The following is a 57,671-nucleotide window of genomic DNA, read 5'->3' on the forward strand; positions in this document are numbered from 1 at the left end:
AATCTTTTTCTGATTACAGCTTTGGTAAATTTCACGATGAATGATGCCGAAACTCGAAGCCAGCTCAGCAACAACTTCCGCAATAATCTCATCTTGAACCGAAAATAAGTCATCGGTCGTTAGATCGCAGGTGTATTTTTCCGCCCAGACTTGCTCGCCACTATCCGTTCGATAAAGTTTCGCATAGATTCGAATCTTGTTGCCTAAAGCTTGCATGGTGCCAGAGGTAATGAAGGAAACATCGAGTTCTTTGCCAAGGCCTTTGATATCAGAAGAGGTCCTAGGGTCGAGGCTATTTTCGCCCAACGCATGCATAGACACGACTTTTAGCATATCAAAGCGAGCGAGTTCAGTTGCAAGTTCTTCACCGAAGCCCTCAGCAAAAAAACGTTTTTCAGGATCATCAGACAAAGATAGAAAAGGCAGAACGGTAATCGTTGGGCTTAGATCTTGTTGGTTGTCTCGAGCTATCTGTGCCAAGGTTGCTGTTTGTCGGACGGCTTGCGGCGTTTGTGGGGTAAAAACAGGGCTATAGCGACCTTTTGGTATCGCTAAGAAAAGGGGATCGTTCACCCCTTCCGTTAGGTAATAAGTCTCAAGTGTTCGTCGGACTCTCCCTGCTTGGATCCTTACAATAGGGTCGGCTTGATGATCGAATTCTGCATCACGGTCAAAGACCTCTGTTGCAATCGTAAACTGCTTCAAACGATCGCCTTTACCCGCCAAGGTCTGCTCCACGACAAAAGTCAGTAGCTCTTTCATTTTTGGGCTTTGATCAAACGCCTTACTGGAAAGAATGCGATTTAACTGATCTTTCACTCGGGTTTGATTTTCTTCAATTCGAATATCTAATGGAGCTTGTTCTGACACAGTAACGACTCTCTTCTCTATTGATCCGCCTATTTTGCCATTTTAAGACATCCAAAAATAGCCATGAGTTCACTGTTTTGATGCGTAAACAGAGGCCGAATGTAACTAATAAATCGATAGGTGCCTAAAAAATGACTAGGTGCTTCGATTAATCGCTCACATTGGGAAAACGTGGAGACCTTAATAATAGCATTTGTAAAAAGGATGGGTCATGTACGTTTATTTGCAACATGCATGTTAAGGAAGATTGTCGATGGTCTACGATAATAGCTAATGAGTGGGCTTTGCTGTTCTTTATGTTGAATAGTAGGTGTGCGTGCGATGTCATATCTCTCTAATTATTGTCAAAGATGGTGGTTTGGATAACAATAAGTCGTTGAGAAAATAGAGCAAAATGACGAGTGCGGATACTATTTAGAGTCAATTGTCTCAACATTGAATGCACACAAGGAGGTGTTTTTGAGAATATCATCAGCGAGCTTTATCTGCGCAGGATTGATTTGCGCTCCCTCAATGGCTTTTGACCAGTTTATCGATCCAACAGATGGTATGTTTGATGCTAGTTCGTGGGTGTTAGACAATGCCGTCGGCTTTATGCCTGTTCCTATTATCATCACCGATCCTGCTGTCGGTGCAGGTGGCGGGGCGGCACTGATGTTCTTTCATGAATCGGAAGCGCGAGAGCGACAGCGCAAAGAACATCCAGATGAGGTCGCTGGTCTGCCACCTAGCGTGACCGCGGTGGCCGCCGCTGCGACGGAAAACGGTACTTGGCTCACCGGTGCGTTCCATTTCGGTTCATGGAAAGAAGATACCTGGCGCTATCAAGGTGGGCTGTTTTATGGTTCGTTTAATCTCAAATATTATGTTCGAGATTATCCACTCGATTTTAATATTGATGGTCTGTATTTCATGCAGGATATCGATTATCGAATTGCAGGTTCAGATTGGTTTATTGGTGCTAAGTACGCAATACTTTCTTCAAAAACGACCTTTGATCTTGGTAACGATATCGTCAACCTCCCCCCTATCGATTTTGATATGAATGATGCAAATGTTGAACTCAAAGTAACCTACGATAGCCGCGATAGCATCTTTACACCGAATGATGGTTTAAAAGCTAAGTTGGGTACTGAGTTTCACAACCAATCTTTTGGCGGTGATTTGGATTATCGTAAGACACGACTTCAATTGAATTATTTTGCGCCCGTCATTCGTGATGTCGTGATTGGCCTTCGTGGTGATTATCAGACCGTCACCGATGATGCGCCATACTACGCAAGACCTTTTATTAACATGCGCGGCATCCCTGCTATGCGTTACCAAGGTGATGACATGGCATTGGTTGAGCTAGAAGCTCGCTATGATATTACGCCACGTTGGTCATTGATCGGTTTTACTGGCACGGGTAAAGCATTTGACGAAGGCCAAAGTTTTTCCGATGCGACGTATCGAACCATGGTAGGCGGCGGATTTCGGTATTTAGTGGCTCGTCAGCTCAACATGCGAGCAGGGGTTGATGTCGCTAAAGGGCCGGAGGAGTGGGCGTACTACATCACTGTCGGCCATGCCTGGTCGCTATAGAAGAAGTGAGTAATTGTAAGTGATGGCAGGTAAGTAATAACTCCGAATCACGATATTTGACTGAAGCGTTGAGCCGATAACACCAGGGATTGTTGACTTTAAAAAAGTATTCATTGAGAAAACCAACAGGATCGGTGAAAATAGCGCCCATTATTTTATCGACGCCTTCGAATAGCCTCGCACAGTTTACCGTGCCTGCAATTAGCTGTTCTACAAATCAAGAAGATCGAGATACATGTCAAATCAATTTCAGCAAGAAGTGTCTAAACGTAGAACGTTTGCAATCATTTCTCACCCGGATGCGGGTAAAACCACGATTACCGAAAAAGTACTTTTGTTCGGAAATGCAATCCAAAAAGCGGGTACTGTAAAGGGCCGTGGCTCTAACCAGCATGCAAAATCTGACTGGATGGAGATGGAGAAAGAACGTGGTATCTCGGTCACGACATCGGTGATGCAATTTCCATATAACGATTGTCTTGTTAACCTTTTAGATACTCCTGGACACGAAGATTTCTCGGAAGATACTTACCGTACACTGACGGCTGTTGACTCATGTCTGATGGTTATCGATGCGGCAAAAGGTGTCGAAGATCGTACTCGTAAATTGATGGAAGTGACACGCCTACGTGACACCCCTATCGTGACGTTTATGAACAAACTTGACCGTGATGTTCGTGACCCAATGGAAGTGCTAGATGAAGTAGAAAGCGAGCTTGGTATGGCTTGTGCGCCAATCTCATGGCCAATTGGTTGCGGTAAAGAATTTAAAGGCGTTTACCACATCCACCGTGATGAAACGATCTTATACGAATCTGGTCATGGTCATGAAATCCAAGACGTTCGAATCATTAAAGGTTTAGACAACCCTGAACTTGACGTAGCAGTAGGCGAAGACTTAGCGGAAAGCGTGCGTGAAGAGCTTGAACTAGTTATTGGCGCATGTCCTGAGTTTGATCTCGATTTATTCCTTGCTGGTGAATTAACACCTGTTTATTTTGGTACAGCATTGGGCAACTTCGGTGTTGACCACATGCTAGATGGCCTGACGAAGTGGGCGCCAGGCCCTCAAACGCGTCAAGCGATCGAGCGTGATGTTGAAGCGACAGAAGAAAAGTTCTCAGGATTTGTGTTTAAAATCCAAGCCAACATGGATCCAAAACACCGTGACCGTATTGCTTTTATGCGTATTGTATCGGGTACTTACAACCAAGGTATGAAGATGAACCATGTTCGTACTGGTAAAAATGTCAGTATTTCGGACGCGGTGACGTTTATGGCCGGTGATCGTTCTCGAGCTGAAAAAGCATTTGCTGGCGATATTATTGGTCTGCATAACCACGGTACGATTCAGATTGGTGATACTTTTACTCAAGGTGAAAGCCTGAAGTTCTCTGGTATTCCAAACTTTGCACCGGAGTTATTCCGACGCATCCGCTTACGTGATCCTCTTAAGCAAAAGCAGTTGCTTAAAGGTTTAGTACAGCTTTCTGAAGAGGGGGCTGTACAGGTGTTCCGTCCACTCCAAAACAACGACCTTATCGTTGGCGCGGTAGGTGTGCTTCAGTTTGATGTGGTTGTGGCGCGCTTAAAAGCGGAGTACAACGTCGAGGCGATCTATGAGAGTGTTAACGTAGCAACGGCACGCTGGGTTGAGTGTGATGATGTTAAGATACTTGAAGAGTTCAAGCGTAAGAGCCAACAAAACTTGGCGCTTGATGGCGGTGATAACTTGAGCTACGTTGCCCCAACGATGGTGAATCTAAACCTAGCACAAGAGCGCTTCCCTGAAGTGAAATTCCGAGCCACACGTGAACACTAATAGGATAGCTTTTTAGTTACCACGGCTTGTATAGAGAAAAAGCGCTCACCAGAGCGCTTTTTTTATGCGTAAATTTTAATCGTGCAATAACCCGTTAGATTGGTTCATTGAGCGAAAATGATTAACTCATTTTTCACTCAATGAACACGACGGCTTATATTGCTACTCGCGCTCTTTTGAGTACGGGACACCAATTGCCTTGGGAGCGATGGCTTTGCCAATAAAGCCGGCGAGTAGGAAGACGGTCAGGATATACGGAACGGCTTCAATCGCTTGAACTGGAATAGGGAAATCACCAATTTTGACGCCCTGCATGCGAATTGCCAATGCATCAAGGAAACCAAATAATAGACAAGCGCCCATAGCCGTAAACGGTCGCCACTTACCAAAAATCAGCGCAGCGAGAGCCATGTAGCCCTTACCAGCACTCATGTTAGGAATAAATTGAGCCGTTTGAGCCACAGATAAGTAGACGCCACCAATCCCCACTAATACCCCACAAATAGCCACTGCCGCATAACGCATACGCACCACGGAAATGCCAGCGGTGTCCACTGCAGAAGGGGATTCACCGACTGCGCGAAGTCTAAGACCAAATCGGGTCCTAAATAGCAAATACCAGGCAGCCGGTACCGTTATGATAGCCAAATAGACTAATACAGAGTGACCGCTGATTAGCTCTGAGTAAACCAAACCAATGACCGGTACGTCCGCGAGTGCGTCTGCGCCGGGAAGTGTGATTGGTGCAAAACGCGCGTCGCCTGATAATGATGGCGTTTGACCACCTTGGCTAAACCAGTGACGCCCAAGCGTAACCGTTAAACCTGCGGCAAGAATGTTGATCGCCATACCACTGACCACCTGATCACCACGGTGTGTGATAGAGGCAAAGCCATGCAGTAACGCGAGCAATACCGAGATGCCAACACCAGCAAATAAGCCAAGCCATGCAGAGCCTGTGACATGTGCCGTTGCTGCGCCTGCAAATGCTGACGCCAATAACTTACCTTCTAGTGCAATATTGACGATGCCAGCTCGTTCACAAAACATGCCAGCGAGCGACGCCAATATTAAGGGGGTTGCTACCCTTAAGGTTGCATCGAGCATGAGAATAATCGTTTCAAACATAATTACGCGACTCCCTTCTCTGCGTCGACATTGGGCTTAGTAAATAGCCTTAAGTAGGTTTTCTCTAGTGATGGTCGGAACATATGCTCTAACGCGCCAGAGAACAAGATGACCAACCCTTGTAATACCACAACGATATTTCTGTCCACGCCATACTCGAAGCTTAGTTCTGCACCGCCTTGATAGAGAAAGCCAAACAGTAAGCTGGCAAGCAAAACACCGACTGGATGATTTCGTCCCATCAGTGCGACCGCAATACCGGTAAAACCAAAGCCTTCCACAAAGTTGAGTTTTATTTGATGTAACTCGCCTTGCAATACATTCAAGCCAAAGAAGCCGGCAAGCATACCTGAGATCAACATCGTGATAATGATGGTCTTGCTGTAGTTGATGCCGGCGTAACCTGCTGCTGATGGGTTAGCTCCGACAGCGCGAATCTCATAGCCCCAACGAGAGTGCCACATGAACAACCATACGAATAAGCAGCAAAGGAGTGCAAACACTAAGCTTAGGTTCATTGGGCTCGGCGCGATATGGATACCAAATACCGCGAGGACCTCATGCATTTTTGGCAGCCAGCTACTGACCGCAAACACACGACTTTCAGTCGCCATGGTGTTGTCGGGTTTGAGGACCTCAACTAATAGGTACGCCATGAATGACGCAGCAATGAAGTTGAACATAATAGTGGTGATGACAATGTGCGAGCCGCGCTTGGCTTGCAGGTAAGCAGGAATAAAAGCCCAAGCCGCCCCAAACAGCCCACCCGCTAAAATCGCGACGGGGAAGGTAATGTACCAAGGCGCATATTCGCCAAGAGTGAGGCAGACAAGGCCAACACCCAATCCACCAATGTACGCTTGCCCTTCGCCACCGATGTTAAATAGACCGGCATGAAAGGCGATAGAAACCGCAAGACCGGTAAAGATAAATCCCGTTGCGTAATACATGGTATAACCGAACCCTTCGGCATAACCAAATGCACCAGTCCACATGACTTTTGCTGCGTCAACTGGACTAATATCGATATACATAAACAGCAGTGCTGATACCAAGAATGCGACCAGCACATTGATGGCGGGCAGTAGTGCCATGGTTACCCAAGCGGGTACTTTTGCTTGGCTCATGCCACTTCTCCCTGTGTTGATTGCTCTTTTTTAGTCTTTAGATGGTCCGGCATAATGTTGGCCATCATCAAACCGAGCGTTTTCTCATCGGCCTCATCAACCGATATTTCACCTACAATTGCGCCATCAAATACAACCAGGATGCGATCGGAAAGCGTCAGGATCTCATCCAGTTCAACAGAAACGAGCAATACCGCTTTGTCTTCATCTCGAGCAGCGATGATCTGTTGGTGGATGTATTCTATTGCGCCGATATCGACGCCACGAGTAGGCTGACCAACGAGTAAGATGTCGGGATTTTGTTCCATCTCGCGAGCAATGACTAATTTTTGCTGGTTACCACCAGAAAAGTTGGCGGTTTTTAACGTGGTGTCGTTAGGACGCACATCCCATTTGTCCATGCTGGCTTGGCAGCTTTGTTTGATGGCTTTCTTATCTTGCAGCAATCCGTTGTTGTATTGCGGAAGATGATGGTAACCGAGGATGTAGGCCTCTTGTGCATCAAACTTGTTAATGAGCCCTTGTTTGTGACGATCTTCGGGAATATGACCGACGCCAATGGCTCGCACTTGCTGTGGATTGAGCGGATTGAGTTTATCGAGGGTACGGTTATTGATGTGCATTGAACCAGAGTGTGGTTGTAAGATCCCTGCCAATAACCCGAGTATTTCTGATTGACCATTACCAGAGACACCCGCGATACCAACTACTTCGCCTTGCTTTACACCGAAGCTGACGCTTTTGACACGCTCGACACCAGCGTCGTCAAAGTACTGTAGGTTTTCGACCGTGATCAGTTGTTTTTTTGGTGAGGAAGCGGCTTTATCGATTGAGAGTCTGACCTTTCGGCCTACCATGAACTCAGCCAATTGTTCTTTGTTTGTTTCAGACGTCACGACGTGCTCTACCATAGTGCCTTGACGCATGACAGAGATATTATCGGTAATAGCAAGGACCTCACGCAGTTTATGAGTAATGATCATAATTGTCGTGCCTTGCGCTCTTAATTTATCGAGAATGCGAAACAAATGATCCGCTTCTTGTGGGGTGAGTACCCCTGTCGGTTCATCGAGGATTAAGATCTTGGCACCGCGATAGAGTGCCTTTAGGATCTCTACTCGCTGCTGAAGGCCTACCGGTAGGCTTCCTACGGTTACATCAAGCGGAACCTCTAGGCCATAGTCTTTGGCGAGCGCTTTTAGCTTTTTGCGTGCCTTGCCTAAGCTCTCTTCTAGTTTCCAGCCGTCTTCGGCACCGAGTACAATGTTTTCTAGTACCGAAAAGGTTTCTACCAACATAAAGTGTTGGTGCACCATGCCAATACCCGATTGGATAGCTTCTTGGGAGTTGCTTGGTTTATATGGCTTACCATTTACCCACATTGCACCCTCGTCGGCATGGTAGAAGCCGTAGATGATGCTCATTAACGTGGACTTGCCAGCGCCATTTTCACCAATGATGCCGTGAATAGTGCCCTTGGGAACACGAAGATCGATATCACGATTGGCATGTACTGCGCCAAAGCGTTTATTGATGTCCTTGAGTTCGATGGCAATCGATTGTCCTTGTGTCACGAGATACTGCCTTATATTTTCTAGCGCGGCGGATGGTTGTGCCGACTATTGACTCACTGTGAAATACCTAAAGATTATTAATTTATTTTAATAGGTCGTGTCTTTTTTAAGATGATGGTTTATTGGGTGAGTGATGGAGTGATACGCCGCTGTTTTTAGGCAGCGGCGTATCAATCATTGGCGAGACACTTGGTCTAGCGGCTCATTCTGATATTGGTTAAACCTGAATTGTTATTATTACTCAGTGCCTAGGGCTACTGAGTTCTGATAATTATCAGATTAATAGCTATCAGATTAATAGTTACACGTGTTATCGGACATGTAGTCATGCACTTGGATGTTACCAGCGATGATTTCTGCTTGAAGCTCATCAAGGTAGGTTTTCATCTCTGGTGTGATGAGGTCTTTGTTGTAGTCATCATAAGCCCACTCCACAGCACCTTCTTTAAGGCCTAGGACCTTAACACCGGCTTCCCATGAACCTTGCTCTGCTTGTTCCCAAGAGTTATACGCCGCTACACCGACCTTCTTAACCATGGACGTTAACATGGTGCCTGGCTGAAGATGGTTTTGGTTTGAGTCAACACCAATCGCGAACTTACCGCCATCTTTGGCAGCTTGATAGACGCCCATACCTGTGCCGCCAGCTGCCGCGTAGATAACATCTACACCTTTAGAGAACTGGGATTTAGCAAGCTCTGAGCCTTTTGCTGGATCAGCAAACGCAGCAGGGGTTGAGCCTGTCATATTTTGGAACGTTTCAATGTTAGGATTCGCGTATTGTGCGCCTTGACGATAACCACACTCAAACTTACGAATCAGTGGAATGTCCATACCGCCAACAAAGCCAACTTTAGCGGTCTTTGATGCTTTTGCTGCCAGCGCACCTACGAGGAAAGAGCCTTCGTGTTCTTTGAATACGATAGACTGAACGTTTGGTTTATCAACGACCATATCAATGATAGTGAATTGAATGTCTGGAAATTCAGTCGCGACCTTTTCAACCGCCGATGCCATATTGAAACCAACGGCAACAATAGGAGTAAAACCACGGCTAGCAAGACGACGAAGGCCTTGTTCACGTTGCGCTTCATTTTGAGGCTCAAATTCACGAACCTTAACGCCTTTATCGGCATTGAAAGGTTTTACACCATTTTGAAAAACAGCTTCATTAAACGATTTGTCGAATTTTCCTGCTGTATCGTAAACCACCGCTGGCTTGGCTGCGAATGCGCTGAAAGATGAGACCGCCACTGCTAGTGCGGAGAGTTTTAGAATAGTTTTTTTCACGTTCAGTTCCCTTGTGGTGTCAGATGATGGGGATACCATTGACGAATCGATAGGCTAGGCCTGTCCTGCTATAAGTGCCTAGAAATTGTTCGCTTGTAAACTCAACCGCGTCATGCTTTGCTGAATTTACAAACAATAAGAAACATTTTATCGTTTGCGTGATGGAAAAAAAACCGCTTCTATCACAGCGTTGAGTGGTAAATCACAACTTAATGATAAAACTCTAACTATTGGCTATCCTTTATATAACAAGCTATTGAGTGATTTAAGTTGCAATCGATTACATTGTTTTGAAGAGAGAAACTGCATGCTAAAAATGTGGCGAAATTGGTTAAAAAAGTACGATAACTGGTGTCAGTCGATGGGTCTAACGCCAGAAAATAAACGCAGCTGTGTCCCCTACAAAAAAGATCCCGTTAATGATGATTGACACCCATTGTCACCTAGATCTTGTTGCCAAACATACCGATCTTCCAGCGGTGATCAGTGAAGCAAGGCTAGCCGGTGTTAAAGCGATGATTGTACCGGGTATCGATGAAAATAATTGGTCGACGGTCACCCACCTCGCGCAACAATATGATGATGTTTATTATGCGCTAGGCTACCACCCCGCGTTCCTTGATACGCTGGCCGAACATTCAATTGCAAAATTAGACGCACAAGTGACCGCAGCGCTCGAAGGCTCTAATAAGTGTGTGGCGATAGGGGAGTGTGGCTTAGATTTTTATACTATTGCGGGTATGGAAAGCGTTGAGGTATTAAAATCGCAACAAAAGCAACTATTGAAAGAGCATATCTTCATTGCTAACGCCCATCAGCTGCCGGTGATTTTGCATTGTAGAAAAGCACATCAAGATATGGTGGCATTGCTTCGACAGTGTCCGCCTAAACATGGTGGGGTAATACACGGCTTTAGTGGCAGTTATCAGCAAGCGATGGATTACGTCAATTTAGGCATCTCTATTGGCGTCGGTGGTGTGATTTCTTATGAGCGTGCAAAAAAAACCAGAGAGACGATTTCTAAATTGCCAATAGAGTGTTTATTAATCGAAACTGACGCACCAGATATGCCATTAAGTGGTTATCAAGGGCGTATCAATAAACCTAAAATGATGAAGTTGACCCTATCGACTCTGATCATGCTTAGAAGTGAAAGTGCGCAAACGGTTACGTCACAAGTCCTAATTAATAGCAAATCACTGTTTTCAATTTGTGATTAAAGTTGCTGTTATTTGTTAATTTAGGTTTTGTTACAGAGTTCATTTGTGACAAGCTTCTCATTTTTGAATGTACGCCTTATGTGTTGAGGACGAAAGTGTGAGGGGGGTACTACTTTCTTTTCTGAGGGTTTGTATAATCGCCCCCGCTTTTGAGCTTCAACTTTTTATTACACGCCAAATAATTATATAAGGAAGTCATAAACTATGAGCCTGTTTATGAGCCTGGTTGGAATGGTAGTACTGATCGGAATCGCAGTATTATTATCAGATAACCGCAAAGCTATTAATATCAGAACAGTGGGTGGCGCATTCGCTATTCAATTTTTACTCGGTGCATTCGTACTTTACGTTCCTTGGGGACAAGAAGTGCTACGCGGATTCTCTGACGCTATTTCTAACGTCATCAACTACGGTAATGATGGTTCATCGTTCCTATTTGGTGGTCTAGTTTCAGACAAAATGTTTGAAGTGTTTGGTGGCGGTGGTTTTATCTTCGCATTCCGCGTACTACCAACACTTATCTTCTTCTCTGCATTGGTTTCTGTATTGTATTACCTAGGTGTAATGCAATGGGTTATCAAGATTCTTGGTGGTGGCTTACAAAAAGCACTGGGCACATCTCGTGCGGAATCTATGTCAGCAGCGGCTAACATCTTTGTTGGTCAAACAGAAGCTCCTCTTGTTGTTCGTCCTTTCGTGCCAAAAATGACTCAATCTGAGTTGTTCGCAGTCATGTGTGGTGGCCTTGCTTCTATCGCTGGTGGTGTTCTTGCCGGGTACGCTTCAATGGGTGTGCCAATCGAGTACTTGGTTGCAGCGTCATTTATGGCGGCACCGGGTGGTCTACTATTTGCTAAAATCATGAAACCAGAAACTGACGAGCCAATTGATCAGCTTCATGGTATGGAAGCAGAAGGCGATGATAAACCTGCTAACGTTATCGATGCAGCTGCAGGCGGCGCGTCAGCAGGTCTTCAGCTAGCACTTAACGTTGGCGCAATGCTTATTGCTTTCATTGGTCTTATCGCACTTGTGAACGGTATGCTTGGTGGCGTTGGTGGTTGGTTCGGTATGCCTGAACTTCGCCTTGAATTGCTACTTGGTTGGGTATTCGCTCCTCTTGCATTCCTTATCGGTGTGCCATGGGAAGAAGCGATTGTGGCCGGTGAGTTCATCGGTATGAAAACCGTTGCGAACGAATTCGTTGCCTTTGCAAACTTCGCCCCATACCTAACAGATGCTGCACCAGTTGTATTGTCTGATAAGACAAAAGCAATCATCTCATTTGCACTTTGTGGTTTTGCGAACTTGTCTTCTATCGCAATCCTACTTGGTGGTCTAGGCAGCTTGGCGCCTAAGCGTCGCGGTGATATCGCACGCATGGGTGTTAAAGCCGTAATCGCTGGTACGCTATCAAACCTGATGGCAGCAACGATTGCAGGCTTCTGTCTTAGCCTTGCAGCAATGTAATTGCTAGTTAAGGTTATTAGTATATAGACGCCATAACACATCGCCCCGTAGCAAGAAATTGCTGCGGGGCTTTTTTGGTTTTAGGAGCAAGGAAACGCAGAATATTCATCCACGCATGCGATGAAAAAAAATGAGAATGGACTTTTTTGAGATACAAACCGTTTGCGTATTATTCACTGCTACCGTTTTGTGGAAGAGTTCTATAATGTAAAGGCTACTCAGTGATGAAAGGTCTTTGACCGTGACTCACTTAGCCCAGAACCCGTTCCTCTAAACGAAAGTAGTGGATGGATTGCAATCGGGTACTGTGCGGCGACAAGGAAAGCGATTGGCGCAAAGCGCCGAGTCTTCAAGGAACCAAGTCCGTTCATTTATTGCTGACAAGATGTCAGATAATTAATTGAATATATTGACCGGAGATAGAAATGAGCGATTTAAAAGCAGCAGCTTTACGTGCACTTAAACTGATGGACCTAACGACACTTAACGACGATGACACCGATGCAAAAGTGATCTCGTTGTGTCATGACGCAAAAACGTCAGTAGGTAATACTGCCGCAGTTTGTATTTATCCACGTTTCGTACCGATTGCGAAGAAAACGCTTCGTGAACAAGGTACGCCGGATGTTCGTATTGCTACTGTGACTAACTTCCCACACGGTAATGATGACATTGATATTGCGGTTGCTGAAACGAAAGCAGCGGTTGCATACGGTGCGGATGAAGTCGACGTCGTCTTCCCATACCGCGCTCTGATGGCTGGCAATGAAGACGTTGGCTTTGAGCTTGTTAAGCAGTGTAAAGCAGCATGTGGCGATATCCTTCTTAAAGTCATCATTGAAACGGGTGAGCTAAAAGAAGAAGCATTGATCAAGAAAGCCTCTGAAATCTGCATTAACGCTGGTGCCGATTTTATCAAAACCTCTACCGGTAAAGTGCCTGTTAACGCAACACCAGAATATGCTCGTATGATGCTTGAAGTCATTCGTGATATGGGTGTGGCGAAAACAGTCGGTTTTAAACCTGCTGGCGGCGTACGCACTGCTGAAGATGCAGCGGCCTACCTAGCGATGGCTGACGATATTCTAGGCGCAGATTGGGCTGATAACATGCACTACCGCTTTGGTGCATCAAGCCTACTAACCAACCTTCTGAATACATTAGAAGTAACGGACGAAACTGCAGATCCATCTGCATACTAATCTAACGCTTTTAGGTGGTGACGACTCTCTTGTCACCACCATTCCCTCTATACCCTATAACCCAAGCTTAGACTGGGGAGGCACTAATGTATTTACCGCAAGAAATTATTCGTAAAAAACGCGATGGCCAAGTGCTTAGCGCAGAAGAAATTAACTTTTTTATCCAAGGTGTCGCCAACGACACGGTCTCTGAAGGTCAAATTGCTGCATTTGCCATGACCATCTTTTTTAATGAAATGACTATGCCAGAACGTATTGCACTGACGTGTGCAATGCGTGACTCTGGCATGGTTATAGATTGGAGCCATATGAATTTTGGTGGCCCAATTGTGGATAAGCACTCTACTGGCGGTGTCGGTGATGTGACGTCATTAATGTTGGGTCCAATGATTGCAGCCTGCGGCGGCTTCGTTCCGATGATCTCGGGCCGTGGTTTGGGACATACCGGTGGCACACTCGATAAACTGGAATCCATTCCTGGCTACGACATCACGCCGACAAACGAGGTGTTTGGTGACGTGACCAAAGAAGCGGGTGTTGCGATTATTGGTCAAACGGGTGATTTAGCGCCGGCTGATAAGCGTGTGTACGCCACTCGTGATATCACCGCAACGGTCGATAATATCTCTTTGATTACGGCTTCGATTTTATCTAAGAAATTGGCCGCTGGTCTTGAGTCTTTGGTCATGGATGTCAAAGTCGGCTCTGGGGCGTTCATGCCCACCTATGAGGCTTCAGAAGAATTAGCAAACTCAATTGTCGCAGTGGCCAATGGTGCCGGTACGAAAACAACCGCTATTCTTACCGATATGAATCAAGTATTGGCATCGTCTGCGGGCAATGCAGTCGAAGTGCGCGAGGCGGTCCAGTTCTTAACTGGGGAATACCGTAACCCACGATTGTATGAAGTGACGATGGCGCTTTGTAGCGAAATGTTGGTGTTGGCTAAGCTGGCTGATGATAACCAACACGCTGACGCGATGTTAAACGAGGTCTTGAGCAACGGCAAAGCGGCTCAATGTTTTGGCATGATGGTCGCTGGACTAGGTGGCCCTGCAGATTTCGTAGAAAACTACGATAATTACTTAGACAAAGCAGAACTGATCAAACCGGTTTATGCCGATAATGAAGGGACGGTATCGGCTATGGATACTCGTGCTATTGGTATGGCGGTTGTGGGAATGGGTGGAGGTCGTCGTGTGGCAACGGATACCATCGACTACGCGGTCGGTTTTGATCAATTTATTAGACTTGGTGAGCAAGCTGGCGCAGACAAACCACTAGCGGTTATCCATGCACGCAGTGAAGCGCAATGGCAAGAAGCGGCAAACGCACTGAAAGCGGCAATAACAGTGAGCGATAAACCTTATTCAGCAACCCCATGTGTGTACCGCCATATTCGTGCGGAAGACTTAGCATAGGGTGGGAGAGAGATTATGAAACGAGCATTTATTTTAGTATTAGATTCATTTGGTATTGGCGCCGCAGGTGACGCGGAAAAATTTGGTGATGTAGGCTCTGATACTATGGGTCATATCGCTGAGCATTGTGCTTCAGGACTAGCAGACAATGAGCACCGTCAAGGCCCATTAACGATTCCAAACCTATCTAAGCTTGGTTTCGCCATGGCGCATAAAGAATCAACAGGTCGTCTTGCTGCTGGTTTAAGTGATGAGGTTGAAATCATCGGTGCCTATGGGCATGCGGCGGAGCTATCGTCAGGCAAAGATACGCCCTCTGGACATTGGGAAATTGCTGGTGTACCGGTATTATTTGACTGGGGTTATTTTTCAGATAAAGACAATGCATTCCCTAAAGTATTGACTGATCGTATTCTTGAGCGTGCAGGCCTTTCTGGTTTCTTGGGTAATTGCCATGCATCAGGCACACAAGTATTGGATGATCTCGGTGAAGAGCACATGAAAACCGGTCTGCCGATTTTCTATACCTCTGCTGATTCTGTTTTCCAAATAGCGTGTCATGAAGAGACATTCGGTCTAGATCGCTTGCTTGAGCTTTGCCAGATCGCCAGAGAAGAGTTAGCGGACTACAATATTGGCCGTGTCATCGCGCGACCTTTTGTTGGAACGGGCAAAGGTCAATTTGAGCGTACGGGTAATCGCCGAGACTTGTCGGTAGAGCCACCGGCGGCGACGATATTGCAAAAGCTTGTGGAAGAAAAGCAAGGGCAAGTGCATTCGATTGGCAAGATCTCTGATATCTACGCTGGTTGTGGTATCACGCAAAAAACCAAAGCCACAGGGATCCCTGCGCTGTTCGACGCAACAAAAGAAGCCATTAAAGTGGCGGGTGATAACACGATTGTGTTCACTAACTTTGTTGATTTTGATTCGGCGTATGGTCACCGACGCGATGTGGCCGGTTATGCGGCGGCATTAGAGTACTTTGATAGCCGAATCAATGAAGTGATCGCTTTGATGGAAGATGATGATGTCATGATCTTAACCGCCGATCACGGCTGTGACCCTACGTGGCCGGGATCGGATCATACACGTGAGCATATCCCTGTTATCGTTTACGGGAAAAAGGTACCGGCAGGCTCATTGGGCTTGCGTGATACGTTTGCAGATATTGGACAAAGCTTAGCAACGTACTTTGGTACGTCTGATATGGACTATGGTAAAAGCTTTCTTTAATACGGATTTACTTGTTAACAAACGATGGGTGCGCTGTATTGTCACAATACGTGGAGACATCGCACCCGTTATAGATCGAGCAAACAAGCCCAGATGGTCGTCTGAGCTTGTTGTTGATTAAAAGCCATTGAGCGGTTTTTAATCGAACTTACTTTCCCACTTATAGATAAGGATGAACGAATGGCTACTCCTCATATTAATGCTGAAATGGGCGATTTTGCAGATGTTGTATTGATGCCTGGTGACCCGATTCGCGCCAAGTATATTGCTGATACCTTTCTTGATGACGTGGTTCAGGTTTGTGACGTTCGTTGTATGTATGGTTACACCGGAACGTACAAAGGGCGTCGAATTTCTGTGATGGGTCATGGTATGGGTATCCCATCGTGTTCTATTTATGTGACGGAATTAATCAAAGATTTTGGTGTGAAGAAGATCATTCGTGTTGGTAGTTGTGGCGCGGTAAATGAGAGCATTAAAGTTCGTGATGTTGTCATTGGTATGGGAGCGTGTACCGATTCTAAAGTGAATCGAATTCGCTTTAAAGGTCATGATTTTGCGGCGATTGCAGACTATGGCATGGTTAGAAATGCAGAGTTGGCAGCAAAAGCACGTGGTATTGATGTTAAAGTTGGGAATCTTTTCTCCGCTGAACTATTTTACACGCCGGACCCTGAAATGTTCGATGTGATGGACAAATACGGTATCGTCGGTGTCGAAATGGAAGCCGCCGGGATCTACGGTGTTGCCGCTGAATATGGCGCGAAAGCACTCGCGATTTGTACGGTGTCGGATCACATTAAGACGGGTGAACAAACGACCTCTGATGAGCGTGCGACTACGTTTAACGAGATGATGGAAATTGCGTTGGATTCAGTACTGCTGGGCGACGAAGAGTAAATCTGTAGAGCGCTTTAGTTTTTGAAAAAGGTGCTTCAGTTTTATCAGGACGGTATATGAAACAACAAGCCTCGCATTTGCGAGGCTTTTTTTATGGCGCTTATTCTTAAGGCTGCTTAAGTAACAGGTTTTCACCTTTCGTTTTCGATGGACGACGAAGAATGACAAGCAACAAAATTCCGGAGATGAAACTCATGACGATCATCATGTACATGTAGCGATCACTTTTTCGATAGTGATGATCGGAAATCGCGGTCACTTTACCGGTCTCAAACGTAATACGCACAAAGCCAATAATGCTGTTGTCGTTGATGATGGGTTCAATGAGTTGCTGGCGGCCAATGCTGGCCGTCGAGAGCGGCGTATCTAGGCCTAATACCTCTCTGGCCGACATGGCATCAGTACTGGCGGCAACCTTAACACCTTCGGCGTTATATACGGTGGCATCGAGCACCAATCGCTCTGTGGCTAATTGGTTCGTCAATGCGCCTAATCGCTCTTGGTCTTGATCGATGAGCATTTGTCTTGCTGATAATGATGCTTGAGATATAAGGATCTTACTCAATACCTCGAGCTGATTGTGTTGAATCTTTTCATTGCCCTTGCTGATAACAAAGCTATTCGTGGCAATAAAAAACACCATCGCACCAATTAAGCCTAAGGCGACAATACGTAAAAAGTTGCGAAACGAAAACAGTGAACCATCCATAATCTAACAAAAGTACTAAGAAATTACTGATTGGTTCATATTGAGACTTGCACAAGTAAATTGCAATAGGTTACCGTCTTAGTAACTTTCTTATAAAGGATAAGACATGGACGCTGTAAAGCCTTTAACGATTTCTAAGCGCATTCCCTTAAAGACGCGCTTTCCTGAGACGTTACTTTCTCATCAACTTGAAAAGAGCAAATCTTCTTGGATTGTATATGCCCCTTACCTCTCGGTAGACATGTTTAATGACATGGATTCTTATGTGGGGAGCCCAAGTCGTCTGTTAGATGCATGGCAGGTTGGAGAATATGAAGTTGCTTTGATGGCTGGTCGATTAACCCCAAGACATGAAGCGATATTGTCTGAACTGCAGGTGGATTTTGCAACATTGTGTGATGTGCCGGATCTTAATAAACCGGGTGTGATTGTGTTGGATATGGACTCAACTGCAATCCAAATTGAGTGCATTGATGAGATAGCAACACTCGCAGGTGTGGGGGTACAGGTCGCAGCTGTCACCGAGCGAGCGATGCAAGGTGAGCTGGATTTCGAACAAAGTTTGCGACAACGCGTAGGCGCACTGAAAGGGGCTGATGAATCGATTTTAAGTGCCGTTCGTGCAGACCTTCCAATGATGCCAGAACTGCGCGAAATGATTAAAACTTTCCAGCTTCGCGGCTGGAAAACGGCGATTGCTTCGGGTGGCTTTACGTATTTCTCTGATTTTTTAAAACAAGAATTGTCACTTGATTATGCACAATCGAATACGCTGGAGATTATTGACGGTAAACTTACCGGTGAAGTAATTGGTGATATTGTTGATGCAGAAATGAAAGCTGACATCCTACAATCGCTTGCTGAAGAGTATGATATTGAGCCTCACAATACGATAGCCGTGGGTGATGGTGCCAACGACCTAGTGATGATGCATGCGGCCGGGTTAGGTATTGCTTATCACGCCAAACCAAAGGTTGAAGAGGCAGCGCAGGTCGCGATTCGCTTTGCAGGTTTAGGTGGGGTTATCTGTATCCTATCGGGTCTACTCGCGAAGCAAAAACGGGTAAGTTGGTCATAGGCTCGCCATGGACAGAGTGGTTCGGTTAATTCGGCCACTCAAAAATGGGTATTACTCATGACAATGAAGGCGCACACTGCGCCTTCATTGTCATGACGAGTATTCAATTTCCCTAACGTGCTGCTTATTTAGCGGTTAAGCTCTAATCGAATCAATACCTCTTCGGTGATATCGGTGACTTCAGAGTAACCACAAATTGCGGTCATCTCATTTTCTAAATTTCTTGCATGACTTAGGCTCAACGTAAGGAGTTCGTTGATGTCTTTTTTCATGAGTGTTGTCAGTGCATCAAAAACCGGGCCTGAAGAGACTCTCAAAATATACAACTCCCCCATCATTAAAGCGTCTTTAATGAATTTGATGCGTTTTTGAGTGGAATCAAAATCCTCACGAAGCCGAGTGTGTATTGACTGGATTCGATCGCCTAACTTCAATACACCAATATACAGTTCATGGTAGACAATCTTGGACCCTGGCCGACGTTTCATTGGGTCTGCAATGAGGCTATTACTGCGATTTTTAAAGATAGGTTCGAGAGCTAACTTTTGATCGTGCCCAATACGTTCAAAAAACTGTAGATACCCTGGGAGTGGAAAGTTAACACCCACCACACGGCTTTTTATTGAGGTGCCACGTTTATCAATATAGATGGGCGTACTGACCATTTTACCGAGTAAAACATTGTGCAAAGATTCTAGGAGTTCAGAGCTCGGTAGGACTTCTTCTTTTAATTGTAATTTATCTCGGTTGTTTTCAATCATGCCGCTAAAGAACGCAATGATTTTAATTGTTTTCCCAGATTCAGTAATCGCGAGGTACGCCGTTTTCTTATCCTCAGACATGCGCACGACAGTGTAAGGAACTTGGTTCAAAGGAAGGGCTTTGTTATACAACTGCAGCTCTTTATAGTTGACGTAAACCGTCATACCTGCGTTTAAAGTCGCTGGTTTCAGTAGCTCGATGCTTGCACCACGCTTGGAGAGATCAAGCGTGACGCCTTCGAGTAAGCTATCTTCTGAATGAGCAATACTAACCGGTGTTTTAAACGAATAACGAGGCTCTTTTCGTCTTGATTCCGCATCAAAGTAAAGCCCACGGGGTTGACCTGCAATTTTACGAGGATGTCGGAAACGATTTAATCCGTTGGCGGAAATTCGTGGTTTTTCAGTAAATAAGTAATCGCTTGCAGAAGTATGATCGCTTATTTCTTGCAAGATCCCAAAATGAGTCAGATTTTCAGACTTATTTAGCAGCTGACTATAGTGTTTGGAAATGGATGTGACGTCTTGTTCTGCCAGTTCAAATACAGACAATCGAAAGGCTTTCCAACTCTCTTTTCTGGCGCCGATATGCCAGAAAAGCTGGCGCTCTTCTCGGCTGGCTTCTGGCATCATCATTGAATAGAAGAGCTTCATGCCATTGTGCTCATGGGTGAACGTGTAGAGAACGTTACTGCATCCTTTTATCCCTGTTTTGATCAAAAGCTCCATTCGCTCAGGTGAAAATAATGACCCTAGTGCTTGTTGGTGGCGCTCATCATGCCAATAGTTCCAAATATCTTTGTTGTTTTCCGTGAGTAATGAGAGTTTGAGTTCATTGCCGTTAAAAAAGACAGGTAGGTTACAGGCATGTTTTAGATAGGTGTGTTCATAGCCTCGAGTCCGTGCGCGAGTGATCCGGTCTTGATTATCATGACGGATTTTTTTTGATTCAGTGTTCAATGTTTTTTCTACGACGAGCTCAACCGCATTTGTGTGAGTGAGCCGCAAGGTGCGCAGATATTTAACTGGTGAAACACCATGAATACCATCAACGCCAAGCACTCGGTATTCGATAGGCAAGTCAATGTCTTTAACATTACTCCCTTGAGCAAGCTCTTCAAAACGTACCTTGATAATTTGCCCTAGATCGTAATCAAAGGTACCCGGCACCTTGAATTTCGCGCCGGAGCTGGAAAGGTCAACGCTTAATCCGTGGACTTGTTCACCATTTTCAAGCTCAATTAAGACTTGAGACTCGAGCCTCAGTCGATTTTCTTTCCGTTTAAGGTCGTAGCCTAGATTGATGGCTTCAGCGGCATAGGGGCTTTTGGGGTCGGTGAGCTCCCCCTCATGTTTGAGTTTTTGTTCGCTACCAATTGAGCTTATCGTCTGTTTGTTAACGATCGCTTCCCATGCACCTTCTGTGTATCCACCAAACTTTTTAGTCAGTTTGTGGTACATATTGAACGCTCTATCATCGAGCCAATGAGTCATGCCATCAAATTGATACTCGTAGCAGGGGGAGGAGACTCGCCCTCTAAGGTCAATTCGTTTGTGGCATGGCGCCATCAACCGATTCAGCTCCATTTTAACGAGAAGCTTGGCCGACGGTGTTTCGCCATCTGTGATTTGTTTCAACACAAATTCAAAATCTTCGGCGCGATAAGCGGGTATTAGGCGTTCTGCGAGAGAAAGTATTTCAGATTGCTGCATGAGTTTTGTTAAAGTGTCCCTATTTGATGGCAGTGCCATCATCGATATAACAGCACAATAATGTTTATCGGCAAGTTTACCGCAATCCTTAGCGATATATGCTATCGATACTACGACATTTTGACGCAGTATTCTTAGTGTGTTGTCGCGTCTTGGCAATAATTTTGTGGTACAAGGTGAGCGTTTGTCGCTTTGATGAACAATGAAATGCAAGCCGTTGCATTTCTTTACGTAATTTCTGTCAATGAGGTAGTAATAAATATGGCAAAAGTGAAAAGAGCTTACGTGTGTAATGATTGCGGAGCGGACTTTCCTCGTTGGCAAGGGCAGTGTAATGCGTGTGGCGCGTGGAATACAATTTCTGAAGTCAGGTTAGCCGCATCACCGCAAGTTGCTCGCAATGAACGATTGGCAGGTTATGCTGGGGGCGTGACCGATTCGGGTGTTCAAACCTTGTCCGAGATAGACCTTCAAGAAGTCCCTCGCTTTTCTAGTGGCTTTAAAGAGCTTGATCGTGTGCTTGGTGGTGGTGTTGTGCCGGGGGCGGCCATTCTTATTGGTGGTAATCCGGGGGCGGGTAAATCGACATTATTGTTACAAGCTATGTGTCGTTTGTCTTCGCAGATGCCGACGCTCTATGTCACCGGAGAAGAGTCGTTGCAACAGGTCGCTATGCGAGCATCCCGTTTAGGTCTCCCTAAAGAACATCTTAAGATGTTATCTGAAACTAATGTGGATCGCATTTGCCAAGTTGCTGAAAAAGAGCAACCTAAATTAATGGTCATTGATTCCATTCAGGTGATGCATGTTTCAGACGTCCAATCGTCACCAGGGAGCGTTGCGCAAGTGCGTGAATCGGCGACCACGCTGACTCGCTATGCCAAACAAAATAACGTAGCCATTTTTATGGTTGGACACGTGACCAAAGATGGCATATTGGCCGGGCCCAAAGTACTAGAGCACATTATTGATTGTTCAGTATTGCTTGATGGTGGAACAGACAGTCGCTTCCGAACGCTGCGCAGCCACAAAAACCGTTTTGGCGCAGTTAATGAACTGGGTGTTTTTGCTATGACGGAACAAGGCTTAAAAGAAGTCAGTAATCCTTCCGCTATTTTTCTTTCACGAGGGGAAGAGGAAACATCAGGCAGTTCAGTGATGGTGGTGTGGGAAGGCACGCGCCCGCTTCTCGTCGAAATTCAGGCTCTAGTGGATTACAGTCAATTGGCTAACCCAAGGCGTGTTTCTGTTGGTCTCGATCAAAATCGATTGTCACTTCTACTGGCGGTCTTGCACAAGCATGGCGGCCTGCAAATGGCGGATCAAGATGTCTTTGTGAATGTCGTTGGTGGTGTCAAGGTTACGGAAACGAGTGCCGATCTAGCCTTGGTAATGGCTCTGTTGTCGAGCTTCAAAGACCGCCCGCTTCCAAAAGATGTCGTGGTATTTGGTGAGGTAGGCCTTGCTGGTGAGATTCGCCCTGTCCCAAGTGGACAAGAGCGATTGATGGAAGCCTTTAAACACGGCTTTAAAAGGGCCATAGTTCCCGCCGCGAATATGCCGAAAGGTGGCATTGAAGGTATGCAAATTCATGGGGTTAAGAAGTTGTCAGAAGCGATATCTGCCTTTGATGAACTGTAATGAATCAAACCCGTGAGTTTAAAATAACAGCGTTTTTGCAATTTTTAGTAGTGGCTTTTCTGAAATTTTAGGTAGAATGTCGCCTACTAAAGCTGTGATTTCTAGAAATGACATCGAAAAATCACAAAGAGCAGCTAAAATTAACTGCAAACTTATGAAGGGTACTCTCGAGCATGAGGCATAGTGGGGCAGGCTTTCATCTTAATTTAGATGAAGTTGCGTCATAGTCGACGCTTATGGGTATAACTTTTTTTAATGCAAGTGCACGCAATGGTATCCGTCTTAGCAGATTGTGATATACTCTGCGCGCATTTTATATCCTATTAACAGAGTAAAACGATGACTGATTTATCAAAATACAGAAATATTGGTATTTTCGCGCACGTTGATGCGGGTAAAACCACTACAACTGAGCGTATCCTTAAACTTACTGGCCAGATTCACAAAACTGGTGAAGTTCATGATGGTGAATCAACTACCGACTTCATGGAACAGGAAGCTGAGCGCGGAATTACTATCCAGTCAGCGGCAGTTAGCTGTTTTTGGAACGATCACCGTTTAAACGTTATCGATACTCCTGGACACGTTGACTTTACAGTTGAAGTATATCGTTCACTTAAAGTACTTGATGGCGGTATCGGTGTATTCTGTGGTTCTGGTGGTGTTGAGCCTCAATCAGAAACTAACTGGCGTTACGCGAACGAATCAGAAGTATCTCGTCTGATCTTCGTTAACAAACTAGACCGTATGGGTGCAGATTTCTTTAACGTTGTTGACCAAGTTAAAAACGTTCTAGGCGCAAACCCACTAGTTATGGTTCTACCAATCGGCCGCGAAGATGAATTCGTGGGTGTTGTAGACCTTCTAAGCCGTAAAGCATACGTTTGGGATGACACAGGTCTTCCTGAAAACTACGAGCTTCTAGATGTTCCTGCGGACATGGTTGACGAAGTTGAACAGTACCGTGAAGAGCTAATCGAAACGGCTGTTGAGCAAGACGACGACCTAATGGAAGCTTACATGGAAGGTGAAGAGCCTTCTATCGAAGACATCAAGCGTTGTATCCGTAAAGGTACTCGTGACCTAGCATTCTTCCCAACATACTGTGGTTCTGCGTTTAAAAACAAGGGTGTTCAAATCATCCTTGATGCAGTTGTTGATTACCTTCCAGCACCAACAGAAGTTGATCCTCAGCCTCTAATGGATGACGCAGGTGAAGAGAATGGCGAGCACGCGATTGTTTCTGCTGACGAAACATTTAAAGCGTTAGCATTCAAAATTATGGATGACCGTTTCGGTGCCCTAACTTTCGTTCGTATTTACTCTGGTAAATTGAACAAAGGTGACACTATTCTTAACGCTTACACTGGTAAAACAGAGCGTGTTGGCCGTATGGTTGAGATGCAAGCTGATGACCGTAACGAGCTAACTAGCGCACAAGCTGGTGACATCATTGCGATCGTAGGTATGAAGAACGTGCAAACTGGTCACACTCTATGTGATCCTAAGCACCCAGTAACACTTGAGCCAATGGTATTCCCAACTCCAGTAATCTCTATCGCTGTATCTCCAAAAGATAAAGGCGGTTCTGAGAAAATGGGTATCGCGATCGGTAAAATGGTTGCTGAAGATCCATCTTTCCAAGTTGAAACTGACGAAGAAACTGGCGAAACCATCCTTAAAGGTATGGGTGAGCTTCACCTAGACATTAAAGTTGATATCCTTAAGCGTACTTACGGTGTTGACCTTACAGTTGGTGCTCCTCAAGTTGCTTACCGTGAAACTATCACGAAAGAAATTGAAGATAGCTACACGCATAAGAAACAGTCTGGTGGTTCTGGTCAATTCGGTAAGATTGATTACCGTATCAAGCCTGGCGAACCTGGTTCTGGCTTCACGTTCTCTTCAAAAGTTGTTGGCGGTAACGTACCAAAAGAATTCTGGCCTGCAGTTGAGAAAGGCTTCGGCGGCATGATGGAGAACGGTGTTCTTGCTGGTTTCCCTACACTAGACGTTGAAGTTGAACTATTCGATGGTGGCTTCCACGCAGTCGATTCATCTGCAATCGCATTTGAAATCGCAGCGAAAGGTGCATTCCGTCAATCTATGCCTAAAGCTGGTGCACAACTTCTTGAGCCAATCATGAACGTTGACGTATTTACTCCAGACGATCACGTTGGTGATGTTATCGGTGACCTTAACCGTCGTCGTGGCATGATCAAAGATCAACAAGCTGGCGTAACTGGTGTTCGTATTAAAGCTGACGTACCTCTTTCTGAGATGTTCGGCTACATCGGTCACCTACGTACAATTACTTCTGGTCGTGGCCAATTCTCTATGGAATTCGCACAGTACGCTCCGTGTCCAATGAACGTTGCTGAAGAAGTTATTGCTAAAGTTAAAGAAGAGAAAGCGAACAAGTAATTGTTTGATTAATCTTTAAAAAAACCCGCCTTTTGGCGGGTTTTTTATTGGCTGTTCCAAACCTCTTATTGATTGTTCCAAACTAATGTGTAATCCGTTTCTATTATCTCAAGATCATCAAGTGGAAGAGACTGAAACTCGGCAACTTGCTGTTTGAGCCAGCGAGAAAACAACACTATTTTATCTCGATTAAAGTAGTTTTCTGGGGCGCATAAGAAATAGGAAAATCGTGGCCTTAAAGCTTGGTGGCCTATTCTTACAAGTGTCCCTTCCTGAAGGTAACGACATGCCAGACTGTGCTTAATCAACGCAACACCTTGTACCGCTAGCGCCCCCTCCAAGACAAAATGAGAACCGTTGTATTGAAGGGTTGGCTTACCCAGCTTTCCACCGACGCGATTCAACCATAAACTCCAATCCATATCTGGCCATGTATCTTCAATTAGATCAGCTTGAGATAAATCGTCTACGCCATAAATACCATGTTTTTCTTGATAGAGAGGATGACAAACGGGATAAATAATGTCGTCCATTAAATGTTCGCTCTTGATACTTGGGTATTGCCCTTCGCCATAGCGAATGCTGATATCGACAGAAGAATCTTGAAACGTCACGAGCCGATTTGTTGGTTCTAATAAGATAGCGATGTCTGGATGAGACTCACGAAACGCCTGTAGGCGAGGAACAAGCCAATGCTGGGCAAAGGAAGGAAGCGTTGAAATGGATAACCGAGTGGGGTGAGGATCTTGATTAATAAGGTGTATTCCTTGCTGAAGGTGCTTAATTCCTTTCTGAGTATGTTCAAAAAGTAACGTCCCTTCAGTTGTTAATCTAACCTTCCTATGTTCGCGATGAAACAGAGTAGCGCCCAAGGTTTCTTCGAGTAAACGTATTTGTTGACTGACGGCCGCAGGCGACACAAACAATGACTGTGCTGCGGCTTTAAAGCTACCTTTTTCTACCGCCATATAGAAATAGTACAACCCTTGCATGGGAGGGAGTCGATCTTTCACGTAAGTTTTCCTTAACTCAATGTCAGTTTTGATCGTTTGTCACACGATAAGAATTGCACGAAACTTAATCAAAAGCGAGGAGGGGAAGACAATGAGTAGCTTGAATATAACGAATTGCCAAGATGCAGCAGACAATGCTCACACTGGTCGACACGATATGATGGTCAGAAAGGTGAGTTGGAGTAAGCAATTCTTATTCATATTAAAGAAATGGCAACGCAACTATGCAACGAGAAAATCACTTGATGGTATGACTGATCATGCATTAAGGGATATCGGTCTAACTCGAAACGATGTTGATTCAGAGTATCGAAAATGGTTTTGGCAGTAGGGATATATAATGAACCTAGGAGCCGATGATGTGGGTGTAGTGTGGTTAGCAACAATAGAAAAGAGACGCGATGAGCGTCTCTTTTTATACGTTAGGCGTACATAGCGAAGAAAATTGTGGGTGTTATTCTTCCCAAACCACAAGTTTTCCTTTTGGCCAGTTATGACCCATTTCATGATACTTCTGTTCGAGAAGGTGTCGCTTAATCTTCAACGTTGGCGTGAGTATGCCGTTCTCGATACTCCAAGGGTCTTTAATCATAAGTACGCCCTTGATTTGTTCATGAGACTCTAATTCTTGATTCATACGTTTAACGACCCGTGTCGCAGTGCGTTCATAACGATCTTTATCAAAATTAGGGAAGTCATGTGGCACAACCAATAAAATTGGACCAGGTAGCCCTAAGCCGATCAAACACATCATTTCAACTCGGCTGTATTCGAACAGTTTTTTCTCTATTGGCACTGGCGCAACAAACTTACCTTTTGCTGTCTTAAAGTTATCTTTCTTACGCCCTTGAATGGTTAGATAGCCGTCGGAGTCAATCGCACCCACGTCTCCGGTATGCAACCAACCGTCACTATCAAAACATTCCTGAGTCGCAATGTCGTTTTTATAGTACCCAAAAAATAACCCTTTACTTCGAACCATGATCTCTTCGTCGGCAGCAATTTTGAGTTCGATACCAGGACCTGCGTTACCCACAGTACCAATTTTATCTGCCTTGAACGGATGATTGATGGTGCTATAGGCAAAGGTTTCTGTCATGCCCCATGCTTCGGTGATGTGCAAGCCAACCTTGTGATACCACTCTAGTAATGCGGGTGACACTGGGGCAGAACCACACCCCAATACACGGGCTTGATCAAGCCCTAGCCCATCAATTAATTTTTTCTTAATCAGAGAATTAACGAAGGGGATCTTCAGTAAAAGATTGAGTTTCTTTTGCGGCAATTTATCTTGAATACGTTGTTGGAATAAGGTCCACAAACGAGGAACTGAGATAAAGAGCGTAGGGCGATGCATTTTGACATCTTCAATAAAGGTATCAAGAGATTCCGGGAAAGCGGTTTGTACGCCACCTTGAATCGAGGAACCAAAGATGTAGACCCGCTCGGTAATATGAGCGAGAGGTAGATAGGAAAACAAGCGGTCGTTGGCTTCGATACCAATATGATCGATGAGCATCTGTACCGACCAACTGAATGCCCCATAAGTCAGCATGGCGCCTTTGGGTAATCCGGATGTACCCGAGGTATACACTAAAGACATCAGCTTATCGTCGTGGTGAACAGGGCGATCTTCGCTCGGTTCATGTTGGGCAATGAGATCGACAAAGGTATGCTGGCATGGCGGCGCAGTATCATACGGCAAGGCAATGCTGACCACATCAGGCAGATTAGCGATAACTTGAGCAGTGGCGGCTGAATCGTCAAGCTTACCAACAAGGAGCGCTTTACTTTCACTGTGCGTAATACAGTATTCAATGGTATCAGCACCGGCAGTGGGAAATACTGGAACACTAATGTAGTCACCCAACATAAGGGCAAGATCACAGATGAACCATTCGGCGCAGTTTTTCGAAATTAGAGCGACCTTATCGCCGGGTTGAATACCGAGTGCTCTAAGCGACGATACGAGTCGTAGCGCTTTGTCAGCGACCTCAGCATAGGTAAACTCAACAAATTCGCGATTGATAATCTGTTTTAGATAGATCTCATCGGGTCTTTCATTCGCCCATTTAAGGATCATTTCATTAGGCGGCGGTAGTGTGCAACTGGAGAGCGTGCTTTCGTTAGGCAGTATCATTCTTGAACTCCGTTTTCGTGTAGAACGATAATTTATAGTTATTTTGTTGTTAAGTTAATGTTAACAAATATAATATTAGCCTTATGATGTTTTTACTGCAAGCTGGGAGTGATGATATTTCGTGGTCTTAAGCACATAAATGGAGTAAATACTCAAAATATGTGCTTGTAAAATGCCGGCTGAACAGGACGAATTAGCTATCGTAGAGGCTCGTGGTTAACATAATGTCCCTAACCTTACTCTGATTACAACGAAGAGAGTGGACACAATTACCATCAAGCTGCCCTTGGGCTACCATTTTTTCGAGTTCAAGTAATGCATGGATGAGTGACCAAGATTCGCTGTAGTGGCGGCAACTAGTGAGCGCATCGAAAATATTGGCGATGGTAACGATTCGCGCTGCGACAGGGACCTGCTCGTGTTTTAAACCGAATGGGTATCCAGATCCATCTAGATACTCATGGTGGTAGCGAATGATATCTTTAAGCAGGGTCGTGCAAGCGTATTTTCGTTCGCTTATTTGGTTAGCGAGTTGGCTGATTAAGTTAACGCCTTGCTGAACTCGGCCTGCAATCAGTGTGGAGTTATCCCAGTCTTGTAACCATAATGAGCATTGCTTTGAACTCAACGTCGAATACTTACCAATATCATGCAAGGATGCAAAGCGGGTAATATGGTCGATGTTTTCATCATCGAGTTGGTATAAAGCCGCAACATGATTAGCAATTATTCTGGAATATTGACCAACTCGATACGCATGCTCAATGTTGTCTTTTTTACCCGATAATGATGTGGTGCGAACGGAGTGCCCCAGAGCTTCTGTTGCTTCGATTAACGTACTTTGTTCGCACACGAGATCTCTGATCGGTTGCGTACGCATGATCAGTTCGTCTGTGGTTAGGCTATCGAAAAAGCCGCTTTGATTGGCGTCTAGAAACAGCATACCCGTGAATTGGTTGCCATCCATGATTGGCATTGTTAGAGATGCCAAGTGGTTTTGTTCCAGTAGCCAGCTTGAATGAGGGGAAGTCGGTTCCACACTATTGCTAATGTCATTGATTACGCGATGTGTTTGTTTGTAAGCGAGTTGGCCAAGCTTTGTCGATACAGAGATAGGCGCACGATACCGAACTAATGGCTGACCTTCGTTTGTACTGTGGGCAAAGGTATGCAGCTGTGAATGTGTGGAGTCAAATAGGGCTATCGACATGCGACTTAGTGCAGGGACATCATGGCGTAACGTATGATGAATCGTCTCTAATTCGTGGTTGATAGAGTAGATGTGATGACGAGCGTTTTGATTATGAGCTCCATATTCCATTCTCATACTGATCTCCTAAACGTGTGTTACTTCTATGGCGTGACCTTATGTAATGACTAGCGTTAATGAATACGGCGTAAAAGTAATGTGGTGAACTGTTGAGGGATAAGCTTAAGATATTGATGGAAAGGCAACAATGCTGGCAAGCCTACCCCTAATTCAGTGTAAGACTTGCCGTATAGTATGACGAGTTAAATTGGTTAAAATCAGAGCAATTATTGATTTAAATTAAGTTTATCATCATTGGGCTTATAACACCGGCAACAGCAAAAAAGGCCACCATCCACACGATCGGGAGCTTAAATTGCTTCATTAATAACGCGCCAACCATGATCCAAGCAAGATCGATGGGTGCCATTACTGCGCTGGTAAATACTGGCTGATAGAGCGCGGCAAGCAGCAGTCCAACGACTGAGGCATTCACGCCATTAAGTGCACCTGAAATAGCCGGTATTGTAGCCAAGTGCTGCCAGTTTTTGAGTACCCCAATCAATAATAGGAAACCAGGAATAAATACACCTAATGTTGCAACGATAGCTCCCCAAATGGGTGCACTTGGCATGAGTTCGTAGCCGATAAAGGTGGCAAAAGTAAACATAGGGCCAGGAACGGCTTGGGCGGCCGCATAACCGGTCAGGAAGGTATCTTGAGTGATCTGGTCGCCAACAATATTTTGCAATAAAGGAAGGACAACATGACCGCCACCAAAGACTAGGCTACCTGCTTGATAAAATTCAGAGAAGAGTTGCAACGATGGTGATACCCAGGAAAGCAACGGTAATCCAATTAATAAAACAACAAATAGAATGATTGGAGTATAAGAGAGTTTGAGCTTGGCATTGGACGAGCGCAAATCAGGGGCGGCTAAGTAATAAATGCCCACCGCTGCGGCGGCAATCAATACAATAATTTGTGTCGCAATACTTTGAAATAGTAACAATGCGACGGCAGTAATGATGCAAATGGTAACGGTGAGTTTTTGTTGGCAGAAATTCTTATACATCCCCCATGTTGCATCTGCCACAACAACAACGGCGAGAAGCTTTAAACCATGGACGATATTTTGGAAATAACTCGACTCGGTTAGCTGACTGCTGAGTAGCGCCAGCGCGAGCATGAGAATGACAGAAGGCAAAGTAAAGCCAAGAAAGGCCATCATCCCGCCCCCTAAACCCGCTCGCTGATAACCAACGGCAAAGCCCACCTGACTCGATCCCGGCCCTGGGAGGAACTGACTAAGGGCGACCAATTGAGCGTATTCCTCGTCAGACAACCACTGCAGTTTTTCGACAAATGTTTGCCTAAAATATCCGATATGGGCGGCAGGGCCGCCAAAACTTACCCAGCCGAGGGCAAAGAATAATTTAAATATGGCAAAAAAGGAGGTATTTGGGGCTGAGTCTTTGGTTAATGTGCTCACAAGGTAGCCTTTAGCTAAGGTTTTCAATTAATGCAAATAATACGGACTGCAGTATAATGACTCAAATTAATAGATTGGATAGTAACTATGATTAAAACAGGATTAGATGTGGTGGATTGGAAGCGTGTCGACCTTAATCTGCTTGTGGCATTTTATCATCTTTACCAAACACAGAGTGTATCCGATGCTGCGGCCAAAAGTTATGTTAGTCAGTCTGCGATGAGCCACAGTCTCTCAAAGTTACGCGTGTTGTGCCACGACACGTTATTTGAAAGAAAAGGCCATAAAATGGTACCGACGGAGCGGGCCAGCGAATTATTTCCTACCGTTCAACAAATACTGAACCTGTTTGAATTTAAGGTCTTACCCAAGCAGGAGTTCCTACCAAAAGAGTATGACGGTGTTTGTAAGATTGGTTTGACTGATTATGCCGAGTTTATTTTTGCGCCTATTATTTACGATGCCGTGATGTCCCAAGCCCCAAAGGCAAAGCTTCGATTCATTAACGTAAACCGGGATAACTATACTCAGATATATGAACAAGAAAATCTAGACATTATGATCGGTAGCATTACCGACTTAGATAGCTCGTTTTCTTCGCAAATCTTATACACCGAACAACATGTTTGTATTTATGATGCCTCGGTTTGTGACGTTACGACCCTCGATATCGCCACTTTTGTGTCAAAGCCACATTGTCTCGTCAGTCCTAATGGACAATTTCACTCACCTGTTGATAAATACCTCGATGCGATTGGAGAGGAGCGTATCGTCAATGCTATCTCAAGAAATTTCTTGACGATTGGGCGCCTGGTCCATGGCCGAGAAATGTTTGCTATTGTGCCTAAAAAGATGGCCGAAATAAGTCTTATGCAGGCGACTTTAACGGCCGTTCCCCCACCAGTACCTGTCGCCGATTTTGATATCACACTGATATGGAAAGCGCACCTACACATGAATCATAAAGTTTCTTGGTTAAGAGATGCTTTGTATGAGTCGATTGTTGAACAGTTATCGTAACGTCACTTCGAGCATTTTTACTCAATGGAATGGCGTGAGTATTTTCTGTAGTAAGTAGTAAGTAGTAAGTAGTAAGTAGTGTAATCATTACCACCCCCCTATGAAGAGATAAAACCCAAGCGTAGCCTCTGTTATTTGTAGAAGCCATAATTAGAGTGTTGATATTGGTAGGGTGAATTTAGTGACCGATTCCACATCGTAGAAATTTTGTCAGTGCACGTACGTCAAATTTATTAATTTATCGGTTTTTTTGTAAAAAATAGATGTTAGATTCTTTATGTAAACGTTTCCAATGTGAAATGAACTCCCTACATAAAGAGAATAATAATTATGAAGAAGCATTTAATTAAAGGATTGGTCGCTACCGCTGTTGGCGTTGCTTGCTTAGGTCAAACGGCGTTTGCCAAAGATCTAACCGTGTGGGCGTGGGATCCCAATTTTAACGTTGCCATCATGAAAGAAGCCGCGGAGAAGTACGAGGCAAAGCACCCAGACGTGAATGTTAAAGTGGTCGATTTTGCTAAGGCCGATATTGAACAAAAGCTACACACCATGCTGGCTTCAGGCGTGACATCGGCATTACCTGACGTGGTGTTGATCGAAGACTATAACGCACAAAAATACCTGCAATCCTATCCAGGTTCATTTGCTCCCATGACTGATGCTATCGATTATAGCCAGTTTGCCCCTTATAAAGTGAGCGTAATGACACTCAATGACGAGGTGTATGGTTTACCGTTCGATACTGGTGTGACGGGTCTATATTACCGTACTGATATCATTGAAAAAGCAGGTTTTACTGCGAAAGATCTTGAGAATATTACTTGGGAACGTTTCATTGAAATTGGTCAACAAGTTAAAGAGAAAACCGGTATCGCGATGCTGGGTAATAACCCGTCTGATCTAGGTTTGTTACGTGTGATGATTCAAGGTGCTGGAAGCTGGTATTTTAATCAAGATGGCAGCCTGAATATCAAAGATAACCAAGCATTGATTGAAGGCATCAAAATTTTCCGCGATTTCCATGTTAAGGATATTGCTCGTCCAACGATAGGTTGGTCTGAGTGGGTAGGAGCGGTAAATAGTGGTGCGGTTGCCTCTATTACTTCAGGTGTTTGGATTACCGCATCGGTTCAAGCGGGTGAAGGACAAGAAGGTAAATGGGCAGTCGCGCCAACGCCACGATTGGATATTGAAGGCGCGGTGAACAGCTCTAACCTTGGGGGATCAAGCTGGTATGTCTTAAATGCATCGCAAGAGAAGGCGGCTGCTATTGATTTTCTTAACGCGACATTTGGGACAGATAAAGAGTTTTATAATCAGATCTTGAAACAACAAGGTGCGGTAGGCTCTTACTTACCCGCTGGTAATACAGAAGCGTATCAACATGAAGATGGTTACTTCAATGGTCAGAAAATATACGCAGACTTCAATAAATGGGCTGCTGAAATCCCATCAGTCAACTACGGTATGTTTACCTATGAAGTGGATGCAGCAATTGCAGCGCAAATGCCATCTATCATGCAAGGCGCACCCGTTGAGAAAGTGCTAGAGAGCGTAGAGCAACAACTAAAATATCAGATCCAATAACCGCTTTTCTTTTGCCCCCATTTCTGCTGCGAGTCAGGGTGGGGGCCTTTTCTTCTTTTATTGGTGAGAGTATGAGTGAATTAACTAAGACGGTTAAAACCACTAAAAAAAATAATAAAAATAGCTTTCAAAGATTCTATGATATAAACGGCTGGGGATTTGTATTACCTGCAGTAATATTGGTTTCTTTGTTTATGATTTACCCAATCATAAGTTCGTTATGGATATCACTGCATTCTGGCCGCGGTATTGTTACGCAATTTGTAGGTTTTGGAAATATTGTTCGTCTATTTAATGATCCGGTTTTTCTTAAGGCATTATCGAACACTTTCATATTTTTAATTATCCAAGTTCCAGTGATGATATTACTTTCGTTGGCTTTATCATCGTGCTTAAATGCCCCAAACCTTAAATTTAGAAGTTTATTTAGGTTGGCCATATTTTTGCCATGTGTGACCTCACTCGTGGCGTATTCCATTTTGTTCAAAAGCATGTTTTCTTACGAAGGCATTGTAAACTCCTTCCTACTTTGGACGGGGTTGGTTGATGGTCCAATCCCATGGATGGCGGATCCTTTCTGGGCCAAGGTGACGATCATTATTGCAATCACGTGGCGCTGGACTGGCTACAACATGATCTTCTTCTTGTCTGCAATGCAAAATATCGATAAATCTATTTATGAAGCCGCTCGCATTGAAGGGGTTAGCCCAATTAAGCAGTTTTTCTTTATTACGGTACCACTTTTAAAACCTGTTATTTTATTTACAACCGTCATGTCAACAATAGGGACATTACAGCTCTTTGATGAAGTGGTAAATATAACGGCTGGTGGGCCAGCTAATGAAACGTTAACGTTGTCGATGTATATTTATGATCTGTCCTTCAAATTTGTTCCTAACTTTGGCTATGCGGCGACAGTATCTTACGTCATTGTATTTTTTGCTGCGATTCTAGCGATGCTACAATTTAGAATTGCGAGGGACAAATAATGAATAATAAAAATAAAGCCTTACGTTGGCTAATGTATCTATTTTTGTCATTATTCTCTTTAGTGTCATTGTTTCCATTTTATTGGATGGTTGTATCAAGCACCAATACCGCGACTCAAGTCAACACGGGTAAGTTTACGTTTGGTGATCAGCTATTCGTCAACCTAATGAAGCTGAATGAGCAGGTGGATCTCTGGCAGATTTTTTACAACACGTCAAAAATCGCCATTATTAGCACCTTGTTTACGTTGTTGCTGTCCTCCATGGCTGGTTATGGGTTTGAGATCTATAAAAGCAAGATCCGCGATCGCGTTTATAGTGCGATGCTCTTAACGATGATGATTCCCTTTGCCGCAGTCATGATTCCGCTCTTTACCCTAATGGCAAAAGCCGGACTTTTAGACACGCACTTGGCGGTGATGCTGCCGACCATTGCTTCTGTTTTTATTGTGTTTTACTTCCGTCAGTGCACCAAAGCCTTTCCGTCTGAACTCATTGATGCAGCGCGAGTGGATGGCGTGAAAGATTGGAAGATTTACCTCTTTGTTTACATGCCGGTAATGAAAACAACGTATGCAGCCGCATTCATTATTGTCTTTATGACGTCTTGGAACGCCTTTTTATGGCCGTTGATTGTTTTACAGTCAGCCGAGTTGAAAACGATCAACCTTGTATTGTCGTCGCTTTCTTCCGCTTACTTTCCTGATTTTGGCATCATCATGGTAGGGACCGTTGTGGCAACGATACCCACCCTAGCCGTATTCCTTTTAATGCAGAAACAATTTGTGGCCGGCATGACTGGCTCTGTGAAATAGCGAGAATTTACCATGAGAACTTTTAGTGAAATTTTGTCCGCGCGTGAGTGGGAAAATCAGCATGTCACACATCATAATGTTCTTGATGCCCATGCGCCTTTACATGCGTTTCACAGTGAGCTGGCAGCACGAGAAAATCAATCATCAACAAATCGTCGTTCCCTCAATGGGGAATGGAAGTTTCAGTTGTTCTCGCAGCCTGAATTAGTCCAAGAAGACGTCATTACTCGTGGTTTTGATGACAGTCAATGGTCGCCGATTACCGTACCAAGCAACTGGCAGTTGCAAGGCTTTGATAAACCGATTTATACCAATGTTAAGTACCCGTTCGCCGATACGCCGCCGTTTGTCCCACAAGATAACCCAACCGGTGTGTACCGCGTCGTATTTGATATGGACGTTTTAGACAATGCTAAGCGTCATACCGTTACATTCGATGGTGTGAATTCAGCGTTTCATTTATGGGTGAATGACACTTGGGTTGGGTATTCGCAAGACAGTCGTTTAGCGGCTGAATTTGACCTTTCTGACGTGCTGCAACAAGGTGAAAACCAGCTCACCGTGATGGTCCTTCGTTGGTCGGATGGTTCGTATTTAGAAGATCAAGACATGTGGTGGTTGAGCGGCATTTTCCGCAATGTGACCCTATGCTGTAAGCCTAACATGGCGATTTCTGATGTAGAGGTTAACACCGAGCTTGATGCCTGTTATCGAGACGCGAAACTGAACGTGTCGACCAAACTTAGTATGACCTCTAAGCTAGAACAAGCGTCAGCCATCATCGAAATCGAGTTATTTGATGCTGAAGGACAGAGTGTCTTTGGTAAACAAGCATCGAGTTTTGGTCAACGTATTATTGATGAAAAAGGCCCTTGGCAAGAGGTAGCAGAACATAGTGTTGCTATCGACAATCCTAAAAAGTGGAGTGCTGAAGCGCCTAACCTATATCGATTGGTTGTATCACTCAAAGATGAGTCTGGTCAATTACTTGACTGCGAGGCCTACAATGTTGGCTTTCGTTGCGTAGAGATCACGGCAGGCCAATTGAAAGTGAACGGAAAAGCGATTCTAGTGCGAGGCGTGAATCGACATGAACACCACCCAGAAACGGGTCATACCCTGACTCGTGAAGGGATGATTGAAGATATTAAACTGCTCAAACAGCACAACTTCAATGCGGTGCGTACTGCCCATTACCCTAATGATCCTCTTTGGTATGAGCTTTGCGATGAGTTTGGTCTTTACCTCGTCGATGAGGCTAATATTGAAACACATGGTCAATTTCCTATGTGCCGATTGTCGAACGATGCAACATGGATGAATGCCTACCTGCGTCGTATGACCCGCCTAGTGGAGCGCGATAAAAACCACCCCTCCATCATTATTTGGTCCCTAGGTAATGAATCGGGCATTGGTAACAATCACCATGCCATGTATCAGTGGACTAAGCAGCGCGATCCTTCTCGCCCAGTGCAGTATGAAGGCGGAGGATCGGACACTGCAGCGACAGATATTATCGTCCCGATGTACGCAAGAGTAGACAGCGACCAACGTCATCCAGTTGACCCAAGTGTGACCCCTAAACTGGGGATTAAAAAATGGTTAGGAATGCCAGGTGAGAAGCGACCACTTATTTTATGTGAATATGCGCATGCGATGGGGAATAGCCTCGGCAGTTTTGATAAATATTGGCAGGCGTTCCGCGAACACCCACGTTTGCAAGGCGGGTTCATTTGGGACTGGGTCGATCAAGGGCTGACTAAAACCGATGAGACTGGCAAAAAATATTGGGCCTATGGCGGCGATTTTGGTGACGAAATTAATGATCGCCAATTTTGCATCAACGGCTTAATCTTCCCTGATAGAACGGTACATCCAACACTTTTTGAGGCTAAAAAAGCTCAGCAGTTCCATAGTGTATCTTTGCTAACGACCTCACCATTGTGCATCCGAATTGAGAGTGAGTACCTATTTACCACGACACAAGATGAAATTCTGCGTTGGACGATTACTGAGAATGGTCATGCGGTTACACAGGGTGAAAACAGCATCGACATAGAGGCGCTGGGCCACATGGACATGCAGCTTGCGCCGAGTCTCCCTGAGGCTAAACCCGGGTGCGAGTATCACCTAAATATTGAGATTGTTAAGCCTCACGCGACGGCTTGGTCAGACTCAAACCATATCGTGTCTTGCGAGCAAATCATTCTGCCGAGCTGCTTTGGTTTACAAGCGAACACGCGCAATGAGTCGGGCGTACCAGAAGCGCTGGTTAAAGGCGATAGCTTGACGTTGCATGCCAATGAACAGTCGATCGAATTTGATATGAAGACGGGAGAGTTGACGTCTTGGATAGTGGCAGGCGATGAGAAGTTACAACAAGCGCTGCGAGATAACTTTTATCGCGCGCCGCTTGATAATGATATTGGTACTAGTGAAGCCGATCGCATTGATCCCAATACATGGATGGCAAGCTGGGATGCGGCGGGTTTGTCGAAACTGCACTCTCAATGTATTGGCTTTGAGCACTTTGCTCGTCAGCAGCATTACCAAGTCGAAGCTCGTCGAGCCTATACCTTTGAAGGAACATTAGTCTTTGAGACGGTATGGACGATGTCTATTTATCAAGATGGTGAAGTTCAGATTGATGTCCTTGTCAATGCAGCCCAAGGGTTGCCTTCACTTCCTAGAGTCGGGATGGAGTTAGCGCTTGCTAACACGAGTGAGTCGGTAAGTTGGTATGGACGAGGACCGTTTGAAAACTACCCAGATCGAAAACTGGCCGCTCACATAGGGCGCTACCACGTCTCGGTCGACGACATGCATACTCCTTATATCTTTCCGACAGATTGTGGATTACGCAGTGATGTAAAAGAGAGCCAAATCGGCGCACTTCAGGTTCGAGGTGACCATCAGCTATCAGTCAGTCGCTATACCACGGACAATCTAAAAATGGCAAAGCATACCAATGAGCTGGTGGATAGTGGTTGCCTATTTGTGCGCCTTGATGGTTTCCATATGGGCGTCGGTGGCGATGATTCATGGACGCCAAGTGTCCATGACGAGTTCAAACTACTGGCTAGGCAATACCGTTACCAGTTCGTGCTGACAATGGCAGACATATAGAAGCGTAACTTTCATTGAGCGAATCGTGAGCGATAGGCGAATACAAGCCACAACGCTCACGCGCTAACCCGTATTTTTTGCCTTGTAACGACAAGGTGAGTGACAGAATTTTTAAAGGATAAAGCATGGCGGATATTAAGCTTTCCAATGTGGTCAAAAGTTATGGCGACACTACGGTGATTCATGGTGTAGACCTTGATATTAAAAAAGGTGAATTTGTTGTTTTTGTTGGCCCGTCTGGTTGCGGAAAATCAACACTGCTTAGGCTCATTGCGGGGCTAGAAGAAATCACTGACGGTGTGATGGAAATTGACAACCAAGTAGTGAACCATGTCGATCCCGCTGAGCGTGGGATCGCGATGGTGTTTCAATCTTATGCTCTCTACCCACACCTAACCGTGGAAGAGAATATGGGGTTTGGCATGAAGATGAATGGCTTTCCAAAAGCAGAAATCAAACAACGCGTTGATCGCGCCGCGAAAGCGCTACAACTTGATCATCTTATGGATAGAAAGCCGAAAGATATGTCTGGTGGGCAGCGTCAACGAGTTGCGATTGGACGTGCCATTGTACGTAACCCGAAAGTCTTCTTGTTTGATGAGCCACTGTCTAACTTGGATGCTGAGCTTCGTGTTGATATGCGCCTACAAATAGCAAGCCTGCATCGTGAGCTGGATACGACGATGGTGTATGTGACACATGACCAAGTGGAAGCGATGACGTTAGCCGATAAAATCGTTGTATTGCGTGACGGTAAAGTCGAGCAAGTGGGATCGCCATTGGAGTTATATAATCATCCTGCCAATGAGTTCGTTGCTGGATTTATTGGTTCTCCAAAGATGAACATGTTACCTGCCTTAGTCACTGCCGCCGATGAAGGCAACGTGACGATATCATTACCTGATGGGCAATCTGTGAGTATGAAAGCCGACAGTCGAGCGGTATCGGAAGGGGATAAAGTCAGCTTTGGCTTGAGGCCCGAACATATTGCGGTTGATGGCAGCGGTGAGGCGACACTTCACTTCACTACTCATGCGGTCGAGCGCCTAGGAAATAGTACCTACCTGTTTGGGATGGCGGCAGGGTTTGATAACTATCGTGTTCACATATCGGGTGATATAGAAGTCGCGAGACAAGATGAACTGACTCTGAGCTTCAACCTAAGTGACTGCCATCTTTTCTTTGATTCACTGTGTATTTCTAATGGCTAGACGCACCAGTGAGGCAAGTGCACGAGTTATATGGAGCCACCGAAACTGAGTTAACAGCCAAAATTAAGCAACAAAGAAAGACTCGGGATAATATAGAGTCTTTCTTTGTTGTACTGATACGTTTCTTTTGTATATCGACACTTGTCATAGGACAAAATGGTTCGATCGAAAGTGTGGGTTTTTCATGCAATTTTTATCAATGTGAATACTAAGGTTTGATCATTTTCTTTGTGTATCACCAATGCCAACCTAAAACGATGACAATACAGGTTTGATCAATGTTAAAAACGTGTCTGGAAAAACTATCCTTAATCAGCAACCAAAGCATCCAATAATGCGTCATTCCTTTTAAGAAAGGAATCTAGCGGCAGCGCTCACTGAACCACAACAGTATCATATGTTAGCTTAGTTTTGCCCCAAAGCTTGTTAGTGCCAATGCTCAGCTTACTCTGAGGATGTTAATTTGGGGTTGATTTTCCTAATGTGGTCGGAATGCCTAGTCGTGAATTAGACCTATCCCAATGAACTCATAATGTTTATGCCGAACAGTTCTCTTGCCTTGACAACACTTCTTGAATTTGACTCCAGAGCCACAAAAACACTTCTGATTAGGCTTTAACTCAACATAGGCATCATTTGCCTTATCGAATTCAACTTTAAGTACATCCTTGAACCCAAGAGGTTTTAGCTTACCTTGAAGAGCGTACTGTCCAAGGTCTCTCAATACGAGCATATTTGGATGGTTGTCATCAGCACCAACAACACATCTTTTGTCTTCTGGATGTTCAACAAGTGCACAATGGTCGAATTCCTTGATGTTCTGTACGATACCAATTGCAACTTCACCATCGTATAATTCACCCTGAATATGACAGCACTCAAATGAGTCAATGTCTTCACCACAGATGTTGCAATTACAACCCTCGAAGATGATTCCAGTACTAGCAAACAACTGATACGGATAAACTGACTCAATCGCTTTTAATTGTACTTCCAAGAAGCCCACCAACGCAGAATCATGGTCACTGAACCTCTTCACATTACGAAGGTTGTCCAACGCATCTTGAAGTGAACACCACGACTTGTAGTACTGTCCATGAAGTACAAATTCCCAAAATCTCGATAGGTGATTCAAGACATGGAACTTACTGGTTTCGATAAAGATGCTGTTTCTTTTATGACGTAGGGCTTCAGCTTTGACTTTATCCAGTTGTGAGATAACAGTGCTAGACATTTCAACGGCTTTACTAAATTCAGCCTGATTGATAGTGTCTAATATCACCCGTTGATGATGTTCACTGTACCCTTGGTAATTCTCGCAATCACAACCCTTCATGCTGCTAATAACCAAATTCAATCTAGCCACCATTGAAGAATGCATTAGGGTCGAATTTCTCTACTGTCTGCGAGTAGTCATCAGCTGTACCTTTAAAGTGGAATCGCTTGGACTCTCCATTTGGCCCATTAGTAACCTCAGCACATACTTCGATAGTGTTCGTATCTGACCTCATTGAACCACGGAATTTGAAGTTCATGTATTCACGGACAAGGTTTAGATAGTTGACAAGGTCAGGTGATGTAACGAGTTGAACGAACGGTAACAGCAATGAGTGATCATTGAGTTGGTATCTTGCTTTGTTTTCGGGAGTTGAAACTGTCACATCAGGATATGATTGTCTAATCCATTTGCGGAACGTGGAAGTCTCTGATGCCAACGAGTCATTCTCTTCCATGATTTTAATGTGCATAAGTCCCCTTTAATCAACGTGTTATTTTTGCTTTTAATATAGTCATCATCGACCTTACATCCAGTAAGCCCATTTGGTCAAATGGCTACTAGATGAACCATGCCTTTGAAACAACCAACGCTTAGTATTTTCGGATTAAAGTACAATGGTTTTGGCTTGATGGCAGCGTTTCTCATACCTTTATACGGCTACGATACTTTTCCTAATCTGTCTTCACACACATAGGGTTGAAGTTCTAACTCAGAAATGTCCAAATGTGTTTCAACGTACGGGGAGTGGCTGTGTGATCACCAAGCAATTCTGTCGTATCTTGGATGGTCAGTAAAATTAGTTTTTAACTATATCGTATGAATTTTCCATATCTATACACTAACTGAAATACTGTTTAAGAAAGCATAATAGACGTTCTTGAAGCGTATAAATATAAATAATCAAGACTGACTTTTCTCATAAAAAAAACAGTCACACCAATGATGGTATTGACTGTTTTTTACATTAAAACACTGTGATGACCGAATCTATTTCGCCATTGATAGTTCTACTAACGATGGATCCTTTGGTTGGCCTGAAAGGGCAGCAAGCACCTCATGTACTTCACCGCCCGTATCTTGGTCCACACAGTAAACCGTTCCTATATTCATTGGCGACGCCCTTTCAGCCAGCGCCATTAACTCAGGAATGTACTCTTCACCTGGATGACCTTCTCTACGAATAGACAATCGTGAACGGTATCTAGCAGAAACCAATTCAGGCGAAATACTATTCCAGACTTCGGTTATGTCGACCACATCAGAGTGCTTGACATAGCTCTCTAGTAATTCTTTGGATTGAAACCCAAACCACGCATCAATTACATATACGCAGTCATCTGGGGCATTAGCAACCGTATCCCAAATAGCCTTATAAGCAGCTTTACCTAGTTCTCGGTTAAACTCTCGGTCAATGCTGCCATGTAAACCCATAAACGGCTCTTTGATGGTATCAATTGAAAGGTAAGGCCACCCGAAGTACTTTGCTATCTTCGTTGCTACGGTACTTTTCCCCGAAGCGGGGATTCCATTCACTATGATGACTTTCTTCATAATAAGGCTAGAACCTCTTCTTTTACTTTGGCCGAAGCTATCTGATCTCGTACAGATGGTTCCATTAATGCTTCAAAGATGGGCTTTAAGCCTTCTTCGATATGACTATGACCATCGACTGCGGAGAGCATGATGATGATGTTGACATCAGGGCTACCGTTTATTGAGATCGGCTCCTTCAGCGTTACTAGGCTAAAACCGAGTCTATTTGCTCCCTCTTCTGGTCTTGCGTGAGGTAGTGCAAATTTTTCATCTTCGAAGACGTAGTATGCGCCCAACTCTTTTGTACCAGTGATGATTGCATCTAGGTAACCCGGTGAGATGGTCCCATTCGTGACAAGAGGAACGGCGGCTACCTGTAACGCCTTCTCCCAATCCAACTCATCGACTTGAAGTTGTACTGCATCTGCTTCTGATAATAGTTTCTTTAGCATCCCCACCTCCGTTTAAAAATTTGTTCTAGCCATATTTCTTAATTCATTCATTCGAGTAAACACATCATTCACTCTATCTCGATACGTTGGTGCCTGAGAAAATACCGAGGCTGCCTTACTGTATTTTGCAACAAGGTCTTGCTGTACCTGTACGTTGGAAGTATCGCACTCAAGAATGGCTTCTAACTTCTTTATATCCTCATCAAGCTCTATAGCTTGCGTTTCATCGACTGGTGCTACTGGCTCTTTATGCCCAAATAGTTTCGAGAATATACCCATTTTCGACTCCTAAATATCCTGCTGGTTTCCCAGCAGGATTAATCAAACTACTATTGGAAAAGACGAATTTTCTCTGCAATCACTTGACGCACAGCACTACGTGCTGGAATGAAGAACTTGCGCACTGAATCATTCACTTTGCCACTCGCATGAGTGTCTTGGCAGTGTTTAACCCACTGAACGTTCATCTCCGTGCCAACGTTTACTTTATCCATACCATTGCATACAACAAATCTCATATCTTCATCTGACACCCCTGTACCACCATGAAGAACCAAAGGTACTTTAGTTTGTTCAGCTAGTTCTATCAGTAGGTCATGCTGAATATTGGTCTTTGCCGTGTATGAACCATGAACAGTACCAATACTGACAGCCAACATATCGACATTAGACTTCTCCACAAACTCAAGCGCATCAGATACTTTTGTGAATGCAATATCTTCATCTGCAACTTGCTTACCATCTTCTGCGCCCCCGATTGCACCGAGTTCCGCTTCTACGCTCACATTTTTAGGATGAGCGTATTCAATAATAATATTAGTATTAGTGATGTTTTCAGCCAACGGAAGGTGAGAACCGTCGTACATCACACTAGTAAAACCTTTATCGATCGCTAGTTTAATATCATCAATATTTGAGCAGTGGTCTAAATGAAGGCATGTAGGAACATCATGTTCTTTAGCTAAGGCGACAATTGACGCCACCAACAAATCATACCCAAGGTACTGAGCCGTACCTGTTGAAATTTGAATCATTAATGGTGAGTTTGTATCCATTGCCGCTTCAAAATACGCTGGTAACATCTCAATACAGTGAAGATTGAATGAACCTACAGCATTGAATCCGCGTTCTTTTGCAATGACCTCTAGTTGTTTAAAATTATGCAGCATTGTTTAGCTCCTCTTGTTCAGCACTTTCAGTTTTAAGACTTTTGTTTACATACCAAGTAATTGCCGCCGCAAAGCCTACGAAGCTTGCTACGAAGATCCAGTTACCGTTGAATGCGTGTCCCAAAAGGAGACCTGACGCGATTACGTCTGAATCACTAAACGTCACACCTACGAAACCATAAGTCTCTAGTAGAGGGATTAGAATTGCTGGTAGGAAAGTGATAAATAGGCCGTGAACTACACCGCCGATGATTGCTCCGCGACGACCACCCATAGCGTTGCCAAAAATACCAGCAGTGCCACCTGCGAAGAAGTTAGTCAGCAGACCAGGTAGTATCATTGCCAACCCAAACATAGGGAACAGCAACATACCGATCACCGAACCTACAGTTGTTGATAGGAAGCCTAGAATTACAGCGTTAGGTGCATAAGGGAATAAAACCGGACAGTCCAAAGCAGGTTTTGCATTTGGCACTAGGCGCATTGCGATACCTTGGAAGGCTGGTACTAATTCTTGTAACAATAGACGAACACCTGAGTACAGAACGAACACGCCAGCAGTAAACACGATTGCTTGCATAAACGAGTACATCAAATAATTCATGCCACCACTGTACTGAGCAATGTATTCCGGACCTGCCGCAATTGCAGGGATTAGGAACATTGGTACCATAACTACTGCCATCGACAGGTAGGTATCACTCAAGAACGCAAACGCTTTTGGAAGCTCAATTTCTTCCGTAGATTTAGAACCCTTACCAACAACCTTTGCGACAGCGGCTTGAACCATATAGCCAATCGTACAGAAGTGCCCAAGTGCAACATTGTCAGACCCAGTAATCTTGCGAACCACTGGTTGAGCAATAGCAGGCATTGCAACAGCTAAAATACCGCCGAAGATGCCTCCTGTTAATACTAGTGTTGCACCTGATAGGCCGGCTTTGTAACAAATGACCGCGCCAATGGTAGACATCCACAGTAGCGCCTGCCCTGTTAGGAAGATGTACTTCCAAGGCGTGAAGCGAGCAATGACGATATTCGTTGCGAAAATCACCATCAAGGTAAGTGCAACTTCCGTTCCCAGCGTTTGGTTCGCAATACCAGCGATAGCCGCTACATCAGTAATGTAGCCGGTCATACCAAACCCGTTTGTAAAGATGCTGTTTAGGTAAGTCAATGTCTCAACGACAATGTTTATACCTGCCATCATGACCAAGAAACCAAGCATCGTCTTAAACGTTCCTTCGATTACCTTACCGGCGGGTTTCTTTTGTAAAATAAGACCGAGCATTGCAATACACGCGATCAGTATTGAGGCCTGCCCCAATACATCTTTTACTATAAATTCAAAAAATGCATTCATAATTAATTTGATTCCATTTCAATGTTAATTAAATTATTTTCTCAAGGTGTAGAGGTACCTTGATAGGTATTTCTACCTATCTATATCTCTTATTCAGCAGTAAGAAAAAGTGTTTTTCTAGGTGTTACTTATCTAAAAACTCTGATATTGCCTGTTCCATTTCTACAGAGTCAGTGAATTTTTTGATTGTGACTACCTTCGCTGCATCTTCAACGCTAGCACCGCCTTTAATCGCATCAGAGAACGTACCAGAAGTAATAATCATGTCAGGTTTTAGAGATAGAACTTCAGATACAGTGGTATGACCTAAATTAAAATCAATACCCATTTTCTCAAGGATAGGTTTGGCTGTCATTTCCAAAGCAAAGCTAGAACCCAAACCACAACCGCATACGCACATTATATTCATCGTCATTTACTTATTCCTTCCGTTCACTAATTTGGTTTATTGTTTATTGTTTATTGTTTATTGTTTATTGTTTATTGTTTATTGTTTATTGTTTATTGTTTAATTACCAAACCATGCCCAATTGCTGAGCTAATTTGAAATAATGCCCATCTTTATCAACCGTACGACTCTCGACCCCGCCTAAATCTAGTGGTATCGGGTTATTCGATGAATTGATGATAATCACCTTATTCGCCATACCACTTTGAATGCATCGAACCACTTCTGTAGCTGCTATCGTACCTTGATAAATTTCTTCAGTTGTTGGCTCACCGCTTCGCAAACCGAAACCCAACGTGGTTTTACGCATACGAATGCCTACCTTGGGTTCTAGGTCTTGACTCAGAGTATCAATCGCACCTTGGAAGCCAGGTGAATACTCCTTTGTGTAACTCTCAGCGCAAAGAATTACGACACTATTCTGCACCGACAGTTTCTCTTGAATTTTTACCGCTAGCTCATCTACTGGAATTTGATGCTCCGGTATTAAAGCGATATCCGCATTAGACTTAATTGCAGACTGTAAGGTTAACTCGCCAGAGTAAGCACCCAAAACCTCGACTAGAAACACTCGATTTGTTAAGGCTCTACCTGTATTCCGCAGCTTGGACACTTCTCTCATAACCTGCTCACACGCAGTAGAGAAGCCGATGGTATGAGCTGAGCCAGCTATATCATTATCAACAGTCATCCCAACGCCAAAGCAGTTGACGCCATACTCACTCAATGTATTCATAAAACGCATTGAACCGTCGCCTCCCGCGCAGATCAAAGCATCTACTTTGCTCTTATGCAGATGAGCTGCAATGGTGGCGTACTCTTCAGGATTGAGATGGCGCGAGGTTCTACCGGATGAAATTACGGGCATTGGCGATAGGCTGTAATCTGCTAGATCTCGAAAGCTAATTTCTTTCTTATTGTTCGACAGCAGGCCATTAACGCCTCCGTTATAGATAACAATCTTAGAGTTCGACATCTTCGCAACTTGATAGATGAAGTTGTTCACCCCAACTGCATCACCACCACTGACCACTATTCCTAACTTCATCTATAGATTACTCACTGCTCGTTTGATGAATTAAGTATCATTGTTTAACGCGAACGTAACTGTGACTCATGTCGTACTTTTGTGGGTTTAACTTGGGGCTGGGTGATTAGAAGCCCTTCCGTGGTCGTATTTTGTGTGACACTGATCACTATGTGGTTGTTTGATGTTAATGGATTTAACATTTATCAGGGCGGTTATTAGACCGAGGTCCTCTTTTTCAAGCGAGTGTTAAATAATTGTATGAGCGTAATCGCGCCCATTTGTTTTGAACGATAATGTGAAATACATCAAATTTTATTTGTAGTTCAACTAATGCCCACATTTTAAAGTTCAAAAATTAGTGTGATCAAGCGCTAATAGCGATGTGTCAAAATACTATTTATTCGATACTCGAAACATTGAGGTCTCCAAAAATGAGCTTCACTCTGAGGGAAGTGGCTGATTCCGTAAGCGCTGTGAGTAGATTCCGGCCTCTCTATAGGGGCCTACCGCAGCTTTAATGATGAGGTGACTAGAGACAGGTCATCTGCATAACCGGATAGCCTGACTGATATTCTGAAGAGGTGTTGGCAGAGCCAAAATGCTCTCTACATTCAGGGGTATCTTCTGTACGAAAATTAGTGCCATCAATGGCATAAACCCTTAGTTCCTTCCATTTTTTACTTTCTATATTGTTTGCCCAACTATTGGCACTTTATTGGAATAGCCATTGAACGGGTTCAACGCCTAACCTTTGTCTGGCCGCCGTTAAAGAACTCTTAGCAGAGAGAAGTGCATTATCAAGTTGCTTTGATGACTGAGCAAGCTGCTCAGCGACGTTGTTAATGGGCTCTTGCCTTAGGAGTGACAGACCAATAACCAAGCGCAGTGCATCTTGAGGTTGAATTTTGTGACGACGAACAGTGGCATGGGTTGTCATGCTTAATGCATCGTTTACCCATTCTATCGGTAGTTACGCATTTAAAACCTCAAGGTAATCGGTATTTAGCGGGTAGCTTGTAGAAAGGTCATTTAATTCGTTGGTAAGCAGATTAACTCCTCTGGCTTTGGAGAGTTAGTCTGCTTGAACTGTAGGATCGTTCAAGTGGTTATTTTTCCTTAAACGATCAGCATTGTACCTGCGCTGGAATGACTATATTGGGGTTTTGGATATTTACGGTAAGTAACCCCGACAGGAGAGAATTACTTTAACTCACCCGCTCACCTGACTTGATATCGCCCCAAAACGATCAATCTTTATGGTAAATGATCAGACTTTACTGGCGCTGAACAAACGTTATTGTCCTCCGATAACACTATCAGGTCACATAAGTAAATGAGTGCTCTAAGTCAGCTGAAAACGCGTCCAGACTTTTGAGCGCCAGCGACGAATCATGACGATACCACGTACCCATTCGTCCAACCCAATAGCGATCCAAGCACCGATTACGCCATAGCCCCAATGAATGCCAAACAAGTAGCTAAATAAGACGGCCACACCCCACATGCTCAAGATACCCATTTGCACTGGAAATTTGATATCGCCCGAGCCTTTTAAAGCGGCAATAAAAATCAAGTTAGAGACTCGCCCTGATTCAACAAAGAGAGAGCCTGCGATAAGCATGGCGACCAGAGCAACAATCTCATCGTCTTGCGTAAATAGGTCAATGAGTGGGTAGCGGAATAAAAATATGGCTAAAATGATGCTAATAGATACCGCAAGGCCGACGAGGTAGTACTTTTGAATTCGATGCAAAATATCATCGGTCCAGCCTTTCCCTATAAAGTAGCTGGTTTGGATTTGGCCTGCTTGTCCTAGTGCCAGCGCAAACGCAAACGAGACGCGAGTGATATTTTGCGAATACGTATAGGCGGCGAGTGACGATGTGCCCATCTGTACAACAAAATACACAATGGTCATTTGCGCTAGGTTATACGATAAGATCTCTCCTGCATTCATTGCGCCAATCTTAACTATTTTCTTATAAAGCGCCTTAGGAATGATACGCCATTGTGAGAAAGGTAAATCAATGTTTTTCGATCGTACCACTTGGCACATCAACAACGTCCCAATGAGTTGGCTGACCACGGTAGCAGTAGCCACACCACTCACACCAAATACAGGCAGACCGAAGGGTTGATACAAAGCAATATAGTTACCAGCAATGTTAATCACACCTGCGATGAGGTTAATCACCATTGGTGAGCGAGAGTAACCATGGCTGCGTAGTATCGTAGTGAGAACAATACCAATCGTCACATTGAAGGTCATCGAGCCACTAATGATGAGATAGTCATAGCCAAAGCCAGCCACTTCCTTTTCAAGCCCAAATAGTGAAATAAATTGTTCGGCGCCCAGAAAGAGTGACAAGCTTAAAAAGCTACCCACTGCGCAAGCCAAGAGAATACTGGCTACGCCTACTTGGGCTGAATCAATGAAACGTGACGCGCCATTAAATTGGGCGATTAAAATCCCGGTTCCGCTACTAACCATCATAGAGACAACAATCAGGAAAAAGGTTATCTGAGTAATGACGCCCACCGCAGATACCGCGAGATCTGAATAGCCACTTAACATAAACACGTCGGTGGTATTGAGTGCGGTACGTAAAAGAACTTCAACGAAAATTGGCCAGGTAAGCGCAACAATATTCATTCGTTTATTGAGCGTTGAAGCAGTTTTAGACATGAGATGACGCCTAGTGGTTCATGAGACTAAATTAAGGGCTGGCAAGTGTACTCAGAAAATAATCAAACACAATACTTGGTGAATGAATAGTTTTGGCTAGTTAATATAGAGATGTAAACGTTACCATTATTTGGTGTGCATTTTATAATCATAAAAACAGAGATGTCACGAAAAAAAGGAGATATAGATCTCGATGTTACACTGTGAAACATTGAGAATGCTTGTTTTTTCTTCGTTTGTTAACTATTTCAAACAATTTGAATCCCAATTGACACTTTTTGTTACGGTTGTGAGTTTTTTTAACTTCCTCACATTAATTGTTCAATTTGTCACTATAATTTGGGTTAAACGTTTTCACGTTGAGCAAGTTGTAAGCTGAACTAGAACGTTTTTACCCCTACAACTCAATTATAATATTAACAAATAGGACTTGTTCAATGAGAAAGTTAACACTCTTGGCTGCACTGTGTGCTGGTATGGGCTTCGGAACTCAAGCGGTTGCAAGCACTACTGTTGGTTTTACAATCTATAAATATGACGATAACTTTATGTCGGTTGTTCGTCAGGCGATTGTGAAAGAAGCAGACAATGACAGCGATACTCGCGTATTGATGAATGACTCTCAAAACAGTCAATCAATGCAAAATGATCAAGTAGATGTCATGCTTGCTCGTGGTGTACAGGCGTTGGCAATCAACCTCGTTGACCCAGCAGCAGCACCAAGCATTATTAAGAAAGCGAAAATGGACGACGTGCCAATTGTTTTCTACAACAAAGAACCAAGCCGTAAAGCACTTGATAGTTACGATAAAGCGTATTATGTCGGTACCGATTCAAAAGAATCAGGCATTATCCAAGGCGATTTGATTGCCCAGCAGTGGAAAGCGAATTCATCTTGGGATAAGAATGGCGACGGCGTCATTCAATACGTTATGTTAAAAGGTGAACCTGGTCACCCAGATGCAGAGGCGCGTACTTCTTATTCAGTAAAAACCATCAACGACAACGGAATTAAAACCGAAGAATTACACATGGATACAGGCATGTGGGATACCGCGATGGCAAAAGATAAGATGGATGCATGGTTGTCTGGCCCTAACGGTAGCAACATTGAAGTCGTTATCGCGAATAATGACGGCATGGCTATGGGCGCAGTAGAAGCTCTGAAAGGTGCGGGTACCGACATTCCTGTGTTTGGCGTTGATGCCCTTGCTGAAGCATTGGCGTTAGTTAAATCTGGCGCAATGGCTGGTACGGTTCTAAACGATGCGGATTCACAAGCAAAAGCAACATTTGAGCTAGCTCGTAACCTTGCAAACGGAAAAACAGCGACAGAAGGCACACAATGGGAAATGACAGATAAAGTCGTTCGTGTCCCTTATGTTGGTGTTGATAAGTCAACGTTAGAGTAATACTTACCTTATATTTAGGGAGAACAATGTTCTCCCTAAATAATATAGAAATTATATAATTGAAATAGGTAACTGAGTAGTTATTACTTATTTTTGGTAAGTTGTGTCTTGTGGTTTATTGTAACAATAAGAAAGTGATGCCATGGTTAATCAAGAACATGAATTCTTGTTAGAGATGACAGGGATTAGTAAAGAGTTTCCTGGGGTTAAGGCATTAGATAAAGTTAATTTAAAAGTTCGACCTAATTCTATTCATGCTCTTATGGGTGAGAATGGAGCTGGAAAGTCGACGTTATTAAAATGCCTATTCGGAATATATGAAAAAAATGAAGGTGATATTGTCTTTTTAGGAAAGAATATTAACTTTCAATCATCAAAAGAAGCATTGGAATCCGGTGTTTCAATGGTTCACCAAGAACTAAATCAAGTACTTCAATGTACGGTGATGGATAACATCTGGCTTGGGCGATATCCTAAAAAAGGCTTCTTTGTCGATCACGATAAAATGTATCGTGACACAAAAGAAATTTTTGAAGAATTGGATATCAATATCGATCCCAAGGTTAAAGTAAGTACACTGTCTGTTTCTCAAATGCAGATGCTAGAGATCGCGAAGGCCTTTTCTTATGACGCCAAAATAGTCATTATGGATGAGCCGACCTCTTCTTTAACTGAAAAAGAAGTCAACCATCTATTCACCATCATCAAAAAGCTGAAAGAGAAAGGCTGCGGTGTGGTGTATATCTCCCATAAGATGGAAGAGATTTTTGCGATTTGCGATGAAATTACCATCCTACGAGACGGTCAATGGGTCATTACTCGTCCTCTACAGGGACTTGATATGGATGCCATTATATCGATGATGGTGGGACGTGAGCTGACGCAACGTTTCCCAGAGAAGAGCAATACACCTAAAGAAACCGTCCTTGAGGTTAAAGGCCTCACAGCTGTGAATCAACCATCAATTCAAGATGTTTCTTTTGACCTAAAAGCAGGTGAGATTCTTGGTGTTGCTGGCTTGGTTGGCTCAAGACGCACAGATATTGTTGAGACGATATTTGGTGTACGTGAGCGAAGTGAAGGCCAGATTTTTCTTAACGGCAAAGAAATGAGAAACCGAGACGCCCACGAAGCGATTAATAATGGCTTTGCTTTAGTCACGGAAGAACGTCGCTCTACTGGGATATACGGCAATCTAGATATCACTTTTAACTCCCTTGTGGCTAACGTCGATAATTATAAGACTAAGTCGGGGTTACTCAGTAATAAGAAAATGAAAAGTGATACCCAATGGGTTATTGATTCAATGAGCGTCAAGACTCCATCTCATGACACCTCAATAGGATCGTTGTCAGGTGGTAACCAGCAAAAAGTGATTATTGGTCGCTGGTTATTGACACAACCTGAAATATTAATGCTTGACGAACCTACTCGAGGTATCGATGTCGGGGCTAAATTTGAAATCTATCAATTGATTCTTGAATTAGCTAAGAAAAATAAAGGTATTATTATTATTTCTTCTGAAATGCCAGAGTTACTAGGTATTACTGACCGTATTTTAGTGATGAGTAATGGTCGAGCGGCTGGTGTCGTGGATACGAAAGAAACAACACAAAGTGAAATATTAGAGCTGGCCTCACGTTACCTCTAGGGAAATTATTATGGACGCTATTAAATCATACGCAAAGAAGCATTTAACCGAAGGTGCGATCTATGCGGTTCTATTTATATTATTGGCAATTATTATTGTTCAAGAACCCTCTTTTTTAAGTTTAAGAAACTTTAGTAATATCCTGACGCAATCTTCTGTTCGTGTCATTATCGCATTGGGTGTTGCTGGATTAATTGTTACGCAAGGTACCGATCTTTCGGCAGGTCGTCAGGTTGGTCTCGCTGCCGTTGTATCCGCAACCTTGCTACAATCCGTGGACAACGTGAATAAGGTATTCCCTGGTCTAGGTGATATCCCTATCGTAGCGGTTATCGTTGTGGTTTGTGCGTTAGGTGCGATCATCGGTTTGATTAACGGTATTATTGTGGCTTACTTAAAAGTGACCCCATTTATCGCGACCTTGGGCACAATGATCATCGTTTACGGTGTGAACTCGCTTTATTATGATTCCGTTGGGGCTTCCCCGATCGCTGGCTTCGACGAGCGCTTTTCTGAATTTACCCAAGGGTTTATTCGTATGGGAGACTTCAGGCTTTCCTATATCACTTTTTATGCCATTATCGCCATTGTTTTCATGTGGGTTCTTTGGAACAAAACGGTCTTTGGTAAAAATATCTTTGCAGTAGGTGGAAACCCAGAAGCAGCCAAAGTATCGGGTGTGAATGTCCCTGTGACACTGCTTAAAGTGTATGCATTATCGGGTGTATTCTATGGGTTTGCCGGTATGTTAGAAGCGGGCCGAATTGGCAGTGCAACTAATAACCTCGGCTTCTTATATGAGTTAGATGCTATCGCGGCTTGTGTGGTTGGTGGTGTCTCCTTTGCTGGTGGTGTGGGGAGTATTGCTGGTGTGGTTACCGGGGTGCTTATCTTTACTGTTATTAACTATGGGATGACCTACATTGGTGTTAACCCTTATTGGCAGTACATTATCAAGGGGTCAATCATCATCTTTGCGGTGGCCTTAGATTCGATGAAGTACGCGAATAAAAAGTAACGATCTATAAAAGGGCTATCAATTTGATAGCCCTTTTTTTACGTGCTAATGAATGTGTGTAACCGTTTTACATTAAATGGAGTGACAGTGATCTCATTTTTAAGCGGTTATCCTCTCGAATCATTATTAATGAGCCTGTTTTTTTAAGTTTTAGTGTAAACGTTTACACTTTGAGAGTTTAGTCACAGAACGATCTTGATGACTGTTGCTACAATTTGCTTAGTTTAAATAAATAGCGCGAATTCACGGCTCAAACATCGTGAATTAAAGGCAGATAAAATCTAGGAGCGGAATGTGAAAGTACTCGTGACAGGTGGAATGGGTTACATCGGTAGCCATACATGTGTGCAAATGCTAGAGAGTGGCATTGAACCGGTAATTATTGACAATCTTTGTAACGCCAAGCAATCCGTTATTTCCAGAATTAAAGCGCTCAGTGGTCAAACACCAACGTTTTATCATGGCGATGTCCGCGATGCCGAATTGCTTGAACGAATCTTCTCCGAACATGATATCCAATCCGTCATTCATTTTGCTGGTTTAAAAGCGGTGGGTGAATCAGTCGCTAAGCCTATTGAATATTATGATAACAATGTAGCGGGTACGCTGGTGTTAGCCAATGCGATGCGAAATGCAGGGGTTAAAAGTATCATATTTAGCTCTTCTGCAACCGTTTATGGCGATCCTGAGATTGTGCCGATTACTGAGAATTCACCAGTGGGTAAGACGACTAACCCTTACGGCACGAGTAAATTCATGGTTGAACGCTGTTTAAGTGATGTCTTCACCTCCGACGAAGAATGGAGCATTACGTTGCTGCGGTACTTTAATCCAGTAGGGGCGCATCCGTCAGGAACGATGGGAGAGGACCCGCAAGGTATCCCAAATAATCTCATGCCATTTATTGCTCAAGTCGCCGTCGGTCGTCGTGACAAACTCTCCGTATTTGGTGACGACTATGACACACCTGATGGAACGGGAGTTCGTGACTACATCCACGTTATGGACCTAGCCGACGGGCATGTCGCGGCATTAAAAGCGGTAGGGCAAAAACAAGGCCTACATATCTATAATCTCGGTACCGGTAAAGGAAGCAGCGTTTTAGATATGGTCGAGGCATTCAGCCTAGCATGTGGTAAGCCTGTCCCGTATGAGCTGCACCCAAGGCGTCCTGGTGACATCGCAGAATGCTGGGCGAGCACGGCAAAAGCCGAGGTTGACTTGAATTGGAAAGCAAGCCGTTCTCTACGAGATATGACGGCTGACTCTTGGCGCTGGCAATCGAATAACCCGAACGGTTACGAGGAGTAACGACTGCGGTAGATTGAACAAAGTTATAAATCTTGTGTTTTTCAAAGCGCTCGGCGCTGACGTATTGAGTAAAGATAATGTCGAATATTGAATTTAATCCTGTTGATCATCCACATCGTCGCTATAACCCATTAACTGGGCAGTGGATCCTTGTTTCTCCTCATCGAGCCAAACGACCATGGAGTGGCCAGAGCGAAGAGGTGTCGAATGTTCAGATTCCTCACTATGATGCTGGTTGTTTTTTGTGCCCAACTAATGAGCGTATTTCAGGTGATATCAATCCTGATTACAAGGGCACGTACGTTTTTAAAAATGATTTTGCGGCGTTGATGCCTGATTCACCTGATGCCCCTGAATCGACAAACCCTTTATTTAAAACTCAAGGGGTGCGTGGTCTAAGTCGCGTGATTTGCTTTTCTCCCGACCACAGTAAGACGTTGCCAGAGCTTCCGCTTTCTGCATTGCGTTGCGTTGTAGATACATGGAATGAACAAATCGAAGAATTGGGACAAGATTATGTCTGGGTTCAAGCCTTTGAGAACAAAGGCGAGGCGATGGGCTGCTCACAACCGCACCCTCATGGTCAGGTTTGGGCCAACAGCTTTTTACCCAATGAAATCGAACGTAAAGACCGTCTAATGCGAGAGTATTACGCCGAGCAAGGTAGCAACCTGTTGGTTGATTATGTTACATCCGAAATGAAAGATGGGGCACGTACTGTCGTTGAAACCGAGCATTGGTTAGCAGTTGTGCCTTATTGGGCGGCCTGGCCATTCGAAACGATGCTATTACCTAAGGTACATATCCGCCGGATGAGTGAGCTGAGTGAGGAGCAAAAAGATGACCTCGCTGTAGCGATTAAAAAATTGACCGCACGTTACGATAATTTGTTTGAGTGTTCTTTCCCTTATTCCATGGGCTGGCATTACGCGCCGTTTTTTGATGAGGGAGAAGGGATTGAGCACTGGCAGCTGCACGCCATGTTTTATCCGCCATTATTACGTTCTGCGACAGTTCGTAAGTTCATGGTGGGTTACGAAATGTTGGCGGAATCACAGCGTGATTTGACTGCAGAGCAAGCCGCTGAACGCCTTCGTTCTTTAAGTGATGTGCACTATAAACAACAATAAACCCATGAATTTATAAGTTTGATGCATCGAGCATAGCGCGATGCCTCTGATATTTGAGAGTTATTATCTATGAATGATTTAATCCAAAACGTAGCGAATGCCTTTACTCGAGTTGTTGGACATAAGCCCGCTCACTTTGTACGAGCGCCTGGTAGAGTGAACTTAATTGGTGAGCATACCGACTATAATGATGGTTTTGTTTTGCCATGTGCCATTAACTATCAAACGATGGTTGCAACGACTAAGCGTGATGACAATATCGTAAGAGTTATCTCCGTTGATTATCAAGATGCGGTTGATGAGTTTGATATCACCCAGGAGATTTCGTTTCAGCCTAATAAAATGTGGGCGAACTATATCCGTGGCGTGGTGAAGTTCTTACTTGTACGCGGCTATAAGATCGGCGGTGCTGATATTGCGGTGTCAGGTAATGTACCGCAAGGCGCTGGCTTAAGCTCTTCCGCTGCGTTAGAGGTCGTGATAGGGCAAACGTTTAAAACTCTTTATGATTTAGACATTTCTCAAGCTGACATAGCCTTGAATGGTCAACAGGCTGAAAACGAGTTTGTGGGCTGTAACTGCGGTATCATGGATCAGCTTATTTCAGCAGAAGGTCAAGAGCATCATGCCTTGCTTATTGATTGTCGAAGCTTAGAAACACGCGCGGTTTCAATGCCAGAAGATATGTCTGTCGTCATCATTAACTCCAATAAACAGCGTGGCCTTGTTGATAGTGAATACAATACACGCCGTGAGCAGTGTGAAGAAGCCGCACGTATTTTTGGTGTGAAAGCATTGCGAGATGTCACGCTTGAACAATTCAATGACCGCATTGATGAACTTGATGCTGTTGTCGCTAAACGTGCTCGCCATGTCATTACTGAAAACGACCGCACAGTCGAGGCTGCCGATGCACTTAGTCGCGGTGATATGAAGCGCATGGCGCAATTGATGGAACAGTCTCACGTATCGATGCGTGATGATTTCGAAATCACAGTAAAAGAGGTCGACACGGTTGTTGATATCGTTAAAGGTGTGATTGGTGACCAAGGTGGTGTTCGCATGACGGGAGGAGGCTTTGGGGGCTGTATCGTTTCATTAGTTCCGCCTTCTCTTGTTGATGACATAGTGGCAGCACTGGATGAACAGTATGAAGCCGCAACCGGCCTCAAAGAGTCTATTTACGTGTGCCAAGCAAAAAATGGTGCTGGTGTTATCTCATAAGGAAGCGTCATGTCTATTTCGATGGTTGATACGTTGACGGCTATGCAAGTACCTGACGGTAATCCTGTTGAGCTTATTGAATTAAGTAATGTCAACGGGATGGTGATTGGCGTGCTTGATGTTGGCGCGACGTGGGTCAGTTGCAAGGTT

At 44.2% G+C, this 57,671-nt stretch carries 48 protein-coding genes (2 of these 48 only partly in view); 26 read left to right on the plus strand and 22 right to left on the minus strand.

Annotation, left to right across the window (positions count from 1 at the left end; genetic code table 11):
* On the minus strand, positions 1-870 hold the 5' portion of the coding sequence (locus tag AB4405_RS00990; RefSeq protein WP_372059260.1) for a transmembrane adenylate cyclase. 744 nt of this gene lie to the left of the window's left edge; the window shows 870 of its 1,614 coding nt (coding positions 1-870); the start codon lies at positions 868-870; its stop codon lies off the left edge, out of view.
* 459 nt (positions 871-1,329) lie between these two features.
* Here AB4405_RS00990 and AB4405_RS00995 point away from each other — a divergent pair, with 459 nt between their 5' ends.
* Complete coding sequence (locus AB4405_RS00995; protein ID WP_372059262.1) at positions 1,330-2,454, plus strand: BamA/TamA family outer membrane protein; 1,125 nt, start codon at positions 1,330-1,332, stop codon at positions 2,452-2,454.
* Between the two features lie 235 nt (positions 2,455-2,689).
* Positions 2,690-4,276: a peptide chain release factor 3 gene (gene prfC / locus AB4405_RS01000; protein ID WP_102468398.1), complete on the plus strand. Its 1,587-nt coding sequence runs from the start codon at positions 2,690-2,692 to the stop codon at positions 4,274-4,276.
* 162 nt (positions 4,277-4,438) lie between these two features.
* Here prfC and AB4405_RS01005 read toward each other — a convergent pair whose 3' ends face one another.
* The 4 genes from AB4405_RS01005 to AB4405_RS01020 all read right to left on the minus strand — a co-directional run bounded on the left by AB4405_RS01005 (position 4,439) and on the right by AB4405_RS01020 (position 9,395).
* Entirely contained in the window at positions 4,439-5,404 is a 966-nt protein-coding gene (locus AB4405_RS01005) for an ABC transporter permease (protein WP_372059263.1), read from the minus strand.
* A 2-nt stretch (positions 5,405-5,406) separates the two neighbouring features.
* Positions 5,407-6,531 (minus strand): ABC transporter permease, encoded by a 1,125-nt coding sequence (locus tag AB4405_RS01010; RefSeq protein WP_372059264.1) that lies wholly within the window; start codon positions 6,529-6,531, stop codon positions 5,407-5,409.
* Positions 6,528-8,105 carry an ABC transporter ATP-binding protein gene (locus AB4405_RS01015; protein WP_372059265.1) on the minus strand — a complete coding sequence of 526 codons (1,578 nt, stop codon included), beginning with the start codon at positions 8,103-8,105 and terminating at the stop codon, positions 6,528-6,530. Before AB4405_RS01015 ends, AB4405_RS01010 begins: the two co-directional genes overlap by 4 nt.
* 294 nt (positions 8,106-8,399) lie before the next feature.
* Positions 8,400-9,395, minus strand: coding sequence for a BMP family protein (locus AB4405_RS01020; RefSeq protein ID WP_241903234.1), 996 nt, complete (start codon positions 9,393-9,395; stop codon positions 8,400-8,402).
* A 307-nt stretch (positions 9,396-9,702) separates the two neighbouring features.
* Between AB4405_RS01020 and AB4405_RS01025 the strand changes: the two genes are divergently transcribed.
* The 7 genes from AB4405_RS01025 to deoD all read left to right on the plus strand — a co-directional run bounded on the left by AB4405_RS01025 (position 9,703) and on the right by deoD (position 16,844).
* Complete coding sequence (locus AB4405_RS01025) at positions 9,703-9,825, plus strand: DUF5363 family protein (protein ID WP_372059266.1); 123 nt, start codon at positions 9,703-9,705, stop codon at positions 9,823-9,825.
* Complete coding sequence (locus AB4405_RS01030) at positions 9,815-10,615, plus strand: TatD family hydrolase (protein WP_372059267.1); 801 nt, start codon at positions 9,815-9,817, stop codon at positions 10,613-10,615. The genes AB4405_RS01025 and AB4405_RS01030 overlap by 11 nt, the downstream gene beginning before the upstream one ends.
* Before the next feature lie 204 nt (positions 10,616-10,819).
* Positions 10,820-12,085 carry a NupC/NupG family nucleoside CNT transporter gene (locus tag AB4405_RS01035; protein ID WP_372059268.1) on the plus strand — a complete coding sequence of 422 codons (1,266 nt, stop codon included), beginning with the start codon at positions 10,820-10,822 and terminating at the stop codon, positions 12,083-12,085.
* Between the two features lie 425 nt (positions 12,086-12,510).
* Positions 12,511-13,287 (plus strand): deoxyribose-phosphate aldolase, encoded by a 777-nt coding sequence (gene deoC, locus AB4405_RS01040; RefSeq protein WP_102468406.1) that lies wholly within the window; start codon positions 12,511-12,513, stop codon positions 13,285-13,287.
* A gap of 86 nt (positions 13,288-13,373) precedes the next feature.
* Positions 13,374-14,708 (plus strand): thymidine phosphorylase, encoded by a 1,335-nt coding sequence (gene deoA, locus AB4405_RS01045; protein WP_372059270.1) that lies wholly within the window; start codon positions 13,374-13,376, stop codon positions 14,706-14,708.
* A gap of 15 nt (positions 14,709-14,723) precedes the next feature.
* Positions 14,724-15,944, plus strand: a complete 1,221-nt coding sequence (locus AB4405_RS01050; RefSeq protein WP_372059271.1) for a phosphopentomutase — start codon at positions 14,724-14,726, stop codon at positions 15,942-15,944.
* A gap of 180 nt (positions 15,945-16,124) precedes the next feature.
* The gene (gene deoD, locus AB4405_RS01055; protein WP_102468409.1) at positions 16,125-16,844 is read left to right on the plus strand and encodes a purine-nucleoside phosphorylase; all 720 of its coding nucleotides are present in this window, start codon (positions 16,125-16,127) and stop codon (positions 16,842-16,844) included.
* A gap of 106 nt (positions 16,845-16,950) precedes the next feature.
* Here deoD and AB4405_RS01060 read toward each other — a convergent pair whose 3' ends face one another.
* Positions 16,951-17,553 carry a YtjB family periplasmic protein gene (locus tag AB4405_RS01060; RefSeq protein WP_102468410.1) on the minus strand — a complete coding sequence of 201 codons (603 nt, stop codon included), beginning with the start codon at positions 17,551-17,553 and terminating at the stop codon, positions 16,951-16,953.
* A gap of 106 nt (positions 17,554-17,659) precedes the next feature.
* On the opposite strand from AB4405_RS01060, the gene serB reads away from it, so the two are divergent.
* On the plus strand, positions 17,660-18,631 hold the full coding sequence (gene serB, locus AB4405_RS01065; RefSeq protein ID WP_372059273.1) for a phosphoserine phosphatase: 972 nt from the start codon (positions 17,660-17,662) through the stop codon (positions 18,629-18,631).
* Between the two features lie 128 nt (positions 18,632-18,759).
* Here the strand turns inward: serB and AB4405_RS01070 are convergent, their stop codons facing one another.
* Positions 18,760-21,105, minus strand: a complete 2,346-nt coding sequence (locus AB4405_RS01070) for a PilZ domain-containing protein (RefSeq protein WP_372059274.1) — start codon at positions 21,103-21,105, stop codon at positions 18,760-18,762.
* A gap of 261 nt (positions 21,106-21,366) precedes the next feature.
* On the opposite strand from AB4405_RS01070, the gene radA reads away from it, so the two are divergent.
* Together radA and fusA are read left to right on the plus strand one after the other, a co-directional pair.
* Positions 21,367-22,746: a DNA repair protein RadA gene (gene radA, locus AB4405_RS01075; RefSeq protein WP_372059275.1), complete on the plus strand. Its 1,380-nt coding sequence runs from the start codon at positions 21,367-21,369 to the stop codon at positions 22,744-22,746.
* Positions 22,747-23,085: 339 nt separating this feature from the next.
* Positions 23,086-25,170: an elongation factor G gene (gene fusA / locus AB4405_RS01080; RefSeq protein WP_372059277.1), complete on the plus strand. Its 2,085-nt coding sequence runs from the start codon at positions 23,086-23,088 to the stop codon at positions 25,168-25,170.
* Positions 25,171-25,235: 65 nt separating this feature from the next.
* On the opposite strand, the gene AB4405_RS01085 is transcribed toward fusA, so the two are convergent.
* The gene (locus AB4405_RS01085; protein ID WP_372059278.1) at positions 25,236-26,183 is read right to left on the minus strand and encodes a LysR substrate-binding domain-containing protein; all 948 of its coding nucleotides are present in this window, start codon (positions 26,181-26,183) and stop codon (positions 25,236-25,238) included.
* A gap of 91 nt (positions 26,184-26,274) precedes the next feature.
* On the opposite strand from AB4405_RS01085, the gene AB4405_RS01090 reads away from it, so the two are divergent.
* Positions 26,275-26,514, plus strand: a complete 240-nt coding sequence (locus AB4405_RS01090) for a DUF1127 domain-containing protein (protein WP_372059280.1) — start codon at positions 26,275-26,277, stop codon at positions 26,512-26,514.
* 123 nt (positions 26,515-26,637) lie between these two features.
* Here AB4405_RS01090 and AB4405_RS01095 read toward each other — a convergent pair whose 3' ends face one another.
* From AB4405_RS01095 to chrA, 3 genes are all read right to left on the minus strand, one after another.
* Complete coding sequence (locus tag AB4405_RS01095) at positions 26,638-28,323, minus strand: AMP-binding protein (RefSeq protein ID WP_372059281.1); 1,686 nt, start codon at positions 28,321-28,323, stop codon at positions 26,638-26,640.
* A 193-nt stretch (positions 28,324-28,516) separates the two neighbouring features.
* Positions 28,517-29,650 (minus strand): HD domain-containing phosphohydrolase, encoded by a 1,134-nt coding sequence (locus AB4405_RS01100; protein ID WP_372059282.1) that lies wholly within the window; start codon positions 29,648-29,650, stop codon positions 28,517-28,519.
* A gap of 217 nt (positions 29,651-29,867) precedes the next feature.
* Positions 29,868-31,064: a chromate efflux transporter gene (chrA, locus tag AB4405_RS01105; RefSeq protein ID WP_372059284.1), complete on the minus strand. Its 1,197-nt coding sequence runs from the start codon at positions 31,062-31,064 to the stop codon at positions 29,868-29,870.
* A gap of 87 nt (positions 31,065-31,151) precedes the next feature.
* On the opposite strand from chrA, the gene AB4405_RS01110 reads away from it, so the two are divergent.
* The 6 genes from AB4405_RS01110 (at position 31,152) to AB4405_RS01135 (ending at position 39,815) form a co-directional block, all read left to right on the plus strand.
* Entirely contained in the window at positions 31,152-32,084 is a 933-nt protein-coding gene (locus tag AB4405_RS01110) for a LysR family transcriptional regulator (protein ID WP_372059285.1), read from the plus strand.
* A 330-nt stretch (positions 32,085-32,414) separates the two neighbouring features.
* On the plus strand, positions 32,415-33,674 hold the full coding sequence (locus AB4405_RS01115; protein ID WP_102468418.1) for an ABC transporter substrate-binding protein: 1,260 nt from the start codon (positions 32,415-32,417) through the stop codon (positions 33,672-33,674).
* A 194-nt stretch (positions 33,675-33,868) separates the two neighbouring features.
* A complete protein-coding gene (locus AB4405_RS01120) occupies positions 33,869-34,663 on the plus strand; it encodes a carbohydrate ABC transporter permease (protein WP_277869753.1) in 795 nt (264 codons plus the stop codon).
* Positions 34,663-35,478 carry a carbohydrate ABC transporter permease gene (locus AB4405_RS01125; RefSeq protein WP_372059286.1) on the plus strand — a complete coding sequence of 272 codons (816 nt, stop codon included), beginning with the start codon at positions 34,663-34,665 and terminating at the stop codon, positions 35,476-35,478. The genes AB4405_RS01120 and AB4405_RS01125 overlap by 1 nt, the downstream gene beginning before the upstream one ends.
* A 12-nt stretch (positions 35,479-35,490) precedes the next feature.
* Positions 35,491-38,604, plus strand: a complete 3,114-nt coding sequence (locus AB4405_RS01130; protein ID WP_372059287.1) for a beta-galactosidase — start codon at positions 35,491-35,493, stop codon at positions 38,602-38,604.
* A gap of 125 nt (positions 38,605-38,729) precedes the next feature.
* Positions 38,730-39,815, plus strand: a complete 1,086-nt coding sequence (locus tag AB4405_RS01135) for an ABC transporter ATP-binding protein (protein WP_102468422.1) — start codon at positions 38,730-38,732, stop codon at positions 39,813-39,815.
* A gap of 496 nt (positions 39,816-40,311) precedes the next feature.
* Here AB4405_RS01135 and AB4405_RS01140 read toward each other — a convergent pair whose 3' ends face one another.
* The 11 genes from AB4405_RS01140 to AB4405_RS01190 form a co-directional block, all read right to left on the minus strand.
* On the minus strand, positions 40,312-41,172 hold the full coding sequence (locus AB4405_RS01140; RefSeq protein WP_372059288.1) for an SEC-C domain-containing protein: 861 nt from the start codon (positions 41,170-41,172) through the stop codon (positions 40,312-40,314).
* Position 41,173: 1 nt separating this feature from the next.
* Positions 41,174-41,563: a hypothetical protein gene (locus tag AB4405_RS01145; protein WP_372059289.1), complete on the minus strand. Its 390-nt coding sequence runs from the start codon at positions 41,561-41,563 to the stop codon at positions 41,174-41,176.
* Positions 41,564-42,081: 518 nt separating this feature from the next.
* Positions 42,082-42,645 (minus strand): AAA family ATPase, encoded by a 564-nt coding sequence (locus tag AB4405_RS01150; protein ID WP_372059291.1) that lies wholly within the window; start codon positions 42,643-42,645, stop codon positions 42,082-42,084.
* On the minus strand, positions 42,642-43,079 hold the full coding sequence (locus AB4405_RS01155) for a PTS sugar transporter subunit IIA (protein ID WP_372059293.1): 438 nt from the start codon (positions 43,077-43,079) through the stop codon (positions 42,642-42,644). Before AB4405_RS01155 ends, AB4405_RS01150 begins: the two co-directional genes overlap by 4 nt.
* A 12-nt stretch (positions 43,080-43,091) precedes the next feature.
* On the minus strand, positions 43,092-43,358 hold the full coding sequence (locus AB4405_RS01160; protein ID WP_372059294.1) for a hypothetical protein: 267 nt from the start codon (positions 43,356-43,358) through the stop codon (positions 43,092-43,094).
* Between the two features lie 50 nt (positions 43,359-43,408).
* A complete protein-coding gene (locus tag AB4405_RS01165; protein WP_372059295.1) occupies positions 43,409-44,248 on the minus strand; it encodes a ketose-bisphosphate aldolase in 840 nt (279 codons plus the stop codon).
* On the minus strand, positions 44,238-45,611 hold the full coding sequence (locus tag AB4405_RS01170; RefSeq protein WP_372059297.1) for a PTS sugar transporter subunit IIC: 1,374 nt from the start codon (positions 45,609-45,611) through the stop codon (positions 44,238-44,240). The genes AB4405_RS01165 and AB4405_RS01170 overlap by 11 nt, the downstream gene beginning before the upstream one ends.
* Positions 45,612-45,735: 124 nt before the next feature.
* The gene (locus AB4405_RS01175; protein ID WP_372059299.1) at positions 45,736-46,026 is read right to left on the minus strand and encodes a PTS sugar transporter subunit IIB; all 291 of its coding nucleotides are present in this window, start codon (positions 46,024-46,026) and stop codon (positions 45,736-45,738) included.
* Positions 46,027-46,123: 97 nt separating this feature from the next.
* Complete coding sequence (locus tag AB4405_RS01180) at positions 46,124-47,107, minus strand: 6-phosphofructokinase (RefSeq protein WP_372059300.1); 984 nt, start codon at positions 47,105-47,107, stop codon at positions 46,124-46,126.
* Between the two features lie 694 nt (positions 47,108-47,801).
* Complete coding sequence (locus AB4405_RS01185; RefSeq protein ID WP_372059349.1) at positions 47,802-48,053, minus strand: transposase domain-containing protein; 252 nt, start codon at positions 48,051-48,053, stop codon at positions 47,802-47,804.
* Between the two features lie 378 nt (positions 48,054-48,431).
* The gene (locus AB4405_RS01190; protein WP_372059302.1) at positions 48,432-49,775 is read right to left on the minus strand and encodes an MATE family efflux transporter; all 1,344 of its coding nucleotides are present in this window, start codon (positions 49,773-49,775) and stop codon (positions 48,432-48,434) included.
* A gap of 437 nt (positions 49,776-50,212) precedes the next feature.
* On the opposite strand from AB4405_RS01190, the gene mglB reads away from it, so the two are divergent.
* From mglB to galM, 7 genes are all read left to right on the plus strand, one after another.
* A complete protein-coding gene (gene mglB, locus AB4405_RS01195) occupies positions 50,213-51,187 on the plus strand; it encodes a galactose/glucose ABC transporter substrate-binding protein MglB (protein WP_102468424.1) in 975 nt (324 codons plus the stop codon).
* 142 nt (positions 51,188-51,329) lie between these two features.
* Complete coding sequence (mglA, locus tag AB4405_RS01200) at positions 51,330-52,838, plus strand: galactose/methyl galactoside ABC transporter ATP-binding protein MglA (protein WP_372059303.1); 1,509 nt, start codon at positions 51,330-51,332, stop codon at positions 52,836-52,838.
* Between the two features lie 10 nt (positions 52,839-52,848).
* Positions 52,849-53,856, plus strand: a complete 1,008-nt coding sequence (mglC, locus tag AB4405_RS01205; protein ID WP_102468426.1) for a galactose/methyl galactoside ABC transporter permease MglC — start codon at positions 52,849-52,851, stop codon at positions 53,854-53,856.
* 294 nt (positions 53,857-54,150) lie between these two features.
* Complete coding sequence (gene galE, locus AB4405_RS01210) at positions 54,151-55,167, plus strand: UDP-glucose 4-epimerase GalE (protein ID WP_372059304.1); 1,017 nt, start codon at positions 54,151-54,153, stop codon at positions 55,165-55,167.
* A 77-nt stretch (positions 55,168-55,244) separates the two neighbouring features.
* Positions 55,245-56,297 carry a galactose-1-phosphate uridylyltransferase gene (gene galT, locus AB4405_RS01215; RefSeq protein ID WP_102468428.1) on the plus strand — a complete coding sequence of 351 codons (1,053 nt, stop codon included), beginning with the start codon at positions 55,245-55,247 and terminating at the stop codon, positions 56,295-56,297.
* A 69-nt stretch (positions 56,298-56,366) separates the two neighbouring features.
* Positions 56,367-57,521: a galactokinase gene (gene galK / locus AB4405_RS01220; protein ID WP_372059305.1), complete on the plus strand. Its 1,155-nt coding sequence runs from the start codon at positions 56,367-56,369 to the stop codon at positions 57,519-57,521.
* Between the two features lie 9 nt (positions 57,522-57,530).
* Positions 57,531-57,671 carry the start of a galactose-1-epimerase gene (gene galM, locus AB4405_RS01225; protein ID WP_372059306.1) on the plus strand. The gene runs 930 nt beyond the window's last position, so 141 of the gene's 1,071 nt are visible here — the first part of the coding sequence; its start codon is at positions 57,531-57,533; its stop codon lies off the right edge, out of view.

Source organism: Vibrio sp. 10N.261.51.F12 (assembly GCF_041471725.1).
In the GTDB taxonomy this organism is placed as follows: Bacteria; Pseudomonadota; Gammaproteobacteria; order Enterobacterales; family Vibrionaceae; genus Vibrio.

What these genes read in the sequence shown, in the direction of transcription:
- prfC (WP_102468398.1), top strand. Translation starts at nt 2,690, where the DNA reads ATGTCAAATCAATTTCAGCAAGAAGTGTCTAAACGTAGAACGTTTGCA.
- AB4405_RS01005 (WP_372059263.1), bottom strand. Translation starts at nt 5,404, where the DNA reads ATGTTTGAAACGATTATTCTCATGCTCGATGCAACCTTAAGGGTAGCA.
- AB4405_RS01010 (WP_372059264.1), bottom strand. Translation starts at nt 6,531, where the DNA reads ATGAGCCAAGCAAAAGTACCCGCTTGGGTAACCATGGCACTACTGCCC.
- AB4405_RS01025 (WP_372059266.1), top strand. Translation starts at nt 9,703, where the DNA reads ATGCTAAAAATGTGGCGAAATTGGTTAAAAAAGTACGATAACTGGTGT.
- AB4405_RS01030 (WP_372059267.1), top strand. Translation starts at nt 9,815, where the DNA reads ATGATGATTGACACCCATTGTCACCTAGATCTTGTTGCCAAACATACC.
- AB4405_RS01035 (WP_372059268.1), top strand. Translation starts at nt 10,820, where the DNA reads ATGAGCCTGTTTATGAGCCTGGTTGGAATGGTAGTACTGATCGGAATC.
- deoC (WP_102468406.1), top strand. Translation starts at nt 12,511, where the DNA reads ATGAGCGATTTAAAAGCAGCAGCTTTACGTGCACTTAAACTGATGGAC.
- deoA (WP_372059270.1), top strand. Translation starts at nt 13,374, where the DNA reads ATGTATTTACCGCAAGAAATTATTCGTAAAAAACGCGATGGCCAAGTG.
- AB4405_RS01050 (WP_372059271.1), top strand. Translation starts at nt 14,724, where the DNA reads ATGAAACGAGCATTTATTTTAGTATTAGATTCATTTGGTATTGGCGCC.
- deoD (WP_102468409.1), top strand. Translation starts at nt 16,125, where the DNA reads ATGGCTACTCCTCATATTAATGCTGAAATGGGCGATTTTGCAGATGTT.
- AB4405_RS01060 (WP_102468410.1), bottom strand. Translation starts at nt 17,553, where the DNA reads ATGGATGGTTCACTGTTTTCGTTTCGCAACTTTTTACGTATTGTCGCC.
- serB (WP_372059273.1), top strand. Translation starts at nt 17,660, where the DNA reads ATGGACGCTGTAAAGCCTTTAACGATTTCTAAGCGCATTCCCTTAAAG.
- AB4405_RS01070 (WP_372059274.1), bottom strand. Translation starts at nt 21,105, where the DNA reads ATGCAGCAATCTGAAATACTTTCTCTCGCAGAACGCCTAATACCCGCT.
- radA (WP_372059275.1), top strand. Translation starts at nt 21,367, where the DNA reads ATGGCAAAAGTGAAAAGAGCTTACGTGTGTAATGATTGCGGAGCGGAC.
- fusA (WP_372059277.1), top strand. Translation starts at nt 23,086, where the DNA reads ATGACTGATTTATCAAAATACAGAAATATTGGTATTTTCGCGCACGTT.
- AB4405_RS01090 (WP_372059280.1), top strand. Translation starts at nt 26,275, where the DNA reads ATGAGTAGCTTGAATATAACGAATTGCCAAGATGCAGCAGACAATGCT.
- AB4405_RS01095 (WP_372059281.1), bottom strand. Translation starts at nt 28,323, where the DNA reads ATGATACTGCCTAACGAAAGCACGCTCTCCAGTTGCACACTACCGCCG.
- AB4405_RS01100 (WP_372059282.1), bottom strand. Translation starts at nt 29,650, where the DNA reads ATGAGAATGGAATATGGAGCTCATAATCAAAACGCTCGTCATCACATC.
- AB4405_RS01110 (WP_372059285.1), top strand. Translation starts at nt 31,152, where the DNA reads ATGATTAAAACAGGATTAGATGTGGTGGATTGGAAGCGTGTCGACCTT.
- AB4405_RS01115 (WP_102468418.1), top strand. Translation starts at nt 32,415, where the DNA reads ATGAAGAAGCATTTAATTAAAGGATTGGTCGCTACCGCTGTTGGCGTT.
- AB4405_RS01120 (WP_277869753.1), top strand. Translation starts at nt 33,869, where the DNA reads ATGATTTACCCAATCATAAGTTCGTTATGGATATCACTGCATTCTGGC.
- AB4405_RS01125 (WP_372059286.1), top strand. Translation starts at nt 34,663, where the DNA reads ATGAATAATAAAAATAAAGCCTTACGTTGGCTAATGTATCTATTTTTG.
- AB4405_RS01130 (WP_372059287.1), top strand. Translation starts at nt 35,491, where the DNA reads ATGAGAACTTTTAGTGAAATTTTGTCCGCGCGTGAGTGGGAAAATCAG.
- AB4405_RS01135 (WP_102468422.1), top strand. Translation starts at nt 38,730, where the DNA reads ATGGCGGATATTAAGCTTTCCAATGTGGTCAAAAGTTATGGCGACACT.
- AB4405_RS01145 (WP_372059289.1), bottom strand. Translation starts at nt 41,563, where the DNA reads ATGCACATTAAAATCATGGAAGAGAATGACTCGTTGGCATCAGAGACT.
- AB4405_RS01150 (WP_372059291.1), bottom strand. Translation starts at nt 42,645, where the DNA reads ATGAAGAAAGTCATCATAGTGAATGGAATCCCCGCTTCGGGGAAAAGT.
- AB4405_RS01155 (WP_372059293.1), bottom strand. Translation starts at nt 43,079, where the DNA reads ATGCTAAAGAAACTATTATCAGAAGCAGATGCAGTACAACTTCAAGTC.
- AB4405_RS01160 (WP_372059294.1), bottom strand. Translation starts at nt 43,358, where the DNA reads ATGGGTATATTCTCGAAACTATTTGGGCATAAAGAGCCAGTAGCACCA.
- AB4405_RS01165 (WP_372059295.1), bottom strand. Translation starts at nt 44,248, where the DNA reads ATGCTGCATAATTTTAAACAACTAGAGGTCATTGCAAAAGAACGCGGA.
- AB4405_RS01170 (WP_372059297.1), bottom strand. Translation starts at nt 45,611, where the DNA reads ATGAATGCATTTTTTGAATTTATAGTAAAAGATGTATTGGGGCAGGCC.
- AB4405_RS01175 (WP_372059299.1), bottom strand. Translation starts at nt 46,026, where the DNA reads ATGACGATGAATATAATGTGCGTATGCGGTTGTGGTTTGGGTTCTAGC.
- AB4405_RS01180 (WP_372059300.1), bottom strand. Translation starts at nt 47,107, where the DNA reads ATGAAGTTAGGAATAGTGGTCAGTGGTGGTGATGCAGTTGGGGTGAAC.
- AB4405_RS01190 (WP_372059302.1), bottom strand. Translation starts at nt 49,775, where the DNA reads ATGTCTAAAACTGCTTCAACGCTCAATAAACGAATGAATATTGTTGCG.
- mglB (WP_102468424.1), top strand. Translation starts at nt 50,213, where the DNA reads ATGAGAAAGTTAACACTCTTGGCTGCACTGTGTGCTGGTATGGGCTTC.
- mglA (WP_372059303.1), top strand. Translation starts at nt 51,330, where the DNA reads ATGGTTAATCAAGAACATGAATTCTTGTTAGAGATGACAGGGATTAGT.
- mglC (WP_102468426.1), top strand. Translation starts at nt 52,849, where the DNA reads ATGGACGCTATTAAATCATACGCAAAGAAGCATTTAACCGAAGGTGCG.
- galT (WP_102468428.1), top strand. Translation starts at nt 55,245, where the DNA reads ATGTCGAATATTGAATTTAATCCTGTTGATCATCCACATCGTCGCTAT.
- galK (WP_372059305.1), top strand. Translation starts at nt 56,367, where the DNA reads ATGAATGATTTAATCCAAAACGTAGCGAATGCCTTTACTCGAGTTGTT.